Below are 55,483 nucleotides of genomic sequence, written 5' to 3' on the forward strand. Positions count from 1 at the left end.
CCCAAGATTCAGCGCGACGGCTAGCGCAGCATAGCCACCGATGGAAAGGTATCCGAGAAGCTTCAGGAATAGGGACCGGTGGACGGTGAGGCTGACGCAAAACAGGGCGAAAACCAAAGCGATCCCGATATTGAGGAACGAGAAGCTCATGGCCTCGGTAACGCCCCCGACAATTCCCATATCGCTTCCCTTCGCGAGGAAGACGCCGTTCATGATCGCCTCGACGAGAAACAGGAAGAACAGGAACGACACCTTGAAGAACCATACGTGGCCCTCCGACAGCCGCGGGGCGCGCGTGATCCCGTGCCGCCTGCGGAAATCGGCATAGTCTTCTTCGGCAGCGTTCAGTGCCCGTCGCAAACCATGGAGTTCGTTGCGTCCCCTGACGACCTCCGCCTTGAAGTTGGAAACGCCTTCGGCGTTTGCCTTGTGGATGTCGGAAAACTGCCCTTCGAAGTCCAGGCCGCCCAGCCTGCTGGCGAACGAATGGAGCTGGTCTTCCAGGTTATTGTACGCGGTGTTCCTGGTGTCCTGGACCTTGCTGACGATCGCCAGTTCGACGTCATCAAGTGATTTCGAGGTCTTCGAGGGCTGGTCAGCTGCACCGCGGGCTTGCCCTTCTTCCGCGAGCTTCATGTCTCGTGCGACTCTGTCTACGTCCAAGTTTGGAAATATTTCAGTCGTGACCACAAAGTCATGGCTCGTCTCGCGGACCTTTTCCAGGATCCGGTTGAGCCCATCAAACGCCTTCGTCAACTCTTTACCCCTTGCCCACTTTCCCATGGTCAGCCCGTGCGAGACCTCTTAAGCAAAGAAACGCACGCGGACAACAATAATGACGATCTATACGAGTTGCGGCAGAGGAGAACCACAGAATCTGTCACCTGTTTGCAGATCGAAACGGGCTATGCGGATGACCAGGGATTGTTCTAGGAAATGTCGCCCTGAGGCGATTGTCGCTACCTCCCTCGCGCTTGATAGCCGGAAACAATTTTGAGAAAGAATTGGCCTGTAACACCGAACCATACGCATCATGCCCTCCCGACCCTACCAATCGAAAAGAATCGATGAACTCGAACGCATTTTCAAAGAAATGCGATCCGATGGACCTACGCTCGAGCTGTTGCGGCGAGAACTAGAGCACCGGTCGACGCATCGAGCCGGGCAACTCCAGAGAAATGTTGCAGCAGCCCGTAAAGTGACCGAACGAGCAAAGTCCGGTCGGACGCCTGATTGGCGCGACGCCATGCAAACGCAATTGCAGCTCACCGGAACTGATCTAGCATCTTCGCAGTGTGAAAACAGGAATCCGGGGTCACTTCCCAATCGCATGTGTGATACCAACGTTTCCGGGGTGGACGTCGTCCGTCAGGCGGAAATGAACGACAGGTTTGGGATGCTTGATCGCGGCGAATTGGACAGGCTTGGCAATATCTACGAGCAGCTCCGACTAAAGCTTCTGGATTTGACCAAGAAAAATCGGATGCTGAATTACACGATCAGCGCCCGTTCAAAACGCCAGCTGCAAATCGTCGATGAGGTTCTTGAGGAAGCATACTCGAAACTCGTCGACGACGATGGTTCGTTCAGGATTGCCCATCTCGATGAGCCGGAGGGCCTTCCGCCAGAAGAAAAGACCGAAGAGTTTGTTGACGCGTTGGAACACGCAAAGGTTTCCGACATCGATTACCTGACCGCGCTGGATAATTTGGTCGCCAGCGCAACCGACGACGAAATGACTGTCGAGCGACTTGATAGAACCCTTCGCGATCGCGTGCGTGCCCAACTTGGACTCCCCCCTCGGCCAAAGCGCGCGGACGTCAATCGCAACGAACACGCGCGTTCGCTCGGCATAGACCCCAATCCCGAGCTTCAACCGGCGGGCACGAAGAAAACGCACTCCGACCGCTTTCTCCAGACGTTGAAATATCCTGACGAGCTCGAGGCCTTAATGGAGAAAATCTCCGCCGAGGCCCGGCTCGCCGAACAGGAAGCGGGCCTGTCCACGCTCTTTTTGGCTTTCGGTTTCCTGGAATGGTACGACAGCGACGCCTCCGACAAGCCGATCTACGCGCCCCTCCTCCTTCTCCCTGTCAAGATCGAACGGCAGAAGGTGCGAGGAAAGCACGTCTACGAGGTGGCTGCCCGCGAAGGCGCGGCGGAAACCAACATCAGCCTTCAGAAATTCCTGGAGACAAAATTTGGCAGAGACCTTCCGGATTTCGGCGACGCCGATGACGGGGGATCCGTCGAGAGCTATCTGGCCAAGGTCGAGGCAAGCATCGAAGGATTGAAAAGATGGCGGGTTCGGCGTTGGCTAGTGCTTGGCCATTTCGCCTTCAGCCGCATAGCAATCTACGAGGACACCAAGCCGGAGAAGTGGCAGAACCACCCTGCCGCACATCCCCTTGTTGGCTCGCTCCTAAGCGGCTTCGAGCAGGGCTCCGATGGTGACGGGCCCTCGTTCCATTCTCCCGAAGATTACCTTATCGACGATCCGGAGATCGAGAAGGCCGCCCCGATCCTGATCCAAGACGCCGACGCCTCGCAACACAGCGCTCTCGTGGACGTGATGCGGCAAAAGAATTTGGTGATCCAAGGGCCCCCGGGAACTGGGAAGTCCCAGACTATCACGAACATCATCGCAAATGCCCTGGCTGCTGGGAAGACAGTGCTTTTCCTGGCTGAGAAACAGGCAGCCCTCGACGTTGTCAAACGGCGACTCGACAAGTCCGGAGTTGGCGAGTTCTGCCTGGAGCTGCACTCCGACAGATCGTCTCCCAAAGCTGTGGTCCAAAGCCTCGCCCGCCGATACGAAATCGGCGTCGGGCGGTCCGCCAGGGCAGCTACGGCACAGGAGGACACGACGTGGGCCTTCGCACGGGCCCAAATCTCTGAATATCTGAACGATCTGCACTCCGAAGCCGAAGATGGAGCGACTCCGTTCGAACTGATTTGGAAATCGATCCGAGGACGTTCGGTAAACGCCGATCTTGGAGACTTTTTCAACGACGTCCATATGCCGGACGATCTGCTAGGCGACCCACGCAACCTGCGGGACGTCAGAGGTAAATTAGAGATCTTCGCGGCTAGCGCGCACGCGTTTCATGATTCCTATGGACACCCGTCGGCGTCACCATGGAGTGCGACCCCTCCGGGGCACCTGCCGGCGTACGAGCGCGATCAGTTTCTTGCGGCGATCCAAAGCCTTCGAGATGCGGCGGCGGAATTGGCGAAATTCATGGATCGCCACGAGAGTCTCGGCATTCTTTCCGACGAAGATGGGGATGCGGTGTCGGCCGCCGACAAGATCATACCGGAGCCGTCGAGCCCTTCGAAGATAGCCACCATCGCCGCCATCGATCTCGATGGCCTGCAGCATGGGTTGTCCCTTCAATCGTCGTACCTTTCGGCAGTTCAAGCAGTCGACGACTTGCCGTCAGCAGGAGATCTCGACGCGCCGACTCTTGATCGGGCCCGGGCGATCGTGTCAGCGCTGCCGGCTCAAGGCCTTGCCGAGCTTAGCCCCGTCGGCCTGCGGGCGCATGCCTACCGCACGATACACCGGAACAAGGGGTTCCTCGACGCGCTTGAGTCGATGGGCCAAGCAATGGAATTGCTAGGCTTGGGAGGGTCCGCCCCCGTTCACGCTCTCGACGCTGTTGCCGCTGCTCTCGAGGTCACCGAGAGCGCTCACCCTGAGCACCTGCAATGGATCGGCGCTGTCCAGATTGATACCTCTCTTTTCGGCCAGCTATTTGATCAATGGAACGCACTTTCTCGCGAACAGCTGGAACTTCGCCAAGCGGTGAGAGGGTTCACCGAACCCAAATGGCCGGACGCACGGGAACTTGACGAAGCTGGTGCTGCATTGCGAAAAACCGGGATCGGGAGGCTCTTCAGTGCGATGCGCGGAGACGTCAAAGCCGCGAGCGCAATGTTGGCGCGGCTCCGGCTTCCGGCAGAACCGAACTCCGTCGACATGCTTGTCCGAATCTCGAAACATGTCCGGTCGGTCGAGGCGTTCGCGTCCCATCGCGACGCAGGAGCCGCGATTGGCAAAGCCTGGGCCGGGATGGCAACGCCGTTCGTGGCTATCGATCAAGGGATCAAGCTGCGCGAAGCCGTGGAGCATAAGCTCACGGGGCTTTCCGACGGAAACAGCGTTGCCAAAGCCATAGTCGGATTGACCGTAAGTTCTATCTCCGCATTCGCAAAACTTTCGCGGACGGCAGATTCGTACAGAGCCGGACGCGCACGGTTCGATGAGTTGATTGACGGGCACCGGATCGGGCACGCTGCGGAACAGTGCACCAAGGATCTGGAGGCTTTCGAACGCATTCTCGGACTGGACCCGGATGACCGGCTCTCATCTTCCACGCTTTCGCTCTCGACCCTTGCCGAGATCGATGCCGCCAGGGCACGCTTGTCGCAAGCGCTGATCGCGGTCGACAGATCCCCATTCGCCGTCGCGGTGCGCTCGCTGGCGCCTGACAACGACGGGGTCGCGCAAACTAAAGACGCCATTGGATATGTCCGGTCGGTCAAGTCCGCGCGACTGCCCGGGCTGATCCTTCAAGGACTTCTCTCCGCGGATGCCCGGGCGTGGCGCGACCGACTTCGCGAGATGGCGGAGTCATATGACCGCGTTACAGGGCAGCTCAACCAGTCGGCGAAGCGTCTTGACGAATTCGGGGTTCGTGGCATGGACGCCTTCGATGTGCGGTCCATGATCCCGCATCTTGAAAGCCTCCTGGAACATAGAGAGGAGCTTTCGGAATTCATCTCCCTCCGCAGCTCCCGAGCCGACCTCGAGGGAGCAGGCCTCGTCGAATTCCTTTTCAAGACAGATGGGCTGCTGGTCCCTCCTTCGCGGCTTCCGGCGGTATTTGACGCGGTCGTTTCCCGACTTCGTGCCAAGGCTGCCCGGCGTCTCTCTTCGTCATTGGCTAACCGGACTGGCAACGAACTCGATGCGAAACGAAAGACGTTTGCCGAGCGTGACAGGCAGAAGATCCTTGGTGACCGCGAGACTGTCCGGGCGCGTTTGCTGACAAGACAGCCGCCGAACGGCCTCCGCAACGGATCGGTGAAGACATGGACGCAAATGAGCCTTCTGGCGAACGAGTTTCCGAAGCAGAAGCGCTTCACACCAGTTCGCGGTCTAATGGGAAGGGCTGGCGAAGCTGTCAGGGCTCTGAAGCCCTGTTTCATGATGTCGCCCCTCTCGCTTTCAAAGTTTCTCCCGCAAGGCAGATTTGAATTTGACCTGCTCGTCATTGACGAGGCGTCCCAAATGAAGCCGGAGGACGCGTTGGGCGCCATGTTGCGTGCGCGGCAGATCGTAGTGGTCGGCGACCCGAAACAGCTTCCGCCGACGAGCTTTTTTGAACGATCGAGCGACAATCCGGCCACTGATGACGAAGATGCGGACGAGATCGATGACGAGTCGATCCTTGAACGATGCCAGAAGGTATTCGGTGAGGTCAGGCGCCTGAAATGGCATTATCGCAGCCGTTGTGAGAGCCTAATCCGGTTCTCAAACGACAACTTTTACGAGGGCAGCCTCGTCACGTTCCCTGCCGCAAAACCTGGCTCTTTCTCTATCGACCTGCTTCGCGTCAATGGGGAATACAAGGCTAGGCGGAATGTCGCCGAAGCCGAGCGTGTCGCTGAAGAGGCGATTGAGTTCATGCGGCACTTCTCGAATAGCGATGAGGATTCGCTTCCCACCTTGGGTATTGTCGCGCTCAACACGGACCAGAGAGACCTCATTGAGGAAACCCTGCGACGGATGTCGGGCGACGACGAACTTGTCGAGACGTATAGGGAGAAAGCCGGGAAGAAGGGCGAACCTTTGTTCGTGAAGAACTTGGAGAACGTTCAGGGCGACGAACGCGACTTCATCTTCATATCGATGACCTACGGCAAGGAAGCCGGCGCGACTGTCATGCGGCAGCGCTTCGGCCCGATTAACAGCAAGCAGGGTCATCGTCGTCTCAACGTACTATTTTCCCGGGCTCGAATCCGCATTGGTCTTTTCGCTTCGTTTGGCTCCGAAGACGTCAGACCGACGGAAACCAGCAAAGACGGCGTCCATGTTTTGAAACGATATCTCGAATATACCGAAACCGAGGGACGTGCTGCGGTCCAGTTGATTGGCGGCGAGGCCGACAGTGAATTTGAGACTGAGGTGGCCAACCGTCTTCGCGCTCGTGGCCATACCGTGGACATGCAGGTAGGAGTTTCCGGATTCAAGATTGACTTGGGAATACGGCATCCGGATCACCCAGAAATGTTCCTCGCAGGCATTGAATGCGACGGAGCTCAGTATCACTCGAGCAAGAGTGCGCGTGACCGCGACAGGTTGCGCGAAGAGGTTCTGAGGGGCCTGGGCTGGAACATCCTTCGGGTCTGGTCGACCGATTGGTTTGACAGCCCGGACGCTCAGACGGAAAAGCTCCTCAAGCGGCTTGAGGAGTTGCGGACTAAGCCAATGTCGGCGTTTCAGGACTATCGACTTGGCCCCACATATTTGCCAGCGATCGAGGTCACAGTCGCGGAGCTGCCAGAAACAGAAACCGACGATGACACTGATGGCCAAGCCCTGTTTGACTCCATAGCGGAGCACGCGATTTCGGACGTGCAGGCCGAAACGGACGATCGCGCCGACCCGTTTGAGGGGAGCGGTAGTTTGACTGCTGACCAGGCGTACGAAGCCTTGGCGTCATTTAGGGAAAAGATCATCCGGCCGTCGGCCTCCAACTGGGAGCCGCATCGTTCCATCCTTCGCGAAGCCATGATCGAAACGTTCGTCAGCCAGAGGATCACCGATCCCGACGACTGGTTCACTCGTGTCCCGCACTACCAGAGGTCCGGCACCGACCCGGTGGAAAAGAGGCTGTACCTGGATCGCATCTGCAGCGTCATAGAGCGCATCGGCGCGGACGTCGGGCAGATGCCGTCGGGACAGCCTTCGCCCTTCTCGCCGACGATATCGCGTGATGCGAAGGCTGCGACCTCTAAATCATCTGTCAATCGGGTGCCTGGGTCCTATGTCGTCACCGATTTCGGTGCCGCTGGGCTGACGCCGGACCCGGATCGCTTTTACGAGGCAAGCTATCGTCCAACGCTTCGACAGCTGATCGCGTATGTCATTCAGACGGAGGGTCCGCTCTACGGCGATATTCTCGCTATCCGGATCGCGAGAGCACATGGCATGGAGCGGACGGGTTCAATCATACAGAAGATGGTGACCGACGCCGTAGACTTGCGCTTTCCCCGATCTCGTGAGGAGGAACGGGACGTGTTCTGGCCAGAAGGATCCGTGACGGATCGCCCGGTGCCCTTCCGGGTTTCGGTTGATGGAAGCCGATCCCATGGTGACACGCCGCTTGCCGAACTTGCTAGCTTGGCGTCGCCGTATCTGCGCGTCAGGCTCTCCGACGGCCAGGTCATTGAAAAGCTAGCGGAGCAGTTCGGCTTGCAACGCATTCGGGCTGCTACTCGAGAGCGATTTGAATCGGCGATCGCGATCGCCAAAATGTCCACCAAGTGATTGGGCTTTGGCCCTCGAGCGTCTCGTCGTGGTTCATCGCGAAGCCGGCGGCCCGGTTGGCCGACGGTTCCTCCCTTGCGCCTCGCGGCTGTGTCCCCTGCAAGCTGTGACACGCAGGCCAAGCAAGGAGAACCGGATCTTGAAAGCGGCGGCGACGAACGCTACCTGCTGATTGAATTTGATAACCTTTCACTTTTTGAACGGAGGAAATACCAATGGCCAAGGTGCCAACTACGGAAGAGATTCAGATCTATATCCAGGAATACATCCGCAACAATCATTCGGCTGTTCGGCCCGGCGAGATCGTCACCGACATCACGAGCCTGCAACTGCGCACTGCGAAGGAATTCGGCGCCCGCGCCGACGAATACACGGATGCGATAAAGGCGCTCGTCGAAGCAGAGGTTCTTGCGTGGGACGGTGGCAAGTTTCTGAAGCTGGGTGCAAAGGCCCATCGCGAGAAAGAGCCTTCAATGAGAGAAATCCAAGAATGGATTTTTGACTATATCCGTGAGAAAAATCCAGGCGTCCGTTCCGGCGAAATCGCAGCCAACGTCACCGATCTGCAAATCCAGCTCGGTTCGAAACACGGTGTCCGTGGGACAGAAGGCGGCGGCGCCATCAACGGCCTGATCCACGAAGGCTATCTGACTTTCGACGGCGGCAAGTTTCTCAAGCTGACTGATAACGGCTTCGAGCACCTCTGACCTTTCACGATTTCAGAATCTCCGGCCTCTGTCGTCTCTCTTCGGCTGCGGTCGTCAGTATGCCGGGACCTCGGCGCAGCCGGCGAAGACACGCAGTCTTACGGAAGACGACTAGCAAGCACAGGCGATGCTTCACGCAAAGGAACGTGGCGATCGCGCGGGGCACGCGAGACGCTGTTAACCGAGAGGCACGATCATTTTCTTGAATCGACGTGGCGACAGTTATGCTTGGATAACAAGACGTTCGTTTAGACAACAAAACGTACGCTTTGATATCCGACGCTCAATGTGCCATCGGTTCCAGACAGAAGGAACCCGTGTCATGGCACGATCGACAGTTCAAAGCGCCTTGCGCTATCCACTGACTATCATTCTCGGCACCGACGCAAACGTCAGGCTGCTCCGGGAGCTGTCGCGGCATGGAGGCTTGCTTTCTTCTCCATTGCTTGCGGACCGCAGCGGGCTTGCAAGGGCAAGCGTCTGGTCTGCTCTTGAGGGATCGGCATCGTATCGTCAGAGGGGACTGGTAGAGCTTGCCTCTATCGGTTCAACGATAAACATCCACTGGGGGCATCACTGGAAGCCCTCTTTGAGCAGGAGGGGCTTGGGTATTCCAACATTCTCCCCGTAATCGCTGACGTGGTCTCCGCAGTTCGTCCGAACGTACTCGCGGCCTGGATTTACGGCAGCGTGGCGAGGGGCGAGGACCGCCCAGACAGCGATCTCGACATCGCTGTGGTTTCATCTTCCGAAAAGCTGGAAAGCGCGCTCCAAGAAATCCGGGAGGGGCTGCGCTCCCATGGTGAAGCGCTTGGCTTCAACCCTTCGGTGGTGGGGCTCACTCCGGAGGATGTGGCAAGGCTGTCGAGCACGGGAGACCCGTGGTGGAAGGGGGTCGAAGCTGATGCCTTTGCCGTTGTCGGTTCACGCCCGGACGAACTTGCAGCCAACCCCCGGCAGAAGGCGTCGGCATGACCAGAAAAGGCACGACCAAAGCAGTCGAAAAAGGCTTCGGAGACGGGCGGTTGCGGATCGCCAGCTCATATTTGAAGGCTGCGGCGGCCGTATGAGGCTTACTCAAGAACGGGACCGCTAGATCGCGGCTCGTTCGCAGACCAAGTCGATGATGGCCTTTGCCTCGTCGAGTGTCTGCGGATAAAAGCGGTTCAACGCCAGCCCCTTAAGCTCCGGAACATTGAGGTTGGAGTTGCGACCCCTTTCGACCGGGTACGTTTCTCCCGCAATGTGCGGAAAACAGTCGTGACCGACGTCAGAAGCCAGGGTCCATATCGGCTGCTTACCGTTAGAAGTCTTGTCCAGAGCCAATGTCCGACCGTTGGTCGTATTGTAGACGGCGATCTTCTTGGTACCGCCGGGCTTGCGGTCGGGATGCTGGAGAAGCCGCGGATCACAATCCATCTTTGCCTGAATGAGGTCGCGTAACGGATTTCCGGTGTCTCCGTCGCTCGTCGGCCCCCTTGACAGTTTGCCCCCGGTTGTCTTTTCCCTCGGAGGATTGGCGGCAATGGCTGGCTTCGTTTCATTGGGCGCGGATGGTCGGGCGGCACCATCCGGTCGTGGGAGCGATAGCGCCAAAGCGAGGCCATGTTTCCCGCGGAGTGCATCTGTCGCCGCTCTCATCCGAGCGTAAGCCGGAAGGAGAAACTGAATCCGTTTCCGGACGGGGTCGCCCGCGCTCAGGTCGTCCGGCGATTTCAGTCCCAGGTACACGTCGACCTGACTTCCCGCGCTCGTTGAAGGATGGGCAAAGGCACCAAGAACCTGGTCGCCGCGGATCAGCCCTTCCTTCGCGCACCAGTCCAGAGCGGCGAGAGGCGTCGGACCCAGGCCGATGTACAGGGTCCGGTCTGACATAAGGCGCAGCGAAGAAACGAAGTCTCGCTCGAACCCCTCGCGAAACACGTCCGACCGAAGAACGTCGTCGAAGCTTCCGGCGAACATCTTGCCGTTCCTGAAGGCCGCGTGCGGAATGACCGAGGTCGCATGGAACAGGTCGGCCGCGTCTCCCCACAGCTGTTCTTCATCACGGATTCCCAGGATTCCGGCCAAGCCGAAATGCCTCATCATCTTAAGGAGATTCGGACGCATTGAGGGGCCGCCGAACGCAGCCTGCTTTTTGGCTTCCAACCGAATCTGCTCGTCCGCTTGTCCGACTTTCAGACGGCTGCCAAACATTCGGTAGGCAAGCTTCAGTTGCTCGGGGCCGGGAGTAATGCCGACCACGGCGAGACTGGCATTCGGATACACATGCTCGAACGGCGTGTAGAAGAGTTCATCGCCGCCTCTTCTCGTGAGACTGGTTTCGGGTGACTGTGCGGCAGTCTCGCCTCGGCTCCTTAGAATATCTCGGAAACAGTCCAAGAAAATCGGCGGCTCGGTCGAAGGGGGCATATGATTCCTCGGTGCAAGGTCGTGAAGTATCGCTTGGATTGGTTGCGTCGGGTAGTGTCGGTGGCACCGTCAGCCCGTGTTGGCGCGGCGACTGTACCGAGACTGTGCGTCAGCAGCAGGCTGAGCAGAAGCGAATGCGTATGGAGCAGGAGTAGCGGGTTCGCTATCTGGAAGAGGCATATGGCTCCTCCGTCTTTGTCTCGCACCATGCGTCGATAGCCGCCGGATGACTTCTACAGTCGCCACTTTGATAGCAAAATCGATATCATTTGTCCTACCTTCTCGCGGCATCCTGACCACGAAGACAAGGATTTCGATATCGCGATCGAAGAAGTTCGGATCCTATCGAATCTGAAGGATTTTCCTAACCAGATCTCAAACCTTTGCCGTCAAAACGCCGATCCCGGCACCAATCCTGCCGGAACAGAGGAACCGAATTCCATGATGAAATTCATATCGATAGTTGGGCAGGACGGCCACAAAGCCAAGGTCTAAGCCATCGGTGTGAGTTCACGCCGATGTTTGACATCGGCTTCGGTTCGTCCTTCCACAGCTAGCCTGTTTATCTAGCCAGGAAGGATCTTCGTCATGAGCAAACAGCTCGTCTCTAATCATTTTTCTCCTAAACGGACAGATGGTCTGCCGCTGGCTGAGCAGGTAGCGCCCGCTGCCGACTTGCGACGTCCGCACGCCCTCGACGCGTTGGCCGCCTCGGCGGACGCGCTGAACTGCTGCGGCCTGGCGAACGCCAGATATGCCAAATCCGCCTCCCGGATCGCCGACGCACAGAACCGCATAGCGCACTGATCTCAGCGGACCTCCGTCTGCTCGATCAACGCTTCGGGAAGCCTATCGCATCTCCCGACGACCAGCTCGGCAGCGCGCCGAGAACAGGAGAGCTGTGCCATGACCAAAGATATCAAGACTCCACGCTCCGGAATTAGTCCGACCGAAACCCGAGGCTCCTCGGTCCCCGATCAGGAGGTTGGCGGTGAGACCGAGGGCGGGGGCTTATCCATACCAAGCCATCTCAGACTGCCAGAAGATCGGGCCGGATTTTCATTCCACCGTCGGACTCGCTGACCAGCCGCAACTTCAAAATGCGTTCGAGAGGCTCTTGTAGGGGAAGCATCGTGAATCCAAGGACAAACAGGAAACTCGTCTATGAAAGCGGTCTCGAACGCGACGCCGCATACATTCTTATGGCTCACCCCGATGTCGCCGACGTGCGCGATCAGCCGCCCGCAGTCGACTACGTTGACCGCAACGGCAAGAGGCACAAGCACACCTTTGACTTCGAAGCGCGCATGACGTGCGGCGAGCGTCGAGAGGTAGCCGTCAAGCCGGAACACAGAGTCGGCCCCAGCGGAATCGAGGAAACGCTCACCCTCATTCGGGAGCAGTCGCCCCCCGGCTCAGCTGACCGGATTATCCTTCGGACTGGGCGACAGATCACGCGAATCCGCGCCGCAAATGCCCGGCTTATCCATCGGGCGGTACGCAGTCGGATTCCCGCCGACATCGCGGTCGTCAAAGCTTGCGTCCTGACCCTTCAGGGGGCCGCCACGATCGCGGAAGTCATCAACGTCACGGTACCGGGACCCGCCGGCCTTCTTGCGGTCCTCTGCCTGATTGCTGACGGCGTCATTGAAGCCGTCGGGACGGGCCACATCACTCGCGAAACCCAGATCCGCGTCAGGCGGAAGCAACAATCAGGAGAACAGCATGACCAATAGCAGCAAGAAAATCCAGACAGTCCCCTCCCCGGCGCCTCGGCTCCGATTCGGCTTGAGCGATCGCATCACGATCGGCGTGATCGATTACGCGCCGCACTCGAGCGATGACTTCTCTCAGATGTTGATCCGGATGGCGACAGGATTGCCGGAACAGTTCAGCCATGAGGAAATCCAGCGGCTCCGCGATTGCGGAGAGCTCAAGCTTTTCCGCAATCACAATTCGCCTACTCGGCTCGTCTCCAGCAGAGGCCAGCCGGAGGTCAAGCTCAATGACCTTGGGGAAGAACAGCGCGGCAAGGTGCTTTGGCGCAAGGATATCTGTGATCGTTTCCTGCGTATGGAGGCAGCTCGGGAGACGAGCCGCTCCGACGTTGCCATGCTGCCGGCCATCGCCACGATCAACGCGGAGATCGCCAAGACCGAAACAGAACGCCAATCCAGCAGCGGACGGTGCGGAAGCAGTCTGGTGCTGCGCAGCCCGCCGAGCCCGACGATGCTGCGGAAGTGGCTACGCAAATACGAGGCCTGCAATTTCGATGCGCTGGTGTTGCGCGACAACTATGGCCGAAGCGGCAACCGCCAGCCTCGCCTGGTCGACGAGGTGCAGCAGCTCGTAAAGGATTTTGCCGCAACGTTCGCGGATGCTCGCAAGCCCAGCAAAGCCTCAGTTTACTCCAATCTCGTCAGGGAGATCAAAAAACAGAACGATGAACGCCTGAAGAATGGCGTTGCACCGCTGACATTGCCAAGCCGCAGGGCGCTCGACCGGGAAATTGCCAAGCTTGACGCGTACTTTGTCTATGCCGGAAGGGAGTCTGAGGAGAAGGCCAAGAAGAAGTTCTACATCGTTCGAGGCGGTCTCGACGTCAGGTTGCCACTTGAACGTGTCGAGATGGACGAGTGGCGCGTATCGCTTCAGACGTTGCTGATGGACGCGGGCATTTGGAGCAAGCTTCCCAGGGACGTAAGGCGAGGCGCTGCGAAGGTCCGGGTGTGGGTATCCGTCGCGATCGATGCCGCAACGCGCTGCATTCTGGCAATCCGCGTTATTCCCGACTCTCCCTCGGCCAATTCCGCGGTGGCTACCCTCCAGATGACTGTCTCGGACAAGCGCGCCCTTGCCAAGGCCGCAGGATGCAAGACGCCTTGGGACATGGGCGGCACGCCCGACACCATTTCCACCGACACGGGCTCGTCGTGGTTCAGCTACGAATTCCGGGGCGCCGGGACTGACCTTGGCTCCGAGGTCATGTTTGCCCCAGTCGGCATGCCCCAAATGCGTGCCAGGATCGAGCGCGTGTTCTCGACCATGCACACTCAACTGATCGCGCGGTTCGACGGCCGCACTTTCGAGAACAGCGTCGTCAAGGGCGAATACGATTCCGAGGCACGTGTCACGATCGACGTCGAAGAACTGACCAAGGTGCTCATCCGTTATGTCGTCGACGTCTATCACAACGAACCCCATGGCGGTCTCGGCGGGGAGACGCCTCGCAACGCATGGCTGCGGCTAGTTAGGGACTGGGGTGTGACGCCTGCCCCCGACCCTGACCAAATGCGCGACATCTTTGGGACCACGCTCGAAAGGCGGATCACCAGCGAAGGGATCGAAGTCCTTGGCAATCAGTATCAGGATGATGAGCTGGCAAGGCGCCGCCGCCAGATCGGCCAAAAGCCTGTCCTGATCCGTGTCGACCAACTGGACCTCGGTCACATTTCCGTCCGTCTCCCCGAAGGCTGGCTGACTGTGGAGTGCCAACGGCAGGGAATGAACGGCGTGTCCGTCAAGGACTGGCAGGAGACCAACGAGCGGCTGCGCAGGACTTATGCCGACCAGGCCGCGATTACCGAGGATGTCGTTCAGCAAGCACTCGGCGAAATCCAGGACTTCGCCGACAAGGCCATCGCAAGAGCCGAAATCGATCCGCCTACCTACACTCGCGAACAACTCGCGAAGCTGGAGCGCCGTCTGGAACTCGGCTCAAGGATCGAGCGCGGGCCCGAGGAGGACGGGGATTTCCTCGAGATGGCCGAAGACACGCCTGAGGACTCACCAACTGCCATGCAGATCTCGCCGTTAGACCGCAAGGACTCGGCCGATCACGAAAGCAATGCGCCGGACGAACAATCCGACGACGACATCTGGTCTATGGAGGATTGAAAATGGACATCAACAATATCGAGAATACTGAAGTGTCTGCCGCTGACGGCCGAGACGTGGTCATGGATCGAGTCCTTTCGGCGTACTTTAAGACGCCGCGTGACCAACTGCTGGAGGCGGAAGTCGATTGGCTTCTCGACAGCTACCAGCGGGTGCACAGCCGTCGGGCGGAAGGAAAATCAAGGGTCGGTCGTCTGGCGGAGGGGCGCATCCTCTCCGTGCTGGGAGAAAGCGGAGCCGGGAAGACCAGATCGCTGCAGCGTTTGTTCGCAAGCCGCCGCGAATTGGCAGACCTGGAAAAGGGCGGCAGCTCGATCACTGTGATCGCGCCGTCTCCCTGCACGTTGAAACAGCTTGGCAATAGTTTCCTGGCAGCCCTCGGATATGAGCTCGAGCGCGATCTACGCGAGAATGTCGTGTGGGCGTTGGTGCGGCAGCGACTGCGAGACTGCCGAGTGCGCATCGTCCACATCGACGAGCTGCAACACGCGCTTAAAGACGGCAACGCATATGAGCTGCAAAAGGTTCGGGACACGTTGAAGAACATCGTCCAGCAAAAGGATTGGCCTGTATGGCTGATCCTGTCCGGCCTTCCGGTGGTTGCCAAGTTCTTCCAAGGCGACACCCAAATCAAGCGCCGGAGCCGTTTTGTCCGCTTTGAGCCGATCGAGTTTCCGCGCGATGCAAGAATGATCGACAAAATGATCCGGCAATTTGTCGTAGATCGAGCCGGTCTTGTCGTCGATCGGGAAAATGACGAACCGATCGCGCGGCTAATCCACGCTTCGCTTAACCAGCTCGGAACCGCGATCGAATTCACGCAGGATGCAATTGAGGAGGCTCTCCGGTCTGGAGATGGCGCCGTAAGGATCGGGCACTTCGCAAAAGTATATGCAGCGAGAACCGGCTGCGGGCCTGATGCCAATGTTTTCATTGCACGGGATTGGGACCGGATCGATCCCCGCAAGATTTTGGATGCTGACGATCAGGCGAATGTCGGCCTTGATCCGGAACAGCCTTCCAAGAAGCCACGCGACGTGAGGAACAAGTAATGGGTCAGTTACCTGAAAACATGACGGTCCCGCTCGGGGACGACGAGCTGCCTTCAAGCCTATGCTCGAGGATCGCCTACTTGAACCGCCGCTCTGGCCGAGACTTTTGCCTAGACATGGGTTTCACGTTCCAAGGTGTCGTTGACGGCGATCAGGCAACACTGAACAAGCTCGCCGAGCGCTCTCGCGTCGATCCCGATGCTTTGGCTCGGTCCGCCATTGTCCGTCAGGGTGACCGGACGTACACGTTCAAAGGACATGCAATGCGGCGCTCGTCCCTTCTCCGCGGGCGAATCCGCGCGTGCGCCAGCTGCCTGCGGGATGACCTTGAATCCCTCTCCTGTGCGGAGGTAGCCAGGCCCTACCAGAGAGCGACCTGGATTCTGGCCTCAGTTCGAACCTGCCCCGTACACGAAGCTGCTTTGATCGAACTGAGCTATGACCTGAGCCCTCACACGATTCACGACTTCACAAGGTCCGTCGAACCGAGAATCCGCGAGATCGAAGCTTTGGCCCACTCGGCTTCCGCGAGGTCGCTCTCGGAACTCGAAGGCTATCTTCTCGACCGTCTGGACGGCGGTGGGAACGGTGCTCCCTGGCTCCAAGGCTTGCGGTACGATGCGGCCGCGAAAGCGTGTGAAATCCTTGGCGGGGTCGCGGTTCATGGTCCCCAGGTCAGGATCTCGGCATTGAGCGAAGACGAGTTGTATGACGCCGGGGCACGCGGATTCGAGATCGCGCGGCACGGCGAGCCTGCCATTTGCGAGTTATTGAATTTGCTCCAGTCGAAGTGCAATCACAGGAGACTGCTGACCGGTCCCAAAACGGCATTCGGCCGCCTGTACGACTGGCTCGCCCACGAGTCCGACGACGATGCCTATGAGCCGCTTCGCGACATCATCATGCGCCACGCAATCGAGACCATGCCGCTCGGTCCCGGGGACGAGATTTTCGGCAGGCCCGTATCGAGCCGAAAAATCCATTCCGTACGAACCGCATCCATCGAGTTCGAGACTCACCCCAAGCGCCTGCGAAAGCTGCTCCTGCTTGGAGGCCTGATCGAAGATACGACACCTAGGCTCCACGATGACAAGGTGCTCTTCGGTGCCGAAGAAGGCCGCGCATTCATCCACCGGGTGCTTGACGCTTTGCCCATGACGGAGGCCGCGAAGTATCTCAACGTGCCTCGCCCCCACGACCGCGGCTTGCTGGAGCACGGGTTCATCCGCCCCGTGATCGAACTCGACCAAGGAGTTCTTACGCACTACAATTTTGCAAAGGCGGACCTAGACGATCTCCTTGAACGCCTTCTCGCCAACTCGGACGAACTCGGCGAGGCGGACTCCGGGTTCTGCAATCTCCTCAATGCCGGAAAGCAAGCGTGCTGCGCAGTCATGGAGATCGTCACGCTCAAGCTGGAAGGGAAACTGACGCGCACGAGGAAATCGCCGACCGACGATGGCTTCCTTTCGCTCCTCGTCGATCCGGATGAGGTCCGTCTACTGGTTCGGCGAGAGGAGCATGGCGGATTGTCCCTCCGCGAAACCGAAAAGAGCCTCGGCGTAGCAACTCAGGTTCTTACCGCCCTCCTTGCGCAAGGCCATCTGCCATCCAGGGTTGGCATCAATCCCGTCAACCGTTGCCCGCAGAAACTGGTGATGCGAGCCGACCTCGATGAATTCATGAAAACCTATGTGTCGCTCATTCGGCTCGCAAAGGAACGCGGAGTTCATTTCAGCGGATTGAAGTCGGCTCTTGAAGAGGCCGGCGTGCCGCTGGCATTCGACCGCGATACGATCGGCACGAGGTTTTATCGTCGAGACTCGCTGCCGTCCGGTTGATCCAAGACGTCCATCAATACAAAGCCCGGCGCCTGCCGGGTTTTTTTGTGCCCCACCACAAGTGAGGCGCGCTGTCGTGTCCAAAGCGAGGCGTTCTGTTGTGTCTAAAGCCTGAATTCGTGAGGCATTGCCGTATAAAATATTGATATATTTCAAATGGTTACACGGAGATGCGAGGCAAACTTTGAGGGTCCCGACACTTACGGTCCGCGAAGTTATTCGCTTGCTGGAGACCGACGGCTGGTATCTGGTTGCAACCAAGGGCAGCCATCGCCAATATAAGCATGAAATCAAAGCCGGCCGCGTCACCGTGGCCGGCAAGCCGTCTGAAGAGGTTGCGCCAGGAACACTGAACAGCATCCTCAAGCAGTCCGGCTTAAAGGAGCGATGACATGCGGTACGCGGTGGTGATTGAAAAAGCCGGCAACAACTTTTCTGCTTATGTGCCGGACTTGCCCGGCTGCATCGCGACCGCTGCCACCGTGCCGGAAGTGGAAGCCGAAATTCGCGACGCAATCCGCTTTCATATCGAAGGCCTGCGCGCCGACGGCCTGGAAGTGCCCAAAGGCGTCAGCCTGGCGGAGTATGTAGAGGCATAGAGCCCCGGCAGTGCTGCAACACTGCAACGGCGTTGCGCACCGAGCGCCAGAGCCCTGCGATGGTGCAGTATGATCGATCACATAACCGTCGCAGTCGGCGACCTGCAGAAGAGCAAGCTCTTCTACGAAAGAGCCCTTGCCCCCATGGGGTATCGCCTTTCCTTCGGCAAAGAGGGCGTGTTCTGGGCGTTCGATGTCGGCAATGGCTGCCTGTTCGAGATCCAGCGACCGGACAGCGAACCACCGCTGACACGTGTGCATGTCGCCTTCCGGTGAACAGCAAGACAGAGGTCGACGCCTTTTATCGGGCTGCTCTCGATGCCGGCGGCGCGGACAATGGCGCACCCGGCCCGCGTCCGGACTATGGCGCGAACTGCTATGCGTGCTTTGTGCTTGATCCCGATGGCTACAACATCGAGGCGATGATCAATGAGGCGTGCGCCGCCTCATGACGGCCTCACAGCCAGGAACGTGTTCCATTCTTCGCGATCGCGGCCGACGTTGAAATCGTCCCTGATAAGGACCAGCCCGGCGCTTTCTATGCGGGCCGCGAAGTCGTCCCTGCGCCAGTAGACCGTATGATATTTGCCGCCCGTCTCGCCATCGCCATTGCGCATCGATACGAGGAAGGCGCCGCCTGGCCGCAGCGACCCGGCTATCTTGGCAAGGACCTGGTCGGTCTGGTCGCGCGGCACATGGATCAGGACACACAGGGCCAGGACGGCGTCGTAGGGACCGCCGAGGTCATCGGTGATGAGATCGAGAAGCTCACCGTGCTTGCCGCGCGCGGCCTGCAGCTCAAGAAACCGCTTTGTCGCGTCGGTCCGCCGAACCTTGGCGCCCAAACTCTCCAGAAAGTCGGCATCGTATCCCGGTCCGGACCCGACCTCCAGAATCTGGCCGCCCGTGCCGGCGATCGCCACAAGGCGCCTTAGCGAGGCCTGCTCTCTCGGGTTGGGAACATGCCTCACAATTGCATCGTAGCGTTCCGCATAGTCCTCATAGGCACTGATCGTTTGACGGCTCTTCGCCAGAGCCTCCGATGACACATCCATCTTTCCCTCCCTTGCATCCATGTCGGTCAAAGAGCTTCCTCAGCGAATGGTTCCGGGAGGAACGCGTCCGTCGAGCATGCCGATATCGCGCAGGAAATGGTCCGACAGCGAACGGTGGTCGAGCAGGCCGCGCTTGCGGGGCCGGAACGGCGCGGTGAAGAGGTCGAGCATCGGACGACGAAACGTGTTGTAGAGGGTGGTCATTGCCGTGTCCTTTCGGGGTTCGATCTGATGGACAAAGCATGCCGTTTTCCGGCCTTGGATTCCAATCGAACGTCAAGTACCATGCATCAGGAGGATTGATGCGTCATGAGTTGGGAGCTACCGCCGTTAGGGGCCATTCGCGTCTTTGAAGCCGCGGCGCGGCTGGGCAGCTTCACCAAGGCAGCCGAAGAACTCGGCATGACCCAGTCGGCGGCCAGCTATCAGATCAAGGTGCTGGAAGAACGCGCCGGAACGCCGCTTTTCATAAGAAAAACAAGGCAGATCGCCCTGACCGAGGCCGGACAGCAGTTGGCACCGCACGCAACAGGCGCATTCTCGACCCTGGCGGATGCGTGGGTCGCCACGAAGGGTGGAGCGACCGGCGTGCTGTCCGTGACGACCATGGAAACATTTGCCTCGAACTGGCTGGCCGTATGGCTTGGAACATTCCAGCTGATGCATCCCGACCTTGCCGTGAAGGTGAACACATCGTCCCGGCTGGTCGATTTCACACGCGAAGATATGGATATCGGGATTCGCACCGGCACCGGAAAATGGCCCGGCCTGACGGCTCACTATCTATTCAAGGCAGACTATACGCCAATGCTCAGTCCGAAACTGGCCGAGAGCGTGGGCGGCATCCACCGCCCCGAGGATCTTTACAAGGTGGCGCTATGCTGTGCCGACGATCCCTGGTGGAAAATCTGGTTCGAGGCAGCCGGTGTACCCTTCGAGCCCGATCGCGTCATCGCGGGCCCGACGCTGGGTTCGCAGGCTTACGATGCAATGGCGGCACTGACCGATCAGGGCGCAGCGATCCTCACCCGCAACATCTACAGCGCCCTGTTGGCAAAGGGCCAGTTGATACAGCCATTTGAAGTCCTTGGATCTGATGGCGACGGCTATTGGCTGGTGCACCTGGAAAGCCGCCGCAATACACCCAAGATCAAGGTGTTCCGGGACTGGGTGCTGGCGCAGACGGCGGAGATACGCGAGCGCGAAAGGCGCGAGGCCCGATAGGCTTTCAGGCAGCGGTCACGGGCCCTCAATCCTTGAACGTGATCCCGTACTTTGCGGCCTGTTCCTTGGGCATGTCGGCGAACGCCTGGCGCGTGGTGTAGCCGCCGTAGACTTCGCCGCCATTCCTGATCATCCAGTCCTCGACGTCGGCTTCGGCCACCTTCATCCTGTCACCGATCTTGTATTTGTTGCCGTTCACCGGTTCGTCGGCAAGCAGGCCGATGAAGGTGCCGTCGCTGTAGCCGAGCAGTTGCAGCCAGATATGCTCGGTGGCGCCGTTCTGCGTCAGCGGGAATTTCACCGTATAAGTGCCGGGCGTGCCGGCGGCGATCAGTTTGTGGAACCGCGGCAGCGTCGAGCGGCCTTTGGTCTTGGCGGCCTGCATCGCCTCGTCGACCGTGTTGTAGGCGACGACGTTTTCCTTGATTGGGCGCGGCGCCGTCGGCGAGGCGCCCGGTGCTGCCTCCGGGATGGCGACCGGCTTGTTGCTCGGCATATGGCCGAGCGTGTTGAAAAATCCGTAGCCAAGCGCGGCCACAAAAGCGACTGCCAGAACCGGATTGCGCATCGACCCCTCACGCCATTGTTTTGAAGCATGTCGCCGTTCAAAGCGCACCCTTCAGGTCAGGCCTAAGGGGCATGCCCTTTGGGCGACATGCACGATCACGCGGATGTTACCGACCGGGCGTTGCGGGACCGCTAAGGAACAGGGTGAGCGGATCGTTAGAAAAACGCTGAAATTTGCCGCCAAAAACCTCAAGACGCGGGCTGCGCCTCTAGTCAGCGTCGGCCATCATCTGGCGGCTGCCGCCGGCCCAGGCACGCCACTGTCTCTCGTCACCATGGAAGACATTGAGGTCGATGCGGCCCCTCACCCCGTGCGACAGGCCGGAGCCGGAGTATTGCCAGAACAGCCATTTGCGGCCGGGATAGACTTTTGATGGATGCCGCGCCACCGCGCGCAGCCAGAACGGATAGTCGAGGAAGGCGCCGCGCAGATTGTCGCGATAGAAATCGGGGCTGGTGTAGATGATGGGTCGCTGGCCGTAATGTCGCTCCAGCTTGTCCATGAACACCTGCATCTTCTCCAGCACCGTCGCGCGCGACGGCCGCCGCTTGCAGGAGGACTCGCCGTTCCACTCGACATCGATCACCGGCGGCAGCGCGCCCTCGACCCGCGGCACGTTGCGGATGAACCAGTCGGCCTGTTCTCCGGCGGTGCGGCACCAGTAGAAGAAATGATAGGCGCCGCGCTTCAGACCGGCGGAATCGGCATTGCGCCAGTTGGTCCTGAACATCGGGTCGAGATGGTCGCCGCCGTCGGTCGCCTTGATGTAGGCGAAGTTGGCGCCCTGGGCGCGCAGCTTGCCCCAGTTCATATTGCCCTGCCAGCGCGAGACGTCGACGCCGTGCACGGCAAGGTGTCGGGGCGAGGCCCCCCGGCCGAAATTGATCGGCTTGGCGTCGCGAAAGCCATAGCGCGTCACCGGACCGGCCAGCATCGGGGGTGCTGCGCGCGTCAGCCGCTTCGGCTGCGATACCAGGGCAACCGGCTCGACCGGTGGCTCGATGGCCTCCTCCGGCAACGGCGTGTCCATGGCAACCGTCTCTTCCTCCTCTGCCAGGGAAAAGGGCGGCGCATTGTCGGCCACGGGCTCGTCCGACATGGGCGCAAGAACGGGTGTGTCCGGGGCCGCCGCGACGGGCACGCTTGGCCGCACGACGGAGCTGGTCGTCTCGTTCGACGGCATTTGCAAGGCATCGACGCCCGCCGTCGATGAACAGCCGGCAAGCCACAGGGACGCGAGCGAGAAAATGACGACGCCTGGTAACCGCATCTGGACCTGTACGCAAAACACAACAGACCGAAGGCAACCAACCGCCGCCGGACAACTGGCAATTCCCTAACGAGAAATTACCAACAAAGTTTGAATCAATTGTTAGCGAAATGGGTGAGCGAGCGCCGTTCTGCCCTGCCCTTGTCTGCGGGAGAAACCGAAGTCGGGTTGGCGGCAGGACTATTTGACCGAGCTGACCAAAGTCTCGTCGCCGCTGAGGATGGAGACCCAGTGCCCGGAGTTGTCGCTCGCCTGCCGCTTCAGGTAGCGATAGCCGGTTTCACTCCACAGGCGAACCTTGTCGCTGAGGTTATCGAGGATGAAGTCGCCCTTGTCCGTGCGCACGGTGAGCACGGCATGGCCTTCACCATCCGGCTTGCGAACCACGGTCAGGAGAAGGTTGGATACGGCAACGCCGTCTCTCATGAGTTCGCGCTGCTTTTCCAGCGCATAGTCCTCGCAATCACCGAAGCCATTGTCCGGATAGGCCCACCATTCCTCCTTGCCGTAATTGTCCATGTCGCTCATCGGCTTGACGTGCGTGTTGACCGAGGCATCGACGGCGGTGATCTCGCGCAACAGCCTGCCGGTCATATGCTCCGGCGTGTTGTTGGGTGAACGGATGGAACATTCGGCGGGGTGGATCTTGCAGAAATCATAGTGGCCGACTGGCTGGGACGTCGGACCGCCTACCATCATGGACAGGCCGGCGGCGCTGGCCAAGCCCGGCACAGAGGAAAAAGCCGTCAGAGCTATTGCAAGCCGCGCCGCGCAACGCCAACCCGTAGAGGATGCCATTGCGGCCCCATCGTCTGTTGTTTGTTAACAAAAGGCTAAGGGGGAATTCCGGGGCGAGTCAATGCATGCGCGTGACGATCGATGGCACTTGGCGGTTTGCGACGCAGACGTGATGCCCGCGCAACACAGCTTGAGCCACCCCATCGCCACCAGCAACACAGCGCCGAGCACGCCGCGATAGACGACGAAGCGCCGCTTCCCGCTTATCCCGGCTGCGGCATAGCTTCGCGATCCGGGGAATCCAATTTACCGATTTGTAAGGTGCGCCCGAGCCGGCTTGACAAGTTTCGTGTTAATATTACTCTTCGCTAACCTTACAATGTAAGGCGTAAGTTGAGAGGAAAACCATGTCGTCCGCCGCACTGTCCGAATTGGAACCCGTTGTCCTGCCCGAAGCGCATCAGCCCGCCATTGCAATGGAGGATGTCTCGCTCGACTTCAGCCGCGCCATCGAACGCGCCGAGGTCAATGCCTGGCGCGACCTCTACGCCGCGGCGCCTGCCGATTTCGCCGCACGCCAGGCCCTGTCGCTCGCCGCGGAAGGCGATCTCGTCTGGACCACCTGCACGACGATCCCGTTCATCCATTTCAACTGCGTGAAGAATCTTGGCGTCGAGCGTCCGGCCACCGAAAGCCAGCTTGACGCGCTGCTGGCGCATTACCGCGCCGCCGGCATTGCCAGGCCTTGGTTCTATGCCAATCCGCATGCCGAGCCTTCGGCACTCAGATGCTGGCTCGAGGCGCGCGGCCTGCAGCGCCAGAGCGGCTGGGAGCGGATTTTTCGCGACGCGACACCGCTGGCGTCCGAGCCGCGGTTCCCGACCGACGGGCATTCAGTCGAACGGGTGACGCCGGCAACCGCGGGAGAATGGGCTGGTTTCATCGACAGCCGGTACCGGCTGCAAACCTCACCCTGGCTGCTGGCGCTGGTCGGTCGGCCCGGCTGGCATCATTACATGCTGAAGCGGGACGGCGCGGTGGTGGCTGTGCGCTCGCTGTTCATCGGCGCCGACGGCATGGCCTGGAGCGGCATCGACGCGCCGGTGCCGGGCATCATGGCGCCGAGCTTCGATCTCGACGCGCTGCTTGGCGAAGCGATGGTTCGCGATGGCATTGCCGCCGGCGCGAAACTGTTTGTGGCCGACATCGAGGCGCCGCACCCCGACCGCGACGGACCCGCCTATCGCAACTATGCGCGTCTTGGCTTCAAGCTCGCCTATTTCCGCAGCCATTACAGCTATTTGCCGGCCAATTCCGGCTGACCTATCCGAGCAACCATTGCTGCAGGCAGGTCCGGGCCACGACATGCGCCGGCGGCACGAGCGGCTGATCGATGGCCGCGTCTTCGGCGGCGCGCCCACGGGCCCTTTCGAGCAGCGTGCGAAGCTCCGCCGGCTGCACGCGGTCACGTTCCATCACGAGCCGGACCATCGGGTCATTCAAAAGCTCGTCCAGGGTGTTGATGCTGTCGCTCATCCGTCGCCTCCTCGAATACCGACCCGCAGCCGATAGATAAGCAGGCAATGATGGCTCGCCAATGACGCTTTGCCGGCTATCTCGTGGTTTCGGATTAAATTCTGTTAACGCCAGCGCCCACCCTTGTCCCACAGCGGGAGAAGGGCAAAGCCTAGTTCGGAGGCGGCGCGCCTTCATAGTGCGGCAGGCCGTCGTCGAGTTGCACCCAGGGCTGCTTGGAGGCCGTCCAGATGTGCATCTGCGGCTTGAACACGGACGGGTCGTCGAGCGAGCCGGTCGTGATGCCGATGATGCCGGCGGACTCGCGCCGCGAAAACATCGTCGTGCCGCAGGCCGCACAGAAACCGCGCTTGAGGTCCGGCGAGGTGTTGACCGTCGCCACCGGTCCCTCGACGGTCACGTCGTCGATGCGAAACAGCACGCGCGCGTTGAAGGCGGCGCCGATCACCTTTTGGCAGAGCCGGCAGTGGCAGACGCGCTCGTTGATCGGCGCCGCCTCCGCGCGGTAGCGGACCGCACCGCACAGGCACCCGCCATCATATCTTGCCATCGCCGCGCTCCATGCCATCAAGGGATTTGGCGGCACGGTAGCGGCGAGGATTGCAGCGTCAATTCAAAAGCTTTGATGGGACATCATCTGTTGCGGTGATGTTGTGTAGCGTGGCGTTGCGTCCCGCGATCGTGACGCCCTCGCTTGGACCGGTACTCTTCCCCGAGCCCCGGAAGTTGATGCCGACAACGCGACAGCCAGCCTTGGCGAGGGCATCTGCAAAGCCATCCAGGTAGCCTACAGTCAGGGTTCCGCCCGATAGCAAGACTATCGGTTCACCCTTTCCTCGGCTGAAATACTCGATGCTGGAATCGGTCAGCTTGACCAGACCCGTTTCTACCGTTTGCACAAAAGCAGTCGTTGCGGATATCGACACTGCGAAGCAGGCAGTGAACAGGGCAAGGATAGCTAGGTGCTTTGTCGGGTTCATATGCGTACATCTTCAAAACGCGTGAACGGTGGTTCATCCGCAAGAGCCTTTAACTCGTCCGCCGCCGGCAGCGTTAGAGTGCTCACCCTTGCTCTCTCCCCGCGAAGGACGGGGAGAGAGGCGTCGGGCTGCTATGGGGCTCAAGGCGTCTTTGTCATCGGCGGGTGCTTCCACGAGCCGTCGAGGGCTGCCTCCTCCGGCCAGTAGAGGCGCATCGCGACGAAGAACGGGCCTTTGGGGGCTGGCAGCCAGTTCGCCTCCTTGTCTTTGCCCGGCGTCTCGTTCTGCACATAGAACGTGTAGCCGCCGTCGGCATCCTTTACGAATTGCGGGAGCATCGGTTTGTTGAGCAGGTAGCGGTTGATCGGATTGGCAACCAGCAGGCTCGCCGGCAGGTCATACATCGTCAGTGACCAGAAGGCGTTGACCGGCGGCATCTTGTCGGCGTCGAAGTGGACGGTGTAGCGGTTGGCGCCTTCGAGCTTCTGCCCTTCGGCGTCAATAGCGTAGACGGGGTACATCGCCTCCTGCTTCGAATTGCCGTAGATGCCGAGAACGGCCGCAGCCATACGGTACAGGTAGTTGTTCTTGAGGTATTCCCGCGTGCCGAAGAGGTCGCCCGAGGTCACTTTCCCGGCGTCGATCTCCTTCTTCAAGCCCTCAAGATCGGCCCAGGCGTCGGCCATGCCCTGCTCCATGGCCGTCTTCATCTCTGGCGAGAGTGTCGCAACGTCTATGGTCTTTCCTGCGCCGACACCGATCTTGGCAAAGCGCGCCATCAACTCGGTCTCGGACGGATTGGTCGGGCAGTACTGCAAGACGAAATTCAGGATGTTGAAGAACTCGGGCGACTTCCGTTCGTCCTCGGCTGAAAGCGGCTTCATGAAGTCGATTACCGGCGCAGGAGCAGGCGCGGGCTGGCCGAGGAATGCCGACAGCGGCTCTGCCTTGTAGCCCGCCTGGATCTTCTTCACATTGTCTAGGTCGTCGGGGTTGAAGAGCTGCGTGCGATAGGCCCCGATGATGAGATCGGTCTCCGCGCGAAACACCTTCGTCACGCCGGCCGGTGTATCGCCTTTCCAGCCCGGGCCGGCGACGAGGAAGCTGCCGCCATCGTTGCCGGTCGTGCGGCTGCCGGCATAGTCGAAGTTGAACGTGTAGGCGTCGATGAGCTGGATGCTGAAGTAGCGATCCTTCTCGATCACCGGCACCGTGAGGACCATCGGTTCGGCGCGCAGGTCCGTGCCGATCATCGAGTAGGGCGTGTCCGAGTTGGGCGTCTGGATCGCCGTGTCGGCGGGCGTGTAGACGCGCGGGATGTTGGTGAGCTGATTCCAGGTCGCCTTAAACTCGGGGTTCTTGCTGTCGACGAAATAGGCGTACTGGATGCGGTAGCTGTCCACCATCGGGAAACCGTAGATATAGGCCTCCTTGGCAATGGAGCGGGCCTCCTCCGCGGTGACGTCTGCGGACTGTGCCTCCATCGTGGCTGAGCCCGCGACGGACAATGCCGCGATACAGGCCCATGCGAATGTGCGTCGCGAGAGTCTCATGGAATTCCTCCTCGGGGATACAGCCTTACGTTGCGGCAACGTTGCGCTGCGGGCAACGTAAATTACGGTAGGCTACGGGTGTGAGAAGGCTCCCGGAGCGGGCGTTCACCGAATCCAGTTGCGATGGCCCACACCGTTGGGCAGCCCGCGAGTGAAGCAGATCGTCTTGGAAATCCAGTAGCGACACAACGCCCCATCTAGCGGCGACGTCGAACGCCGACTTGGGTCGATGTCGCAGAAAAAGGCGGCGTTGCTGGCGGTCTGAAGTCCTGATTCAGTCTCTCTGGATAGGGGGATTGAGTCGATGATGGGCGAGCGGACGCTGATGCAGGAGGCGCTGTTCTACCAGTTCAGCATCGAGCGCCACGTGCCTGCCGACCATCTGCTGCGCTCGATCGACCGTTTCGTCGATCTGACCAGCCTGCGGTCGCATCTGCGTCCGGGCGACGCGGCACCGGGTGATCGCGCCGAAGACGGCGCGCTACTCGATCCCGTTCTTCTACGAGCCGCGCGTCGACGCCGAGATCGCGCCGCTGCCGCTTGCCGGCGCAGCCCCCTTCGAGCCGTTTCTCTATGGCGACTATCTCTGGGAAACGGCGACGAATTTCGTCGAGATGAGCGGCATCAAGCATCTGAGAGAGCCGCGCCGGGCTAGGGCTTCATAAGGACGGTGCGGCCGCCCCGGGAGAGACGGCCGCAGTCAAGGCAATTATCGAACAAGCAATTACTTCGTTGCGCTGACGACCTCGTCCCAGCTCTTCACCTTGGTCTCGCCATTGAGGAAGGGCAGCGCGGTGGCTGTCAGTTCCGGGGCGAAGAAGACGTCGTAGTGGGTGCGGTTGGGCAGGATGGCCAGACGGTTCTGCGACAGGTTCTCGCGCATCCAGCCGGCATCCTTCAACCCGCCGCCGAGCATCTGGTAGAACTTGATCTCGTGCTCGGGTCGATACATGTCGCTGTCGCCATAGACCAGCATCACCGGCATCTTCAGCTTGGCCACATCGGCGGAGTAGTCGTAGTCCCTGCGCATATAGTTGCCGAGCGTGTCGAGCAGTTTTGGGAAATCCTGCGGACGCGGCGCCACCGCGACGTAGGATTTGTACATCGGCGTGTCCTTCATGAATTCGGCCGCCGCGGCACTGACCTGCGCCTGCTGGCCGCGCATCTCGGCATAGAAGCCATCGGCGGCGTAGCCTGCCGAAACGAGGACGAGCCGGCGCACCGCTTCGGGGTGCTGGACGGCCATGCGGAAGGCGACGCCGCCGCCCAGCGAATAACCCAGGACGTCGACCTTGTCGTAACCGAGCGCCTTGACGATCGCCGCCATGTCGTCGCCCATCGCCTCGAGGCCAAAGGGCCGGTCGCCGAGCGCCGTGCGGCCATGGCCCTGCAGGTCGACAGCGATGACGGTACGGTTCTCGGCAAATTTGGGCAGGATCGGCGCGAACATGTCAGTGGTGCCGAGGCCGCCATGCAGCAGAAGCAGCGGCTCGCCCTTGCCATAGATGGCGTAGTAATAGTTCAGGCTGTCGATCGGCAGCAGGCCGGACTTTTCCGGCTTCGGCAGTGCTTTGGTCTGGGTGGTCATGGCAGGCTTGGTCTCCTCTGCGTTGGCTTGGCACGGGGCGGCGAACAGGGCCGCGATTGAGGCAAGAATGGCGAAAAATATCGATCTGGACATGCTGGTCTCCTCCGGTCTTGCCGCTGTCAAATTGTCTTGGCGAGTTCTTCGAGCTGCTCGGTGCACTGGCCCCAGCCCTCATGAAAACCCATCTGCTCGTGCTGCTCGCGGTCGGCGACGCTCCAGTGACTGACCCGCGCGATGTAGCGGGTCTTGCCGTTGCCTTCGTCCTCGAAGGTCAGCACGCCGGTCATGAACGGTTTTTCGGACGGCTCCCAAGCGCTGGTATAGGCGTCGGTGAAGACAATCTTCTCGCCCGGAACGACTTCGAGAAAGACACCGGGATTGGGAAATTCATTGCCGTCAGGGCCGGCCATGACGACCAGGCTGGAGCCGCCGGTGCGCACGTCCATCTCGGCGCGCGGCGTCGTCCACGGCTTTGGCGCGAACCACTGGGTGACCAGCCTGGTGTCGGTCCAACAGCGATAGACGTTCTCGCGCGGCGCATCGATGATGCGGGCGAGCACCAGTTCGCGGTCATTGGCGGGGGCGATGTCGAGCTTGGTGGTCATGGGGTCTCCTCGGTGTGTCTGAATTGCGGTTCCGCTTCAAAGACGGGTGAGCGCAGCGCGGGCCGACATGGTTCGCGAAAAAATTCACAGGAGGGTGACAGGAACGGCCTGCGTCGGCCGGCGGATCAAACGGGAGCTAGTGGCGCTTGGCCTGGACCAGATAGGCGTCGATCTCGGTTTCGCCCAGCCATTTGGCCGCTTCCAGCCGGTGCAGGCCCTCGACGAGAATGTGGCGCTTGCCGTCGTGGCGCACCTGGATCGGCATCTTCATGCCGTTTTCCAGAATGTCTTCCGCCAGATGGCGGACGGTCTCGGGATGCAGCGTCTTCTTGCGCGCGGTCGGCACGTAGATGTCGTCGACCTTGACCTTCTGGACTCTCAGCATGCGCGCCTCCCCGGTGCGGAAAACACCGCCTTGTTTGAGATAGTCGGTTTGGCGAGAGCGGCCAAGGGTGGCCCTGGCGATTGCTGGCCCGATCGTTTCCATTTGACGCTTGGCCGGGAGATCGCCGAAATGGCGGCGTTCGAGCCCTTTGCAGTGTTCATGACCCATCTGCCGACCGAATTTCCCGATTTCGGACTGACGCCGGAGCAGCGCCGGCAGGCGGTGCGCACGCATTACTACGAACGGCCGGGGATGGATGGCGAGCGCGGCGAGATCTGGTGTTACAGCGACCGGTTTTCCTATCGCCCGGGCGAGACGGTGGCGCTGCATGTCAGCGCGACGGCCGCCACATTCGGCATCACGATCGTCCGCGATGGCGGCCCCGAGACAAAGGTGTTCGGGAAAGCCGGCATAGCGGCGCGCTGGCAGGATACGCCGGACCAGTGCTCGGTCGAGGGCTGCGGCTGGGAGGTCTCGTTCGAATTCCGCATCGAGGACGACTGGCCGTCCGGCGCCTATCGCGTCACGCTTGAAGCGGACGGCCGCGACGGCAAGCCGATACGCTGCCATCATCTGTTCATCGTCGCTCCGAAGCTTGGCAAGAAGCCCGGCCGCTTGCTGCAGGTGGCGGCCACCGGCACCTGGCTCGCCTACAACACCTGGGGCGGCTCCAATCACTATGAAGGCATCACCGGAGCGAACCGCGACCAGTATGCGCGTATGGTCTCGACGCAGCGGCCCTGGTGCCGCGGCTTCGTCGTGTTGCCGAAGGATGCGCCGCGCGTGCCGCTGGAAGTCGCCGTGCCGCCCAAAACCGTGCCGCGCTATCCGCATATGGAATGGGCCTTTGCCACGGGACATTCGAAGAAATACGCCTCTTCCGGCTGGGCGAGCTACGACAGCCATTTCTTCCGCTTTGCCGAGCGCGCCGGCTATGCCGTCGATCTCGCCAGCCAGCACGATTTGCATTTCTCACCCGAGATCCTCGACGGCTACGATTGCGTCGTCTTCGTCGGCCATGACGAATACTGGACCTGGGAGATGCGCGACGCCGTCGACGCCTATGTCGAGCGCGGCGGCCACGCGGCGCGCTTCGCCGGCAATTTCATGTGGCAGACACGGCTGGAGGACGAAGGCCGCCGGCAGGTCTGTTACAAGTACAAGGCCCGAGCCGAAGACCCCGCCTATCGCGACGGCGACGTCACGCGCGCCACCAATTCCTGGGAGGCGCCGGAGATCGGCCGGCCGGGTAGCGCGACCTTCGGCCTCAACGCGACCAGGGGCGTCTATGCCGGCTGGGGCGGCTGCGCGCCGCGCGGCGTGCGTGGATTTCCGGTCTACCGTCCCGAACATTGGGCCTTCGCCGGTACCAGCATCTATTATGGCGATCTGCTTGGCGCCGACAGCCATGTCTATGGGTATGAGGTCGACGGGCTCGATTTCGAGATCCGCGGCGGCCTGCCATACCCGACGGCCACCAGCGGCGCGCCCGATGGCCTGCAGGTGCTGGCGGTCGGCATGGCAAGCCAGGTCGAGGAAAGCGCCGACATCCCGCTCAAGGACCAGTTCCTCGGCGACGAGGACGGCCGTTTCACCGCCGAAACGCTGTTCGGCGAGGCGAGCGATGCCAATCTGGAAAAAGTCAAACGCGGCAATGGCATGATCGTCAATTTCCCGCGTGGCAAGGGCGAGGTCTTCCATGCCGGAAGCTGCGAATGGGTCGCCGGCCTGCTAAGGCAGGACGCGATGGTCGAACGCGTGACCAGGAATGTCCTCGACCGTTATCTTAGCCGAGAATAAGAGAATAAGAGGCCTTGAATGACCCCTGCGCAGTCCGCTGAAGCCGACCGGCGACCGAATCTGTTCCACTTCACCCGGCTGTCACGACCAATGGTGGACCACGCAGATGGGATCTACCTGTGGGACAAGACCGGCCGCCGCTACATCGATGGATCGAGTGGTGCAGTCAACGTCAACGTAGGTCATGGCAACCGCAATGTCATCGACGCGATGAAGCGGCAATTGGACCGCGTCAGCTTCGCCTACATCTTTCAATTCGAGAACGAACAGGCCGTCGAGCTCGCGCGTGCGCTGTCCGAGCGGCTGCCGAATGCACTCGACCGCATCTATTTCGTGTCGGGCGGCTCAGAGGCGATCGAGGCCTGCCTCAAGCTCGCGCGGCAATGGGCGGTGGCGACAGGGCAGGACAAGCGCTGGAAAATCATCGGACGCATGCCCTCCTATCATGGCGTCACCATCGGCACGCTTGCGGTCACTGGCGATGACATCCTCACCAAGACTTTCGACGCGATCGGCCGCCCAATGCCATTGGTGCCGGCGCCGCTTGTCCACCGCGATCAAGACAATCTGTCGATCGAACAGCGGGGCATCCGCTATGCGGATATGCTGGAGGAAAAGATCCTGGAGGAAGGGCCGGAAAGCGTGCTCGCCTTCATCATGGAGCCGATCGGCGGCGCCGCCACCGCAGCGCTGGTCCCGCCCGACAGCTATTTTGGCCGCATCCGCGAAATCTGCGACAGACACGGCATCCTGCTCATCCACGACGAAGTGATGACCGGCATCGGCCGCACGGGAAAATTTCTCGGCGGCGACCATTGGTCCTGCCGGCCGGATATAGTCGCGCTGTCCAAGGGTCTCTCATCCGGCTATGCGCCGCTTGGCGCACTTGCCGCGACACAGAGGATTGTCGGACCGATTCTTGAGATGGGTGGCTTCCTGCATGGCCACACATATGGCGGCAACCCCGTCGCTTGTGCGGCGGGCGTCGCGGTGCTTGGCGAGGTCGACCGCCTTGGCCTGGTCGAGAATTCGGCCGCCATGGGCGAGTTGCTGAGGGGTGAACTCGAGACCCTGACTCGACGCTTTCCGTTCATTGCCGACGTGCGAGGCAAGGGGCTATTCATGGGAGCCGAAATGTACGCGGACCCGCTGACCAAGGAGCCGCTGCCGCAGGCTCTCAACGCCAATTTGCGGCTCATCGATCTGGCCTTCGAGCGCGGTTTGATCATCTATTCGCGGCGCGTGCGTGGCGGGCCAGTGAGCGACAATTTCATGGTCTGCCCGCCGCTGATTGTGACCAGCGATCAGATCAGCGAGATTATCGCTATCCTTGGCGATTCTCTGCAGGCGCTGGCCACCGAACTCGACCTGCCGGTCAAAGGCTGAGGAGAAAAAATGGCCCCGAGAAAGGTCATCATCACTTGCGCCGTCACCGGCTCGGTGCACACGCCGTCCATGTCGCCCTACCTGCCGGTGACGCCGGACCAGATCGCGACGGACGCCATCGCCGCCGCCGAAGCCGGCGCCTCGATCCTGCATCTGCATGCCCGCGATCCCCGAGACGGGCGGCCGACCTCCGATCCGGACGTGTTCATGCAGTTCCTGCCGCGTATCAAGCAGGCGACCGATGCGGTGATCAACATCACCACCGGCGGTTCGTCGCTGATGACGCTCGACCAGCGGCTGGCAGCCCCGCTCAGGGCCGAGCCCGAAATGTGCTCGCTCAATATGGGCTCGATGAATTTCGCGCTGTTCCCGATGCTCGACAAGCCGAGGGAGTGGCAGCACGAGTGGGAGCCGAAGCTGTTGGAAGCGACCCGCGACACGATCTTCAAGAACACTTTCGCCGACATGGAGGGCGTGCTCGAAAAGCTCGGCAAGGGATGCGGCACGCGCTTCGAGTTCGAATGCTACGATGTCGGCCACCTCTATTCGCTGGCGCATTTTCGCGATCGCGGCCTGGTGTCGGGACCGCTGTTTATCCAGTTCGTGCTCGGCATATTGGGCGGCATCGGCGCCGATCCCGAAAATCTCGTGCATATGAAGCGCATCGCCGACAAATTGTTCGGCGACAGCTACCAGTTCTCGGTGCTCGCTGCCGGCCGCCACCAGATGCCGCTGATCTCGATCGCCGCGGCAATGGGCGGCAATGTCCGGGTCGGGCTGGAAGACAGCCTCTACGATGGGAGGCAACTGGCGAAGTCGAATGCCGACCAGGTGCGGCGGATTCGCTCGGTGCTCGATGGGCTGTCGCTGGAGGTCGCAACACCGGCGGAAGCGCGCGCGATGCTGGCGCTGAAGGGTGGGGACAGGGTGGCGTTTTGATGGCCGCAGATGTGCTCATCCGCCCCGGCACCATCGACGACGTCGACACTATCCTCGTCGCGCTTCTGCGCCTCGGCACCCATATCGGCGCGCATCAGGAGATCACCTCCACGCCTGACGACCTGCGCCGTTACGGCTTCGGCGAAAAACCCGCCTTCTCGACCCTGATCGCCGAAGTCGGTGGCGAATTCGCCGGCCTCTGCCTGCATTTCCCGATCTTCTCGACCTGGATGGGTCGTCCCGGCGTCTATGTGCAGGATCTTTATGTCGAGGACCGCTTTCGCGGGCGGCGCATCGGCGAGCGCCTTTTGCGCCGTGTCGCACGAGAATGTCGAAAGGACGGCGGCGCCTATCTCAGGCTGTCCGTCGACACCGACAACGAGACCGCCAAGGCCTTTTACGAAAGGCTAGGCATTGCCTGGTCGAGCTACGAGCAGGTGCAGAAGATCGTCGGCGAGGCGTTCTTCGCCTTTGCCGATGCGTCGGAGGACGAACGATGAAGGCTTTTTACGCCGAAGAGCAAAAGCGCCACGACCCCAAGGCGTTCCTCTCCAGCGGTGCGTCGCTGCCCAATCCGGAAAAGCCGGAGCGCGTCGGGCGCTTGCTAGCCGGCGCAAAAGCTGCCGGCTTGACGATCGAGCGACCACGGAATCACGGACTTGGACCGATTGCCGCGGTGCATACACCCGAATATCTCGACTTTCTTGAGCATATCTTCGCCCGCTGGCAGCGTATCGAGGGCGCCTCGGCGGAAGTGATCCCCAACATCCATCCGATCACACGGACCGGCTCTTATCCGGCCTCGGCGGTCGGCCAGGCCGGCTACCATATGGCAGATACCGCTTGCCCAATCTCCGGCGAAACCTGGAACAGCGCGCTGTGGAGCGCGTGGAGCGCTGTCGAGGCCGCAGAAGCCGTGATGACGGGCGCGCCGGTAGCCTATGCGCTTTGCCGCCCGCCCGGCCATCATGCCTTTGTCGATGTCGCCGGCGGCTTCTGCTTCATCAACAATTCGGCGATTGCTGCCCAGACGCTGCGCAAGCAGGCTGCGCGGGTGGCGATCCTCGATGTCGACCTGCATCACGGCAACGGCACGCAAGGCATCTTCTATGCGCGGCCAGACGTGCTGACTGTGTCGTTGCACGCCGACCCGGTGCGCTTCTATCCGTTCTTCTGGGGCCATGCCGACGAACGCGGCGAAGGGGCCGGCCTCGGCTTTAATCTGAACCTGCCGTTGCCCAGGAAATCCGGCGACGCGCCATTCCTCGAAGCTTTAGCCACCGCCTTCCAACGCATCCGCGCCTTTTCGCCCGACGCGCTGGTGGTGGCACTCGGGCTCGACGCCTTCGAAGGCGATCCGTTCGGTGGGCTGTCGGTGACGACGCCTGGTTTCTCGCTCGTCGGCGAGGCCATTGCCGGGCTCGGCCTGCCGACAGTCATCGTCCAGGAAGGCGGCTATCTCTGCGAGGAACTCGGTGACAATCTCACCGCGTTCCTGACCGGATTTGGCGGCGGCAAGAAGCGATAGCGCCGGCTTACGACCGCTCTTGTCGCAACATGGCGATGACCCGATGCACGCTCTCCAGTGTCTCGTCGATTTCGGCCGCGGTGTTGTAGTGGGCGATACCGATCCGCACCACGCCCTCCTCCGCCGGAATGCCGAGTTGATGGACGATCTCCCAGGCATAGTTGTGCCCGGACCAGAGGAAGATGTTCTCGGCATTCATCTGCCGCACGATCGTCTCCGGCACCATGCCCGCGACGGTGAACGAGACCGTCGGCACGCGTTCGCCAACGCGCGCGGGATCGATGATGCCGTGGATGGTCAGACCCTCGATATCCGACAGCCCGTCGATCAGCCTCTGCGCCAGAACGTTCTCATAGGCGATCGAGACTTCAAACGCCTTCGCAACCTTGGCGCGGCGTGAGCCGCTTCCCCCAGCCGTAGCGCCGAGATCGGCAAAATAGTCGACGGCGGCCGTGAGGCCGGCCATCAACTCGATCTGCGGCGTGCCGAGTTCGAAGCGCTCGGGCAGGCCGTTGGACGAGCAGCGGCATTTGTAGGGTTTCAGCGCATCGATGACGTCGCGCCGCCCCCAAAGTATGCCCATATGCGGGCCGAAGAATTTATAGGCCGAGCAGGCCAGGAAATCGCAGCCGAGATTTTGCACGTCGACAAGTCCGTGCGGCGCGAACTGCACGGCGTCGACATAGACCAGCGCACCGACCTGCTTGGCAATCGCTGTCAGCGCCTTCACCCGGTTGATCGAACCGGTGAGGTTCGAGGCGTAGTTCAGCGCGACGAGCCGCGTCCTTTCCGAGAGCAGCGACTTGAGCGCCGCCTCCTCGACCTGCCAGCTTCGCTCATCGAAAGCCAGCCAGCGGACGACGAGGCCGAGATCCTCGGCCAGTTGCAGCCAGGGCGAGACGTTGCCCTCGTGATCCATGCGGGTCAGGATGATCTCGTCGCCCGGCTTCATCGCGCGGCCGAGCGTACGTGACATGTGGTAGGTCAGCGTCGTCATGTTGGCGCCGATGATGATTTCTTCCGCGCTTGCGGCACCCAGGAAATCGGCCATCGCCGCATGCGCATCGTCGACCACCTTTTGCGCCGCGACAGTCGTTTCGAAGAAGCCGCCGAGATTGGCATTGGTGGTCAATAGGCAGCGCGACACTGCGTCGGCCACCGCCTGCGGCACCTGCGTGCCGGCCGGGTTGTCGAGATAGACGCGCCGGCGGCCTCCGTCGGTCAGGGACAGTGCTGGAAATCTTTTCCGCACGGCCTCGATCGGAAAATTCATCGCCGTCCCCTTCCCTTTGTTATTGTTTGATAATTTCTGAAAGCGCCCTGCCTACGGGCACGGGTTGCCGACGCGCTGGTGGATGGCGTCGACTGCATTCTGCATCTCCTCGGTCCAGGTCACGTCGACCGAAGACAGCGCCATTTCCAGTTGCCAGAGGGCGGTGGCGCCGATGATGTTGGAGGTGACGAAAGGCCGGCTCGAAACATAGGCATTGGCAAACAGCGCCGGCTCCAGACCGAACGAACGCGCCAGCTCGTTGTATTCGAGCTGAGCCTCCGCAGCATTCGGCGTCTCGTAGCGCTGACCACGATTGAAAAGCTGCGAGCGCGAGCCCTGAGGCCGCGCGCCGTGGTCATATTTGCCGGTCAGATAGCCTTGCGCCAGCGGCGAGTACGGGAGCAGCGAAACCTGCTCGCGCTCGCAGACTTCGGCAAGGTTCACCTCGAAGGTGCGGTTGACGAGATTGTAGGCGTTCTGCACCGAGGCGACGCGCGGACCGATCCTCTTGTCGGCCTCGGCGATGAAGCGCATGACGCCCCAGGAGCTTTCGTTCGACAGGCCGAAATGGCGGATTTTTCCTGCCTTCACCAGTTCGTCGAACACGGCGAGCGTCTCGGCGATCGGCGTCTCCCCTGTCGGGGCACCGAAAGAATCGGCACGCGGTGCCACCGCGCCAATGCGGTTCGGATTGGCGCCCCACGGAACATCGCGCTCCGGCCAGTGGATCTGGTAGAGATCGATATAATCGGTGCCGAGCTTGGTCAGCGATTTTTCAACCGCGTCGAAAATATCGGCGCGCACAAGCTTCGACGGCCGGTCGCCGCGAAACCATGTGTTGGCGGTGCGGCCGACCACTTTTGAGGCAAGGATCACCTTGTCGCGATTGCCCTTGGCCTTCATCCAGCTGCCGATGATCTTCTCGGTGCGGCCTTGCGTCTCCGCCTTGGGCGGAATCGGGTAGAGCTCAGCGGTGTCGATGAAATTCACGCCTCGCGAAAAGGCGAGGTCCATCTGGGCATGACCTTCCGCCTCCGTGTTCTGCTGACCCCAGGTCATCGATCCCAGGCAGATTTGCGACACAAGAAGATCGGTCCGACCGAGACGGCGTTTGTGCATGGAATGTTTTCTCCGACGGGAGGCTTTGCGCGCGGCGGCGCGGGGGAGGATACCCCAGCATAGAGCAAAGGAGCGCCGTTCTCCAAGCTCTTGCGGTCAGGCGAGGCCGAACTTTTGCGTGAAACTGAAGCGTATCAGCGCCTTGCGCCGGCCAGGGCGCGCCGCTTGGCCTCGTCGATCAGCATGTTGGCCACCTGCATGCGGATCATCGCGCGCTGGCGCAGATGCGGCGCGACACGATCGGGATGGTTGGCGAAGGCAAAGCTGCGGCGCATGCGGCCGAAATCGGCACCCTTTGCGGGCTGATCGAGGCCAAGTTCGGCGGCAATCGCTTCAGGATCGATCGGCGACAGCTTTTCCTCAGGCTTTGCTGCCTCGCCGGCGAGCGCGAGCTTTGCCTGGTCGAGCAAGGCGGCGAATTCGGCGGCCAGGTCGGCACCTGCTTCGCGATACTCCGCGGCGAACGTGTCGCCGGAAACCTTGATGCGGCCGGAATGAAGCTCGTCCGCCACCGACAGGTAATCGAACGGGATGGACGGCCGTGCACCGGCCTCCTCGCCCGCTTCGTCCTTGTCCGAGGCGACGAAGAGGTCGTCGAGCAACGAAGCGAAATCCCGCTTGGCGCCGATGTCAGCCTCCCTCTGTGTTGAACATGCGCATGCAATTGAGACAGTCGCACCTTAGAACCGGCTCGTTAAAAATGAATGCCTTCGATCTTAACGAGTTTAGGCGTTCGCCAGGCTGACCATGCGAACATGCTTCCAATTCAGACGGCCCGAAATGAAAAGCCGGACTGCATTTTCATGCAGTCCGGAAGTTCGCCAGGAGTGGCGAGGAAAAGCCGGCCATGTACCGGCGACGAAGCGTACGGTCGTAAAGACCGAGAAGTTTCACGAAAATATCGATTATCACGAAAAAAGAATCGAAGCGACATGGCTGCCATGCAAATGCTGCACTGCACAATCTTCATAATTTCCCTATATTAGCGGTTGTGGAGGATCAACAAGGGGCCTGATTCATGGGGTTCTTCACTGAAATGTTCGCCCGTCCGCGGCCGCAGGATCACCAGCGTTACCGCACGGCACTGGCACTGCTGAATGCGATGAGCAATGCAGACCGCGCCGATATTGGCATCAAGCCGGCCGACTTCCCGCGCATCGCGCGCGAAATGTCCATGCGCTGAATACGTCCAAGCATGAGGTTTCCCGGTCGCACCGGGAAACCTCAAAAGCATGATCGCTCAACGATTTCCGAGGAACATCGCCTTGCCCAGCGGCACGCCATTGTGGCGCAGGATGTCGTAGGCGGTGGTCACGTGGAAATAGAAATTGGGCATGGCGGCGTGCAGAAGGTATTGCAGGCCGGGCATCGAGATCTCGCGCCCCCCAAGCCTCAGTTCGACCACCCTCTCATCCGAACCCTCCAAATCGGCGGCCGAGAACGTCGCCAGATGGTCTGTTGTCTTGGCGATGCGTGCCTGAAGGTCGGCGAAGTTCGCCTCATTGTCCTCGTATTTCGGCACCTCGCGGCCAGCCAGTCGAGATGGCGCGCCCTTGGCATGGTCGGTGGCGATCTGCACCTGTCTCGTCAGCGCGAACATGTCCGGCGCCAACCTCGATGCCAAAAACACCTGTGGGTCGATCTTGCGATCAACTGCATTCTGCTCCGCCGTCGACAGCACATTGGACAGCGCCTTCAGCCGGGCCGAAAACACCGCCACGGACGCTTCGTACATCGATATTGTCACTTGAATTCTCCTATCCGGCATGAACACCGACGGCGGCACGTAGCGCCTTCGCGTATGACTTTTCAAGCGTCACCGCGTCGCCGCAATCGGCATGATAGAATTGCTCATCGACTGGAGATTCCCGATGAGAAGCGCCCTTTTTGCAGCGACCGCTTTCTTCTCCCTTGCCGCCATCAGCCAGACAGCATTCGCCGAAGACGCGCCCTATGTCGACGACCGGTCGGACGCCGCTGCGGTCATCCGCTCGCTCTACAGCGCCATCAACCGGCACGAATTCGCCCGCGCCTGGGACTATTACGGCGATACAAAGCCGGCAAAGGATTTTGATAGTTTCGTCAAGGGCTATGACGGCACCGACAAAGTCGATGTCAAAACCGGCGCCGCCTCCAGTGACGGCGCTGCCGGCAGCATTTTCTACAATGTTCCGGTGGCCATCCAGGCCACGGACAAGAACGGCGAAGCAAAGGTCTTCGCCGGCTGCTACACGCTGCGCCAGGTCAACGCCCAGGTCCAAGAGCCGCCGTTCCGGCCGATCCTCATCGACAAGGGTGCGCTGAAGCCCTCCACGGCCAATTTCGAGGACGCCGTGCCGGCAAGCTGCGGCGACGGCCCGCCGCCACCGAAGCAGGACACGGTGCTGGAACAGGCCAGGAAGGCCTTCGTCGCCACCTATGGCGACCAGTGCGACAAGCAGACCCCGGACGGCAAGCCGACAACGGAGCCGGATGCATACAGCCTGCACTACAAGGATGCGAATGCCGGCGCGGACGAACCCGAACGCGAGACGCGGCTGTTCCGCTTCTTCTGCTCGATGGCTGCCTACAATGGAAGCGCGGTCTACTATGTCGCCGATGACATCATGGGCGTCAGGCAGTTGCAGTTCGCCTCGCCGGAGCTCGACATCCGCTATGAAAACAACAACAGCGAAGGCAAGGTCGAGGCGATCCACATCATCGGCTTCCAGACTGACGACCAGCTGGTCAATTCCGATTATGACGACACGACCGGGACGATCACGTCGATGAACAAATGGCGCGGTGTCGGCGACGCCTCGTCGACCGGCACCTATCTGTTCCGCAACGGCAATTTCTCGCTGGTGCAATATGATGTCGACGCATCCTATGACGGCGAGATCAACCCGCAGACCATTCTGGATTACAACACAGCACCTTGAACGAGATCCGCGATGGTGCGGATCAAGGCGCCTTGGTGAGCATCCAGTTGAGCGTGCCGCGCCAGTCGGTCATGCGGATCGGCGTACCATGGGTGCCGGTCTCGAAGCGGACGAAGCGGGTCGGATAGGGATAGGCCTTCGATCTGGCGATGATGGAGCGGAAGAAGGCTTCCTGCTTCTCCACGGGAAATACCGGATCCTTGCTGCCCTGACCGAAGAAGACCGGCACATGGCGCCTGAAAGCGGGGCTCCCAAAAAAGCTCTCGTCCCATAGCGAGCCGAGCAGCAGCAGCCCGTCGATGCGGCGGCCCGTATCGTTGCGGGTGGCAAGCTTCCAGCACAGCGAGCCGCCCATCGAGCCGCAGGCGACGAAGATTTTTGCTGTCGGCGAGGCTTCGGCATAATGGTCGATGAGCGCCGCCACCTGGGCAGCGCCCGTGTCGCCGAAATCGGGGAAATCGGGCGACAGATAAAGGCCGCCATTGCCAGCCATCAGGTTCTTGAGGCGATTGAAATTGCCGCCGAAGGTAAAGTCGTCGGCGCCCTGCTTGCGGCTGCCGCCCTGCCCGTGCAGGTAAAGCACGATGATGCCGGCGCCTTCGGTCTTGCCGACGGCGATATGCCTGACATCGCCGGCGTCGGTCTTCAGCATCAGATCCCGCTGCACCTTGCGCACGCCGGTATCGGTGTACTGCGCATGCACCCGCCGCTCCGGCACTTCGTCGCGAGCATTGATATCGCGCATTTCGCGGTAGTCGATGACGGTGTAGGCGCCGTTGTCGGCGGACGACAGCGTCGCCGGATAGGCGAAGAGATCGTCCTTGAAGGGTTTTAGTTCGAGAGCGTCGGCGTAAGCGCCAGACGCGGCAAAAAACATCGCGGCCAGAAAGAGTCGGAGAAACTGCAAACGAATAGCCATACCTGAGCCATGCGTTTTTCAGCTTCGGTTTGTCAATCCTGCAGCACGCCGCCGGCGCCTTCCAGCGCCTCGCGGGTGTCGACATCGACCGCAGCCCCTTCGCCGATCTCGACATCGACGACATCAAGCCCTTCGGCCTCGACCAGATGGCGGGCGCCGGTGTCGCCTTCGAGATGCGCGATCGCCGCGAACAATGAACGCGGCAGCAGCACGGGATTGCCGCGCCTGCCATCATGTGCGGCGCGCACCACCGAGCGGCCGCCGGATTTTCGGAAGGCATCGATCAGCCTGTCGAGGTCGGCCGACGAGACGCCGGGCATGTCGCCGAGAACGATCATGGCGCCGGCGGTATCGGCCGCAACCCGCGCGATACCGGCCTTCAACGAAGAAGACAGGCCATCGGCGAAATCCGGATTGTCGGCCAGCGTGACATCGAGGCCAGACAAGGTCGCGCGCACCCGCTCATGCTGGTGGCCGGTGACGACGATTGTGTTCGCGGCCCTCGAGCCCAGTGCACGCTCAGCGGCGCGGCGCACCAGCGGCTTGCCGTCGAACAGCGCCAGGAGCTTGTTGGGCCCACCCATACGGCTGGAGCGGCCGGCGGCCAGAAGCACGATATCGACCTTCAACTCGGATCTTGCCGGCAGCGGCTCGCGCGGCTGCGGCCTGGTCGGGATTTCCATCAGCAGCCCGCCGACTCCCATGCCGGCGATGTCGCCGGCCGTGACGTCGAGCCCGGCGATCAGCCGGTCGAGAACCCAGTCGAAGCCGTTTTCCTTGGGGCTGCGGGCACAGCCGGGCGCGCCAATGACGCGCTTGCCATCAAGCGTGCCGAGCACCAGCAGATTGCCGGGATCGACCGGCATGCCCGCGCGGATGACGGCCCCCCCTGCGCGTTCGATCGCCGCCGGAACGACATCGGCGAAATCGCTCATCGCCGAAGCGCCGAAGATCACCACCATATCGTTGTCGCGCGCCAGCGAGGCCGCGGCCTCCGCCACCGGCGCAATCTCATGCGGCGTGCGGCGTTCCGCCGTCAGACGACTGCCGGAGCGCGCCAGCCGCGCCTCGATGACGCGGAGCGTCTTGTCCAGCACGCTCGGCTTGATGCCGGGCAGCACCGTCTGGATGACGCCGACGCGCACCGGCTGGTAGGCGTTGACGGCGAAGATCTCGCCGCCAGCACAGATTTTTGCCACCCTATCGACAAGGGCGGCGGCAACGGCGAAGGGAATGATCTTCACCGTCGCCACCATCTGGCCCTTCTCGGCCGGCGCGTGCTGCGCCAGCGTGGCGATGGTGATGGTCGGGTCGACTGCGTTGATGGCATTGATCATCGCGGCATCGACCGTGAAGACACCAGCCGTCTCGGCGTGGAGGTTGACCCGGCCGGTCGCGGCGGGCTTCGCTTCGATGTTGCGATGGCTCATGCCGGCAGCGATCTTCTCGGCCGCAGCATCTTCGCCGAGATCATCGGCGGCCAGTACGGCCGCAACGACCTCGTTTATCCCGGCGGCCTTGAGCGCTGACACATCGTCGGCGCTCAGCCGGTGCGCCTTGCGAAAACGCCGCTCGCCGGCCGTGGTCGCGTGCGCCAACACCGCACCTTCGGCCTGATCGATCGGAACCGGACCGAATTTCACGCCACTGCGCCTTTGCTTTCGAGACCGCGCGAGCGAAAGGCGTAGATTGCTTGCGCCAGCACGGCGACGGCGATCTCGGCCGGGCTCGCAGCACCGATGTCGAGACCGATCGGCGCGTGAATGCGGGCGATCTGGTCGGCACTCGCACCCAGTGCCAGCAAGCGCTCGACGCGCTTGGCGTGCGTCTTGCGGCTACCAAGCGCGCCGACATAGAAGCAATTGGCGTCAAGGGCTGCCCTTAGCGCGAAATCGTCGATCTTCGGGTCATGGGTGACGGCGGCGAGCGCCGTGTAGCTGTCGAGCGGCTGGCGCGTCAGCACATCCTCAGGCCACTCGGCGTAGAGCGCGACGTCGGGAAAGCGGTCCGGCGTGGCAAAGGCCGTTCGCGGATCGACGATCTCGGCCGGATAGCCGGCGATCTTCGCCATCGGCGCCAGGGCCTGGCTGATATGCACGGCGCCGATCACCACCAGGCGCGGCCGCGGCAGATGCGCGTTGAGAAAGAAGGTCCGCCCTTCCGCCTCGACCGAGCCGGAATTGCCGGTGCGAAACGCCCTGGCGATCGCCACTCCGAGGTCACCGGCGACTTGGTCGCCTTCGCGTACGATGCGGTCGCGGCCGTCACCAAGGTCGGTGACAAGGATCGCCGCGCGGCGGGCGCGGCGTTCGGCATTTAATGTCTTGAGCGCGTACGGATCCATAAGAGTTCAGCCCAGGCGTTCCACATAGACCTTGATGCGGCCGCCACAGGACAGGCCAACCTGCCAGGCGGTTTCGTCGGCGACGCCGAACTCGAGCATCTTGGCCTTGCCAGAGCCGATGACGTCGATCGCCTCGGTCACCACCGCGCCCTCCACACAGCCGCCTGAGACCGAGCCGTGGAAATTGCCATCTGCGTCGATGACCAGATGGCTGCCGACCGGGCGCGGCGCCGAACCCCAGGTCTCGACCACGGTAGCAATGGCAACATCCTTGCCGTCCTTCATCCAGCCTTCCGCGATGATCAGCGGGTCGCGGGCCTCATCGAGATAGATGCTGTTTTCCATGATCGCTTCTCTTGAAATCTGTTTTTCTCTGGGAGTCTGTTTTTCCGGGAGTCTGTTTTCACAAACATATGGTCATGCGGCCCGCCGCGCGCCATCGACGATCCAGCGGCGCGGATCGACCGAGCCGGCCGACTTCTTGTCCAGCGAGGCGCAGAGATCGGCCAGCGCGTCGAGATTGTGCACCGAACGGAACTCGTCGACATGCGGCAACATCGCCTTGACGCCACGGGCCCGCGCCTCGAAGCCGTCGAAGCGCAGCAGCGGGTTCAGCCAGATCAGCCGCCGGCAGGATTTATGCAGGCGCTCCATCTCCTCCGACAGGCCGGCGACATCGTCGCGTTCGAGCCCGTCTGTGATCAAAAGCACCACCGCGCCCTGCCCCAGCACCCGCCGCGACCACAGCCGATTGAATTCGGCCAGCGTGTCGCCGATGCGGGTGCCGCCCGACCAGTCCTTCACCGCCGCCGAACAGTCGGCCAGGGCGGCATCCGGATCTCGATGGCGCATCTGCCGCGTCAGGTTGGTCAGGCGCGTACCGAAGACGAAGGCATGCACGCGCCGGCGCTTTTCCGTCAGCGCATGCAGAAAGTGCAGGAAGATGCGCGTGTATTGGCTCATCGAGCCGGAAATATCGGCCAGAACCACCAGCGGCGGATGGACCTCACGGGCGGAGCGGAATTTCGGCAGGATCAGTTCGCCGCCGGTGCGCGCGGCCGAACGCATCATGGCGCGCGGATCGACACGGCGGCCATGCGCATCGGCCTTGAAGCGCCGTGTCCGCACCATATCGAAAGGCAGCTGCAACTGAGCGATCGCCTTCTTGGCGTCGGCCATCTCGGCGGCATCCATCTGGGCGAAGTCCTTGCCGCGCAGCACCTCGTTGCCGGAGAAGGTGAAACGGGCGTCGACCTCGATCTCCGGTATTTCCTGCACCGGCTGGTTCTTCTGATGGCCCTCGAACATCGCCTGGCTGACGCGGTTTTCCGCCGCGCGGGGCTTTTGCTTCTCTTTGTTGTCGGGCGCTACGGGCGAAAACATCGCCAGCATCTTTTCGATCAGGTCGCGCGATTTCCAGAACAGCCGGAAGGCTTCATCGAAGGTCGGATGATCCTCATGCCTGGAGACCAACACGGCATGCAGCGTCCAGTAGAAATCGTCGCGCGAACCGATGCCGGCGGCGAGCACCGCCTCGATCGCATCCTTGACCGAGGCCGGTCCGACCCGCATGCCGGCCTTACGCAAGGTGCGGGCGAAATAGACGATGTTGTCGGCGATGCGCCCGTCCACCTCTGCCTCTCCGGGGTCGGGACGCGGCGCCTTCATTGCCTTACTCCGCCGCCGCGAGCTCGGCCCTGACCTCGTCGAGGATGCGCCGGCCCTCGCCCGCGCCGATGCGGGCAATGTCGTCCTGGTATTTCAACAGCACGCCGATCGTGTCGGACACCGTTTCCGGATCGAGCGCCACCTTGTCGAGCTCGGTCAGCGCGCCGGCCCAGTCGATGGTCTCGGCAACGCCCGGCGCCTTGAACAGCTCGACCTGGCGCAGCTTCTGGATGAAGGACACCACCTCGGCCGAGAGCCGGCTGTTGGCCTGCGGCACCTTCCTGTGCACGATCTCGAGCTCGCGCTCGGCGTTGGGGTAGTCGACCCAGTGGTAGAGGCAGCGCCGCTTCAGCGCGTCGTGGATTTCGCGGGTGCGGTTGGTGGTGATGATGACGATCGGCGGCTCTTCCGCCTTGATCGTGCCGAGTTCGGGCACCGTCACCTGGAAATCGGAGAGGATCTCGAGCAGGAACGCCTCGAAGGCCTCGTCGGTGCGGTCGAGTTCGTCGATCAGGAATACAGGGGCCGCACCCGCCTTGCCGGTCAGCGCGTCGAGCACCGGGCGGCGGATCAGGTATTTTTCGGAGAATACATTGCGCTCCATGTCGGAGCGCACGACCTTGCCGGCCGCCTCCTCCATGCGGATCTCGATCATCTGAGCGGCATAGTTCCACTCGTAGACGGCGGAGGAGACATCGAGCCCTTCATAGCATTGCAGGCGGATCAGCCGGCGGCCGAGCGCCTGCGCCAGCACCTTGGCGATTTCGGTCTTGCCGACACCGGCCTCGCCTTCGAGGAACAGCGGCCGCTTCATGCGCAGCGATAAAAACAGCACCGTCGCCAGCGAGCGATCCGCGACATAGTCCGCACCGGTCAGGAGATCGAGCGTCTCGTCGATCGTCCGCGGCGCCGGGCGCGGTTTCAGCTCGGTCATCCTGTCTCCGTGGGTGCGGCCCATCCAGAGCCCCTAGAGCGCGTGGTAGCCGCGGTCGTGATAGATCAGCGGCCGCAAATTATCGCCGATGCGCAAGCCTGTCACCTTGCCAAAAAGCACACGGTGGGTGGCCAGATCCTTGGTGTCGAACAGCTCGCAGTCGAACACGGCGAGCGCACCCTTCAAGGTCGGCGCGCCGGTCGAGATGACATCCCACTCGCCGAGCGCGAACCGCTCCTCGACCGGCAGGCCGGTGATGCCCGAGAAACCGATCGACAGCGGCTCCTGGTGCGAAGCCAGCGTGTTCAGGGCGAATTTGCCGTTGATCACGAATGGCTCATTCTTGGGATTTTCGCTGTTGAGGCACACCAGGACCGTTGGCGGCGTGTCCGACACCGAACAGGCCGCGATGACCGTCGCGCCGCGCCTGCCAGCAGGGCCGTCGGTGGTCACCACATGGACGTGGCCGGCAAAATGGGCCATCGCGTCGCGATAGGCCTGCGGCCCGATGTCGTTCTTCTTCAGCACTGATGATTTTCCACAAGTCGAAACCCGATCGTTATATATGGCGGCATACGGCATGCCACAAGCGAAGTGCTTGACCCACATCCCGAAATTCGCGTGTTGCACCCGGGACGAGCAGCCTTTAGGTCTTGGCGGGAAGAGGCGCCGGGAGCATGCATCCGGCACGGAGGAATTCTTCGTCAGAATGCGACCCTGGACAGCGACAATAGCGGCACTGCTCTGGCTGCTCCCTGCAGGCGTCAGCGCCCAGACACTGCTAATCGGCATTGCTGCGCCGCTGTCCGGGCCGTCGGCGATCCTCGGCAAGCAGATCGAGGCCGGAGCCAGCCTGGCGACCGAGGCAAACGGCGTCGAAGTCAAGACGGTCGACGATGCCTGCACGGCCGATGGCGGCGCTGCCGCCGCACGCGACTTCGCCGCCGCGAAAGTCAGCGTGGTCGTCGGTTTTCTCTGCACCGAAGCGATCGAGGCGGCGCTGCCGATCCTGAAGGACGCCGGCATACCGGTCATCACCGTCGGCGTGCGCACCGAAAGCCTGACCGACCGGCGCGCCAAGACCGGCTGGCCGGTCTATCGGCTCGGGCCGCGCGGCGACGACGAGCGCAATGCCGTCGCCACGATCCTCACCCGTCTGTGGCAGAAAGAGCTTTTCGCCATCGTCGACGACGGGACCATCTACGGCCGCGAGATCGCCGAGACGCTAAGGGCAGCAGCCGAGCAGGCGAGGCTGAAACCGGTGTTCGTCGACACCTTCCGGCCGCAGCTCGACAACCAGATCGGGCTGATCGGCCGGCTGAAGAAATCCGGCGCGACGCATGTCTTCGCCGGCGGCGACGGCGACGACATCGCCATCATGGGCCGAGATGCCGGCGAACTCGATGCCGGCATGACCTTTGCCGGGGGCGAGAATATGCGCACGCCGCCGGGCGACGTGCCCTATACAGCGGGTACGCTGATGATCGCACCGCCCGAATGGGCTGATGTCGCCGACCCCAAGGTGCTCGCGGCATTTGCCGCCAAGAGCATCATTCCGGAGGGCTACACGCTGCCCGCCTATGCGGCGGTCGAGATCGCCAAGGCGGCCGCGGCGGCGGCCGAGACCTCCGGCGGGCCGTTGCCGGAGCTGCTCACCGCGCATGACTTCACCACTGCGATCGGGCCGGTCCGTTTCGACGAAAAGGGCGACCTCAGCCAGAACCCTTACCGCGCCTTCCGTTTCGACGGAACGCGTTTCGTGCCTTTCGAGACGCAGTGATGTTTCGCACCGGACCGGGCAATCTGATCACCGATGTCGCCGGCCTCAGCGTCGGCAACGCCGCCGACGCCAAGCTGAAGTCGGGCGTGACGGCGATCCTCTGCGACGAACCGGCGGTGGCCGGCGTGCAGGTGCTGGGCGGCGCACCCGGCACGCGCGAGACCGACTTGCTCGAGCCGCAGAACTCCATCGAGGCGATCCATGCCGTCGTGCTCTCGGGCGGTTCGGCCTTCGGCCTCGATGCCGCCTCAGGCGTACAGGCGGCCTTACGAGAAAGGAACATTGGCGTCGAGGTCGGCGGCTTTCGCGTGCCGATCGTGCCGGCGGCGATCCTGTTCGACCTGCGCAATGGCGGCGACAAGGACTGGGGCCGCTATCCGCCCTATCGCGACCTTGGCTACGAAGCCGCCCAGGCCGCAGCGGCCGACTTTGCCCTCGGCACTGCGGGCGCCGGCACCGGCGCGCTGACGTCGGGCCTCAAGGGCGGACTCGGTTCGGCTTCACTGGTGCTGGAAAGCGGCGTCACCATCGGCGCGCTTGCCGCCGTCAACCCGACCGGCTCGGTGACGGTCGGGCAAAGCCGCCACTTCTGGGCCGCACCTTTCGAGATCGGCGACGAGTTCGGCGGGCTTGGCTATCCCTCGCCGATGCCGGAGGACGCAAGAAAGATCCTGCTGAAGTTCCGCGACCGGAAGTTCACCGGCAAGGGTACGGACAGGCAAGAGGACATCGGCGGCAACACCACCATCGCAGTGATCGCCACCGACGCCGTCCTCACAAAGGCCGCCGCCAAGCGTCTGGCGATATCGGCGCATGACGGGTTCGTCCGCGCCATCTGGCCGACGCACACCCCGGCCGATGGCGATCTGGTGTTCGCGCTGGCGACTGGCAGGAGCGGCATAACCCTTTCAGCCAACGACGCCATCGACCTCTACGCGGCGGCCGGCGCCACCATGGCGCGCGCCATCAGCCGCGGTGTGCATGCAGCGACGCCGGCCGAAGGCGATCTGTTTCCGGTCTGGTCGTCGCGTTAGAGTGCCTCAACCTTTGATAGAAACGCCGCGAATTTTGCTGGCGTCGGTCATGATGGTTCTCCCTTGAAACTGCCGACAATGACAATCGACGTCGAGATTGGATGCATGGCTTTCAGGTAGCACGACGTTTTGATTGTCTCGTGATAGGGAAGAAAACGTGCCCGGCTGTGCGAATGGAGAGCCAATGCGAGCCCTTGTCCTGTTTGCCGTTTGCCTGCTGGCCCAGCTTGCGACCCTGGTCGCCGTGCGGGCCGGTGACGTCGCCGAGCTTGAAATCCTCGGCTTCACCAAGGATGGCGGCGCCTTCGCCTTCGAGGAATATGGCGTCCAGGACGGATCGGGTTTCCCCTATGCCAATCGCTACTACATCGACATCAATGACGACACGTTCCTGAAGGGCACGCCGATCAAGGTTCGGCTCGACGACGAGAACGCCACGCTCGAGGCGGCGCGCCTGCAGGCCCGCCAGAAAGGCGAAGCGATCGTCAGCCAAGCGGAGCTCACCGCCAATCGCGGCATCACCGCCGGCATCAACCCGGTGACCGAACTCTCGGCCGATCCGTTCCGCATGGTGGTCAACCCACGGCCGATCTTTTCGCCGGTCGACCCTCCGCTCGAATTCCGGCTCGACGAGATCGGCATGAACGACACAGAGCGCTGCCAGAGCCTGGGCGAGATCAACGGCTTTCGCCTGCTGCGCATCGAGGCGAAAGATGGTGGCCAGACACATCTGTTGCATGAGGACAAATCGATTCCCCAAAGCCGCGGCTGCCCGAACGGCTACCAGATCGGTGCGGTACAGACATTCTCGCTCGACAGTATCAGCGCCTATGCCGTGCTGATCGCCGTGCGGCAATACGGCTTCGAAGGGCCGGACTTCCGCTGGATCGCGGTAACCGGCCGCCTGTGACACCGCTTCCTCAACCCGCCATGCGCAATCACACCCGGAGTCGTCTGCGGCGCGCCTTGCCATCGGCGCGCGCCGCCCTTTTCGGCGCCTTGTTGTGGGGCGCGACGATGGGCGCCAGCGCATTGATCAATCTCCTCATGGACGATTGGGAGACGCCGGAGAAGATCCGTGTCGTGTCACTGCTTTTCGCCGCCGGCGGTGCGCTGGCGTTTCCCGTTGGCCTGTTCCTGGCGCGGCTCGTCTCACGAGGCCGGCACTGGGAGGTCACCTTTGCCGCGGCCTTCGTCTGCCTGCTCGCCGCGACGATCGCTTTCACCGGTGGGCTGTTTGCCCTGCAGTACCGCTCCTACTATGCCGAGTGGCATGCGCCGGCATTCACCATCACCTGGGCATTCGAGCTCGTGTTCACGGGGTTGACCGCGCTCTACCAGTTCGTCGTCCTTGGCATCCGGCTCTATTTTCCGCTCGGTTTCGCGGCACTCGCCGTCGCCAGCGTCTGGTTTGCGCGCCAGCGGCGTTGAGCATTTGGCCAGCCTCTGTTAGGACGCGGGCGAATCCCTCGCATGTCAGGACTGACCGATGATCCCTCGCTATTCCCGGCCGGAAATGGTCGCCATCTGGTCGCCCGAAACCCGCTTCCGCATCTGGTTCGAGATCGAGGCCTATGCCTGCGACGCGCTGGCCGAGCTCGGCGTCATTCCGAAGGAAGCCGCGAAAACCATCTGGGAGAAAGGCAGTGCGGCGAAATTCGACGTCGAGGCGATCGACGAGATCGAACGCGTCACCAAGCATGACGTCATCGCCTTCCTCACCCATCTCGGCGAATTCGTCGGACCGGACGCCCGCTTCATCCACCAGGGCATGACCTCGTCGGACGTGCTCGACACCTGCTTTGCCGTGCAGCTGACCCGCGCCAGCGACATCCTGCTCGCCGACATCGACGGGCTGCTCGCCGCGCTCAAGCGCCGCGCCTTCGAACATAAGGACACGGTCACCATCGGCCGCAGCCACGGCATCCATGCCGAACCGACGACCTTCGGCGTCAAGCTGGCGCAGGCCTATGCCGAATTCTCACGCTGCCGCGAACGGCTGGTGCACGCGCGCGAAGACATCGCCACCTGTGCCATCTCGGGCGCGGTCGGCACCTTCGCCAACATCGACCCCTATGTCGAAGAGCATGTGGCGAAGAAGCTCGGGCTGAAGCCGGAGCCGGTGTCGACGCAGGTCATCCCGCGCGACCGCCACGCCATGTTCTTCGCCACGCTCGGCGTCATCGCCTCGTCGATCGAGCGGCTGGCGATCGAGATCCGACATCTGCAGCGCACCGAGGTGCTGGAAGCGGAGGAGTATTTCTCGCCGGGACAAAAGGGCTCGTCGGCGATGCCGCACAAGCGCAACCCGGTGCTGACCGAGAACCTCACCGGCCTGGCCCGCATGGTGCGCTCCATGGCGCTGCCGGCGATGGAGAACGTGGCGCTCTGGCACGAGCGCGACATCTCGCATTCGTCGGTCGAGCGCATGATCGGGCCGGACGCGACAGTGACGCTCGATTTCGCGCTGTCGCGGCTGACCAGCGTCGTCGACAAGCTGCTTGTCTACCCCGACAACATGCTGAAGAACATGAACAAGTTCCGCGGCCTGGTGCATTCGCAGCGCGTGCTGCTGGCGCTGACCCAAGCCGGCGTCAGCCGCGAGGACGCCTACCGGCTGGTGCAGCGCAACGCCATGAAGGTGTGGGAGCAAGGCGCTGATTTCCTTGAGGAACTTTTGGCCGACAGGGAGGTGACCGCGGCACTCCCCGAAGCCGAGATCCGCGAAAAGTTCGACCTTGGCTACCACACCAAGCATGTCGACACGATCTTCAAGCGCGTGTTCGGCACGGCCTAAGCATTCGAGCGGATATCCAACAAAAAGGCCCGCCTGACTCTGTCGGGCGGGCCTTTTTTGTTCGATCGAGGCGATGGTCAGGCTTTGCCGGGAACGGTCCGGATCACCGTGCCCCACGGATCTTCGCGGGTCGTTTCGCCGGGCACATTGTCCGAGCGCATCTCGACCCAGGCCAAGCCCGAGCGGGCGGGATCGCGACGGCCGGCGCCGGAACTCTGCCAGGCATTGGCGCCGATATGGTGGTGATAGCCACCTGACGACAGGAACACTGCCTGGCCGCCATATTTGGCGACGGTATCGAAGCCGAACTCCTGGTTCCACCAGGCCTCGGCCTCCTCCGGCCTGCCGACGCGCAGATGCACGTGGCCGACAATGCTGTTTTCCGGCGCGCCCTGCCAGCCGGCGTCGCCGGCCGGAACGTCGGCGACAACCGACGGAATGTTCAGCCGCTCGGTCGCCATCGCGATCTTGTCGCCATTCCACTTCCAATCCTGCGGACGGCGGTCGGCATAGATTTCGATGCCGTTGCCCTCAGGGTCGGTCAGGTACAGCGCCTCGCTGACCAGATGGTCGGATGCGCCCTCGATGGCGATCTTGTTGGCGATGGCATGGTTGATCCAGCGGCCAAGGTCCGCGCGGCTGGGCAGTAGGAAGGCAGTGTGGAAAAGACCGGCGCTGCGCGGATCGTCGGGCTTTGCCGCCGCATCCGGCTCGATGACAAGCAATGGGCGATTGGCGGCACCGAGCGTGATCGCACCATCGGCGCGGCTCAACTCCTGCAGGCCGACGACCTGGCGATAGTAGGCAGCCAGGCTTTCGGCATCGCGCGCCCTCAACCCGACACGGGAAACGCTCACCGGAGTGGTGGCGGCAAAAGGCAGTTCGCTCATCATTGTCTCCGTTCGGGCGGCGCTCGACGAAGCTCCCAAAACCAGGAGCCCAGCGCCACCGATGATTGTACGTCGTGTCAGTGCCAAAATCCCGGTCCTTCACGGCTGTTTGTTGTCCCGTGTCAGATCGTCGATCGCAATCGTTCACACAAGATGGCAAGAAGCGAACAAGGTGTTCACCATTGTGATCAAAGAGCCCGCCCGACACGGTTGCACGAAGCAACCGCGCTCGCTACATGCGCGCCATGAAAGTCAAGGACGCAGATATTCTCATCGTGCCGGGTTACACCAATTCCGGTCCCGACCATTGGCAGAGCCGCTGGCAGTCGAAACTATCGACGGCGCGCCGGGTCGAGCAGGCGGAATGGTCGAAGCCGGTGCGCGAGGACTGGACGAAGAATGTCGCCAAGGCGGTCAACGAGGCCGAGCGGCCTGTCGTCATCGTCGCGCATTCGCTGGGCGTCGCGGCGGCAGTCCAGGCGATGCCACAATTCCAGCGCCCGGTCGCCGGGGCCTTTTTCGTGGCGCCGCCCGACGTCGCCAACCCCGATATCAGGCCGAGGCACCTGATGACCTTCGGCCCCTACCCGCGCGAGCCGCTGACCTTTCCTTCGGTGCTGATCGCCAGCCGCAACGACCCGTTCTGCGCCTTCGACGTCGCCGAGGACATTGCCGGAGCCTGGGGCTCATTGTTCATCGACGCCGGCGATGCCGGCCATCTCAACGCGGATTCCGGCTTCGGCCCTTGGCCGGAGGGCTCGATGACGTTCGCCAAATTCCTGACGGACCTCAAAGAGCCTTGAGCCAAACAGCGGGATCGCGCCGCGCTGTCAGTTGCCGATCGAATCCCGCATGCTCTTCAGCAGGGTCTTGGCGCCGAGCGCGATCAGCGCGTGGTCCGAGCCTATGGCCAGCAGCCGGTAGCCCATCGCTACGACACGGCCGGCGACAGCCGGCTCGATGACGTAGATCGCCGCATGCTTGCCGGCCTTGCGCGTGCGCTCGGCGATCGAGGCTACCGTCTCCATCATGCTTTCCAGCGTCGAATTGACGGTGGCGCCGTTCGACCAGGCGATCGAGAAATCCGACGGGCCGACAAAGATGCCGTCGATGCCTGGTGTGTCGAGGATGCCATCGAGCGCCTCGAAGGCGGCGCGGGTTTCGACCATCGCAAAGGCCATCGTGCGCTGGTTGGTGTCGCGCAGCCATTCGGCATGATCGCCCTTGCCGTGGCGCGGAAAGGCGTAGGTCGGCCCCCAGGAGCGCTCGCCCATTGGCGGATATTTCATCGCGGCAGCAAAAAGCCTGGCGTCGGCCACAGAATTCACCATCGGCGCGATCACTGCCTCGGCGCCGAAATCAAGCGCGCGGCTCGCCATGTCGAAACGGCCGACCGGAATGCGCACCAGCGCCGGCTTGTTGGCGGCGAGCACCGGCACCAGGCCGCGCAGCACGCTGTCCTCATGATGGCCGCCATGCTGCATGTCGAGCGTGACGGCGTCAAAGCCCTGTTTGGCGACGATTTCCACCGTGAGCGCGTCCGGCACTCCGGACCATGCGGTGAACAGCGTTTCATCGGCCGCCAGGCGTGACTTCAGGGACATCTAATCTTTCCTTGTTAACAATCGCAGTTTCAGCCCGAAACGGCGGCAAAGGCAAAGAAAAACCGCCCGGCTGGGCCGGGCGGTCGATTGGTCCAGGCTGGATCAGGTGTTCTTGATCTGCTCGATCGCCTGCGCCATCAGCTCATCCATTGTGCGGCGGATCTGATGATCGGACTGGGCTACGCCGGCCGCATCGAAATCCGCACGGATCTTGCGGAAAACGTCGTGATCGCCGGCTTCCTCGATGTCGGCCACGACCACTTCCTTGGCATAGGTTTCGGCATCGGCGCCCGACTTGCCGAGCTTCTCAGCCGCCCACAGGCCAAGTGCTTTGTTGCGGCGGGCCGAAGCCTTGAAGCGGAGTTCCTCATCGAAGGCGAATTTGCGCTCGAAGCCCTCTTCGCGGTCTTTCATGCTGCTCATGGCGTCCCTCCGGGTCAAATCCGATTCGTTGGCGGTGAATATGTGTGTTGCCGAAGCACAAACCAAAAGGCCGCGGGCCGGTCAATATACTACATCATTTGCTGCGCTGCGGCATTTCGATCCCGAAACTGGTTGATTGAAAGGATTTGCCGATTGAGCAAACAGTGCGATTGGGATAGACACCGGCATTGAACACCGCCGTCTGTACACTAATTTAGGCAGACGGAGAGGAACTGGTCGCTTGCCGCCTGCCCGGAAATCCAGAGAAAAAATCAGATGAAAAATCGCCGCCGCATTTATGAAGGCAAGGCCAAGATCCTCTATGAGGGCCCTGAGCCGGGGACGCTGATCCAGTTCTTCAAGGACGATGCCACCGCCTTCAACAAGAAGAAACACGAGGTCGTCGACGGCAAGGGCGTGCTCAACAACCGCATTTCCGAGCACATCTTCAACCACCTCAACCGGATGGGCATCCCGACCCACTTCATCCGCCGGCTCAATATGCGCGAGCAACTGATCAAGGAAGTCGAGATCATTCCGCTCGAAGTGGTCGTGC

At 61.7% G+C, this 55,483-nt stretch carries 55 protein-coding genes and 2 pseudogenes (2 of these 57 cut by a window edge); 29 read left to right on the forward strand and 28 right to left on the reverse strand.

From position 1 onward, the window contains the following. Positions 1-756, reverse strand: the 5' portion of a protein-coding gene (locus tag AC1RUK_RS12725) for a hypothetical protein (protein ID WP_481835343.1). The gene continues 687 nt to the left of window position 1, outside the view; 756 of the gene's 1,443 nt are visible here — the first part of the coding sequence; it begins with the start codon at positions 754-756; the stop codon falls past the left edge of the window. A gap of 442 nt (positions 757-1,198) precedes the next feature. Between AC1RUK_RS12725 and AC1RUK_RS12730 the strand changes: the two genes are divergently transcribed. From AC1RUK_RS12730 to AC1RUK_RS12740, 3 genes are all read left to right on the forward strand, one after another. Then, entirely contained in the window at positions 1,199-7,558 is a 6,360-nt protein-coding gene (locus AC1RUK_RS12730) for a DUF3320 domain-containing protein (protein WP_481835342.1), read from the forward strand. Positions 7,559-7,773: 215 nt separating this feature from the next. Continuing rightward, on the forward strand, positions 7,774-8,265 hold the full coding sequence (locus tag AC1RUK_RS12735) for a hypothetical protein (protein WP_481835341.1): 492 nt from the start codon (positions 7,774-7,776) through the stop codon (positions 8,263-8,265). A 639-nt stretch (positions 8,266-8,904) separates the two neighbouring features. Beyond that, positions 8,905-9,240: a nucleotidyltransferase domain-containing protein gene (locus AC1RUK_RS12740; RefSeq protein ID WP_481835340.1), complete on the forward strand. Its 336-nt coding sequence runs from the start codon at positions 8,905-8,907 to the stop codon at positions 9,238-9,240. Between the two features lie 117 nt (positions 9,241-9,357). Here the strand turns inward: AC1RUK_RS12740 and AC1RUK_RS12745 are convergent, their stop codons facing one another. Then, positions 9,358-10,677, reverse strand: a complete 1,320-nt coding sequence (locus AC1RUK_RS12745; RefSeq protein ID WP_481835339.1) for a hypothetical protein — start codon at positions 10,675-10,677, stop codon at positions 9,358-9,360. A 588-nt stretch (positions 10,678-11,265) separates the two neighbouring features. Here AC1RUK_RS12745 and AC1RUK_RS12750 point away from each other — a divergent pair. The 9 genes and pseudogenes from AC1RUK_RS12750 (at position 11,266) to AC1RUK_RS12790 (ending at position 18,518) form a co-directional block, all read left to right on the forward strand. Next, the gene (locus AC1RUK_RS12750) at positions 11,266-11,484 is read left to right on the forward strand and encodes a hypothetical protein (protein WP_481835338.1); all 219 of its coding nucleotides are present in this window, start codon (positions 11,266-11,268) and stop codon (positions 11,482-11,484) included. A gap of 326 nt (positions 11,485-11,810) precedes the next feature. Then, the gene (locus tag AC1RUK_RS12755; RefSeq protein ID WP_481835337.1) at positions 11,811-12,413 is read left to right on the forward strand and encodes a hypothetical protein; all 603 of its coding nucleotides are present in this window, start codon (positions 11,811-11,813) and stop codon (positions 12,411-12,413) included. Then, a complete protein-coding gene (locus AC1RUK_RS12760; protein WP_481835336.1) occupies positions 12,403-14,574 on the forward strand; it encodes a TnsB C-terminal domain-containing protein in 2,172 nt (723 codons plus the stop codon). The genes AC1RUK_RS12755 and AC1RUK_RS12760 overlap by 11 nt, the downstream gene beginning before the upstream one ends. A gap of 2 nt (positions 14,575-14,576) precedes the next feature. Then, positions 14,577-15,626, forward strand: a complete 1,050-nt coding sequence (locus tag AC1RUK_RS12765; protein ID WP_481835335.1) for an ATP-binding protein — start codon at positions 14,577-14,579, stop codon at positions 15,624-15,626. 20 nt (positions 15,627-15,646) lie between these two features. After that, a pseudogene (locus AC1RUK_RS12770) lies at positions 15,647-15,991 on the forward strand (TniQ family protein); the annotation flags it as partial. Between the two features lie 57 nt (positions 15,992-16,048). After that, a complete protein-coding gene (locus AC1RUK_RS12775; RefSeq protein ID WP_481839620.1) occupies positions 16,049-17,467 on the forward strand; it encodes a hypothetical protein in 1,419 nt (472 codons plus the stop codon). 223 nt (positions 17,468-17,690) lie between these two features. Next, positions 17,691-17,858 (forward strand): type II toxin-antitoxin system HicA family toxin, encoded by a 168-nt coding sequence (locus AC1RUK_RS12780; RefSeq protein ID WP_481835334.1) that lies wholly within the window; start codon positions 17,691-17,693, stop codon positions 17,856-17,858. Between the two features lies 1 nt (position 17,859). Continuing rightward, positions 17,860-18,066, forward strand: coding sequence for a type II toxin-antitoxin system HicB family antitoxin (locus AC1RUK_RS12785; RefSeq protein ID WP_436174774.1), 207 nt, complete (start codon positions 17,860-17,862; stop codon positions 18,064-18,066). A 69-nt stretch (positions 18,067-18,135) separates the two neighbouring features. Continuing rightward, positions 18,136-18,518 (forward strand): annotated as a pseudogene (locus AC1RUK_RS12790) (VOC family protein). Here the strand turns inward: AC1RUK_RS12790 and AC1RUK_RS12795 are convergent. Next, entirely contained in the window at positions 18,513-19,121 is a 609-nt protein-coding gene (locus AC1RUK_RS12795; protein ID WP_481835333.1) for a class I SAM-dependent DNA methyltransferase, read from the reverse strand. The pseudogene AC1RUK_RS12790 and the gene AC1RUK_RS12795 overlap by 6 nt on opposite strands. A 39-nt stretch (positions 19,122-19,160) precedes the next feature. Continuing rightward, complete coding sequence (locus AC1RUK_RS12800; protein WP_481835332.1) at positions 19,161-19,325, reverse strand: hypothetical protein; 165 nt, start codon at positions 19,323-19,325, stop codon at positions 19,161-19,163. Between the two features lie 105 nt (positions 19,326-19,430). Here AC1RUK_RS12800 and AC1RUK_RS12805 point away from each other — a divergent pair, with 105 nt between their 5' ends. Then, entirely contained in the window at positions 19,431-20,345 is a 915-nt protein-coding gene (locus tag AC1RUK_RS12805) for a LysR family transcriptional regulator (RefSeq protein ID WP_481835331.1), read from the forward strand. A 25-nt stretch (positions 20,346-20,370) separates the two neighbouring features. On the opposite strand, the gene AC1RUK_RS12810 is transcribed toward AC1RUK_RS12805, so the two are convergent. The 3 genes from AC1RUK_RS12810 to AC1RUK_RS12820 all read right to left on the reverse strand — a co-directional run bounded on the left by AC1RUK_RS12810 (position 20,371) and on the right by AC1RUK_RS12820 (position 22,981). Beyond that, on the reverse strand, positions 20,371-20,913 hold the full coding sequence (locus AC1RUK_RS12810) for a DUF2314 domain-containing protein (protein ID WP_481835330.1): 543 nt from the start codon (positions 20,911-20,913) through the stop codon (positions 20,371-20,373). Between the two features lie 208 nt (positions 20,914-21,121). Then, complete coding sequence (locus AC1RUK_RS12815) at positions 21,122-22,183, reverse strand: glycoside hydrolase family 25 protein (RefSeq protein WP_481835329.1); 1,062 nt, start codon at positions 22,181-22,183, stop codon at positions 21,122-21,124. 180 nt (positions 22,184-22,363) lie between these two features. Then, on the reverse strand, positions 22,364-22,981 hold the full coding sequence (locus AC1RUK_RS12820) for a transglutaminase-like cysteine peptidase (RefSeq protein ID WP_481835328.1): 618 nt from the start codon (positions 22,979-22,981) through the stop codon (positions 22,364-22,366). 347 nt (positions 22,982-23,328) lie between these two features. On the opposite strand from AC1RUK_RS12820, the gene AC1RUK_RS12825 reads away from it, so the two are divergent. Then, on the forward strand, positions 23,329-24,243 hold the full coding sequence (locus AC1RUK_RS12825; RefSeq protein ID WP_481835327.1) for a hypothetical protein: 915 nt from the start codon (positions 23,329-23,331) through the stop codon (positions 24,241-24,243). Position 24,244: 1 nt separating this feature from the next. Here AC1RUK_RS12825 and AC1RUK_RS12830 read toward each other — a convergent pair whose 3' ends face one another. The 4 genes from AC1RUK_RS12830 to AC1RUK_RS12845 form a co-directional block, all read right to left on the reverse strand. Next, positions 24,245-24,457, reverse strand: coding sequence for a hypothetical protein (locus AC1RUK_RS12830; protein WP_481835326.1), 213 nt, complete (start codon positions 24,455-24,457; stop codon positions 24,245-24,247). 151 nt (positions 24,458-24,608) lie between these two features. Next, positions 24,609-25,007 (reverse strand): GFA family protein, encoded by a 399-nt coding sequence (locus AC1RUK_RS12835; RefSeq protein WP_481835325.1) that lies wholly within the window; start codon positions 25,005-25,007, stop codon positions 24,609-24,611. 58 nt (positions 25,008-25,065) lie between these two features. After that, a complete protein-coding gene (locus AC1RUK_RS12840; RefSeq protein ID WP_481835324.1) occupies positions 25,066-25,437 on the reverse strand; it encodes an alpha/beta fold hydrolase in 372 nt (123 codons plus the stop codon). A 140-nt stretch (positions 25,438-25,577) separates the two neighbouring features. Then, on the reverse strand, positions 25,578-26,990 hold the full coding sequence (locus AC1RUK_RS12845) for a DUF1254 domain-containing protein (protein WP_481835323.1): 1,413 nt from the start codon (positions 26,988-26,990) through the stop codon (positions 25,578-25,580). Positions 26,991-27,448: 458 nt separating this feature from the next. Here AC1RUK_RS12845 and AC1RUK_RS12850 point away from each other — a divergent pair, with 458 nt between their 5' ends. Continuing rightward, positions 27,449-27,655 carry a hypothetical protein gene (locus tag AC1RUK_RS12850; protein WP_481835322.1) on the forward strand — a complete coding sequence of 69 codons (207 nt, stop codon included), beginning with the start codon at positions 27,449-27,451 and terminating at the stop codon, positions 27,653-27,655. A 59-nt stretch (positions 27,656-27,714) separates the two neighbouring features. Here the strand turns inward: AC1RUK_RS12850 and AC1RUK_RS12855 are convergent, their stop codons facing one another. The 3 genes from AC1RUK_RS12855 to AC1RUK_RS12865 all read right to left on the reverse strand — a co-directional run bounded on the left by AC1RUK_RS12855 (position 27,715) and on the right by AC1RUK_RS12865 (position 29,568). Further along, positions 27,715-28,671 carry an alpha/beta fold hydrolase gene (locus tag AC1RUK_RS12855; protein WP_481835321.1) on the reverse strand — a complete coding sequence of 319 codons (957 nt, stop codon included), beginning with the start codon at positions 28,669-28,671 and terminating at the stop codon, positions 27,715-27,717. 26 nt (positions 28,672-28,697) lie between these two features. Continuing rightward, positions 28,698-29,183: an SRPBCC family protein gene (locus tag AC1RUK_RS12860; RefSeq protein ID WP_481835320.1), complete on the reverse strand. Its 486-nt coding sequence runs from the start codon at positions 29,181-29,183 to the stop codon at positions 28,698-28,700. 136 nt (positions 29,184-29,319) lie between these two features. Further along, positions 29,320-29,568: a ParB N-terminal domain-containing protein gene (locus tag AC1RUK_RS12865; protein ID WP_006206067.1), complete on the reverse strand. Its 249-nt coding sequence runs from the start codon at positions 29,566-29,568 to the stop codon at positions 29,320-29,322. A gap of 159 nt (positions 29,569-29,727) precedes the next feature. Here AC1RUK_RS12865 and AC1RUK_RS12870 point away from each other — a divergent pair, with 159 nt between their 5' ends. The 5 genes from AC1RUK_RS12870 to AC1RUK_RS12890 are packed head-to-tail and all read left to right on the forward strand — an operon-like array spanning position 29,728 to position 35,221. Beyond that, complete coding sequence (locus AC1RUK_RS12870; protein WP_481839519.1) at positions 29,728-31,368, forward strand: N,N-dimethylformamidase beta subunit family domain-containing protein; 1,641 nt, start codon at positions 29,728-29,730, stop codon at positions 31,366-31,368. Between the two features lie 18 nt (positions 31,369-31,386). Beyond that, positions 31,387-32,754: an aminotransferase family protein gene (locus tag AC1RUK_RS12875; RefSeq protein WP_436174762.1), complete on the forward strand. Its 1,368-nt coding sequence runs from the start codon at positions 31,387-31,389 to the stop codon at positions 32,752-32,754. A gap of 9 nt (positions 32,755-32,763) precedes the next feature. Beyond that, positions 32,764-33,693, forward strand: a complete 930-nt coding sequence (gene kce, locus AC1RUK_RS12880) for a 3,5-dioxohexanoate:acetyl-CoA acetone transferase (RefSeq protein WP_481835319.1) — start codon at positions 32,764-32,766, stop codon at positions 33,691-33,693. Continuing rightward, positions 33,693-34,193 (forward strand): GNAT family N-acetyltransferase, encoded by a 501-nt coding sequence (locus tag AC1RUK_RS12885; protein ID WP_481835318.1) that lies wholly within the window; start codon positions 33,693-33,695, stop codon positions 34,191-34,193. Before kce ends, AC1RUK_RS12885 begins: the two co-directional genes overlap by 1 nt. After that, positions 34,190-35,221 (forward strand): histone deacetylase family protein, encoded by a 1,032-nt coding sequence (locus AC1RUK_RS12890; protein WP_481835317.1) that lies wholly within the window; start codon positions 34,190-34,192, stop codon positions 35,219-35,221. The genes AC1RUK_RS12885 and AC1RUK_RS12890 overlap by 4 nt, the downstream gene beginning before the upstream one ends. A 7-nt stretch (positions 35,222-35,228) precedes the next feature. On the opposite strand, the gene AC1RUK_RS12895 is transcribed toward AC1RUK_RS12890, so the two are convergent. The 3 genes from AC1RUK_RS12895 to AC1RUK_RS12905 all read right to left on the reverse strand — a co-directional run bounded on the left by AC1RUK_RS12895 (position 35,229) and on the right by AC1RUK_RS12905 (position 38,215). Then, the gene (locus tag AC1RUK_RS12895; protein ID WP_481835316.1) at positions 35,229-36,494 is read right to left on the reverse strand and encodes a cysteine desulfurase-like protein; all 1,266 of its coding nucleotides are present in this window, start codon (positions 36,492-36,494) and stop codon (positions 35,229-35,231) included. 51 nt (positions 36,495-36,545) lie between these two features. Then, entirely contained in the window at positions 36,546-37,613 is a 1,068-nt protein-coding gene (locus AC1RUK_RS12900; protein ID WP_481835315.1) for an aldo/keto reductase, read from the reverse strand. A gap of 134 nt (positions 37,614-37,747) precedes the next feature. Continuing rightward, positions 37,748-38,215, reverse strand: coding sequence for a hypothetical protein (locus AC1RUK_RS12905; protein ID WP_481835314.1), 468 nt, complete (start codon positions 38,213-38,215; stop codon positions 37,748-37,750). Positions 38,216-38,631: 416 nt separating this feature from the next. Here AC1RUK_RS12905 and AC1RUK_RS12910 point away from each other — a divergent pair, with 416 nt between their 5' ends. Continuing rightward, a complete protein-coding gene (locus AC1RUK_RS12910; RefSeq protein WP_436174756.1) occupies positions 38,632-38,796 on the forward strand; it encodes a YjiS-like domain-containing protein in 165 nt (54 codons plus the stop codon). 57 nt (positions 38,797-38,853) lie between these two features. On the opposite strand, the gene AC1RUK_RS12915 is transcribed toward AC1RUK_RS12910, so the two are convergent. Continuing rightward, complete coding sequence (locus AC1RUK_RS12915) at positions 38,854-39,360, reverse strand: DUF1993 domain-containing protein (protein ID WP_481835313.1); 507 nt, start codon at positions 39,358-39,360, stop codon at positions 38,854-38,856. Positions 39,361-39,484: 124 nt separating this feature from the next. Here AC1RUK_RS12915 and AC1RUK_RS12920 point away from each other — a divergent pair, with 124 nt between their 5' ends. Beyond that, on the forward strand, positions 39,485-40,534 hold the full coding sequence (locus AC1RUK_RS12920) for a DUF1176 domain-containing protein (protein WP_481835312.1): 1,050 nt from the start codon (positions 39,485-39,487) through the stop codon (positions 40,532-40,534). Between the two features lie 22 nt (positions 40,535-40,556). On the opposite strand, the gene AC1RUK_RS12925 is transcribed toward AC1RUK_RS12920, so the two are convergent. The 7 genes from AC1RUK_RS12925 to AC1RUK_RS12955 all read right to left on the reverse strand — a co-directional run bounded on the left by AC1RUK_RS12925 (position 40,557) and on the right by AC1RUK_RS12955 (position 46,927). Continuing rightward, positions 40,557-41,453, reverse strand: coding sequence for an alpha/beta hydrolase (locus AC1RUK_RS12925; protein WP_481835311.1), 897 nt, complete (start codon positions 41,451-41,453; stop codon positions 40,557-40,559). Positions 41,454-41,485: 32 nt separating this feature from the next. Beyond that, positions 41,486-43,096: an NTP transferase domain-containing protein gene (locus AC1RUK_RS12930; RefSeq protein WP_481835310.1), complete on the reverse strand. Its 1,611-nt coding sequence runs from the start codon at positions 43,094-43,096 to the stop codon at positions 41,486-41,488. Then, positions 43,093-43,797, reverse strand: a complete 705-nt coding sequence (locus AC1RUK_RS12935) for an XdhC family protein (protein ID WP_481835309.1) — start codon at positions 43,795-43,797, stop codon at positions 43,093-43,095. Before AC1RUK_RS12935 ends, AC1RUK_RS12930 begins: the two co-directional genes overlap by 4 nt. A gap of 6 nt (positions 43,798-43,803) precedes the next feature. Further along, positions 43,804-44,142, reverse strand: coding sequence for an XdhC family protein (locus AC1RUK_RS12940; RefSeq protein WP_006206050.1), 339 nt, complete (start codon positions 44,140-44,142; stop codon positions 43,804-43,806). A 72-nt stretch (positions 44,143-44,214) separates the two neighbouring features. Further along, positions 44,215-45,465 (reverse strand): vWA domain-containing protein, encoded by a 1,251-nt coding sequence (locus tag AC1RUK_RS12945; protein ID WP_481835308.1) that lies wholly within the window; start codon positions 45,463-45,465, stop codon positions 44,215-44,217. Positions 45,466-45,469: 4 nt separating this feature from the next. Next, on the reverse strand, positions 45,470-46,399 hold the full coding sequence (locus tag AC1RUK_RS12950; RefSeq protein ID WP_436174749.1) for an AAA family ATPase: 930 nt from the start codon (positions 46,397-46,399) through the stop codon (positions 45,470-45,472). A 33-nt stretch (positions 46,400-46,432) separates the two neighbouring features. Further along, on the reverse strand, positions 46,433-46,927 hold the full coding sequence (locus AC1RUK_RS12955; protein WP_436174748.1) for a flavin reductase: 495 nt from the start codon (positions 46,925-46,927) through the stop codon (positions 46,433-46,435). Positions 46,928-47,108: 181 nt separating this feature from the next. Here AC1RUK_RS12955 and AC1RUK_RS12960 point away from each other — a divergent pair, with 181 nt between their 5' ends. The 5 genes from AC1RUK_RS12960 to purB all read left to right on the forward strand — a co-directional run bounded on the left by AC1RUK_RS12960 (position 47,109) and on the right by purB (position 52,010). Next, positions 47,109-48,179: a branched-chain amino acid ABC transporter substrate-binding protein gene (locus AC1RUK_RS12960; protein ID WP_481835307.1), complete on the forward strand. Its 1,071-nt coding sequence runs from the start codon at positions 47,109-47,111 to the stop codon at positions 48,177-48,179. Further along, positions 48,179-49,213, forward strand: coding sequence for a P1 family peptidase (locus AC1RUK_RS12965; protein WP_481835306.1), 1,035 nt, complete (start codon positions 48,179-48,181; stop codon positions 49,211-49,213). Before AC1RUK_RS12960 ends, AC1RUK_RS12965 begins: the two co-directional genes overlap by 1 nt. Before the next feature lie 184 nt (positions 49,214-49,397). Next, a complete protein-coding gene (locus tag AC1RUK_RS12970) occupies positions 49,398-50,123 on the forward strand; it encodes a DUF2259 domain-containing protein (protein ID WP_481835305.1) in 726 nt (241 codons plus the stop codon). A 20-nt stretch (positions 50,124-50,143) separates the two neighbouring features. After that, the gene (locus AC1RUK_RS12975) at positions 50,144-50,644 is read left to right on the forward strand and encodes a hypothetical protein (protein WP_481835304.1); all 501 of its coding nucleotides are present in this window, start codon (positions 50,144-50,146) and stop codon (positions 50,642-50,644) included. Positions 50,645-50,702: 58 nt separating this feature from the next. Beyond that, on the forward strand, positions 50,703-52,010 hold the full coding sequence (purB, locus tag AC1RUK_RS12980; RefSeq protein WP_481835303.1) for an adenylosuccinate lyase: 1,308 nt from the start codon (positions 50,703-50,705) through the stop codon (positions 52,008-52,010). Positions 52,011-52,087: 77 nt separating this feature from the next. On the opposite strand, the gene AC1RUK_RS12985 is transcribed toward purB, so the two are convergent. Then, positions 52,088-52,900, reverse strand: a complete 813-nt coding sequence (locus tag AC1RUK_RS12985; RefSeq protein WP_481835302.1) for a VOC family protein — start codon at positions 52,898-52,900, stop codon at positions 52,088-52,090. Positions 52,901-53,145: 245 nt separating this feature from the next. Here AC1RUK_RS12985 and AC1RUK_RS12990 point away from each other — a divergent pair, with 245 nt between their 5' ends. After that, the gene (locus AC1RUK_RS12990) at positions 53,146-53,703 is read left to right on the forward strand and encodes an RBBP9/YdeN family alpha/beta hydrolase (RefSeq protein WP_481839518.1); all 558 of its coding nucleotides are present in this window, start codon (positions 53,146-53,148) and stop codon (positions 53,701-53,703) included. A gap of 27 nt (positions 53,704-53,730) precedes the next feature. Here AC1RUK_RS12990 and AC1RUK_RS12995 read toward each other — a convergent pair whose 3' ends face one another. Then, positions 53,731-54,504 carry an HpcH/HpaI aldolase family protein gene (locus tag AC1RUK_RS12995; protein WP_481835301.1) on the reverse strand — a complete coding sequence of 258 codons (774 nt, stop codon included), beginning with the start codon at positions 54,502-54,504 and terminating at the stop codon, positions 53,731-53,733. Positions 54,505-54,606: 102 nt separating this feature from the next. Beyond that, positions 54,607-54,927 carry a DUF1476 domain-containing protein gene (locus AC1RUK_RS13000; protein WP_006206037.1) on the reverse strand — a complete coding sequence of 107 codons (321 nt, stop codon included), beginning with the start codon at positions 54,925-54,927 and terminating at the stop codon, positions 54,607-54,609. Positions 54,928-55,203: 276 nt separating this feature from the next. On the opposite strand from AC1RUK_RS13000, the gene purC reads away from it, so the two are divergent. Continuing rightward, positions 55,204-55,483: the beginning of a phosphoribosylaminoimidazolesuccinocarboxamide synthase gene (gene purC / locus AC1RUK_RS13005; protein WP_008875498.1), read on the forward strand. 515 nt of this gene lie beyond the right edge of the window; 280 of the gene's 795 nt are visible here — the first part of the coding sequence; its start codon is at positions 55,204-55,206; its stop codon lies beyond the right edge, outside the window.

This window comes from Mesorhizobium monacense (assembly GCF_056781675.1).

What these genes read in the sequence shown, in the direction of transcription:
- AC1RUK_RS12735 (WP_481835341.1), top strand. Translation starts at nt 7,774, where the DNA reads ATGGCCAAGGTGCCAACTACGGAAGAGATTCAGATCTATATCCAGGAA.
- AC1RUK_RS12745 (WP_481835339.1), bottom strand. Translation starts at nt 10,677, where the DNA reads ATGCCCCCTTCGACCGAGCCGCCGATTTTCTTGGACTGTTTCCGAGAT.
- AC1RUK_RS12750 (WP_481835338.1), top strand. Translation starts at nt 11,266, where the DNA reads ATGAGCAAACAGCTCGTCTCTAATCATTTTTCTCCTAAACGGACAGAT.
- AC1RUK_RS12760 (WP_481835336.1), top strand. Translation starts at nt 12,403, where the DNA reads ATGACCAATAGCAGCAAGAAAATCCAGACAGTCCCCTCCCCGGCGCCT.
- AC1RUK_RS12765 (WP_481835335.1), top strand. Translation starts at nt 14,577, where the DNA reads ATGGACATCAACAATATCGAGAATACTGAAGTGTCTGCCGCTGACGGC.
- AC1RUK_RS12785 (WP_436174774.1), top strand. Translation starts at nt 17,860, where the DNA reads ATGCGGTACGCGGTGGTGATTGAAAAAGCCGGCAACAACTTTTCTGCT.
- AC1RUK_RS12795 (WP_481835333.1), bottom strand. Translation starts at nt 19,121, where the DNA reads ATGGATGTGTCATCGGAGGCTCTGGCGAAGAGCCGTCAAACGATCAGT.
- AC1RUK_RS12800 (WP_481835332.1), bottom strand. Translation starts at nt 19,325, where the DNA reads ATGACCACCCTCTACAACACGTTTCGTCGTCCGATGCTCGACCTCTTC.
- AC1RUK_RS12805 (WP_481835331.1), top strand. Translation starts at nt 19,431, where the DNA reads ATGAGTTGGGAGCTACCGCCGTTAGGGGCCATTCGCGTCTTTGAAGCC.
- AC1RUK_RS12810 (WP_481835330.1), bottom strand. Translation starts at nt 20,913, where the DNA reads ATGCGCAATCCGGTTCTGGCAGTCGCTTTTGTGGCCGCGCTTGGCTAC.
- AC1RUK_RS12815 (WP_481835329.1), bottom strand. Translation starts at nt 22,183, where the DNA reads ATGCGGTTACCAGGCGTCGTCATTTTCTCGCTCGCGTCCCTGTGGCTT.
- AC1RUK_RS12820 (WP_481835328.1), bottom strand. Translation starts at nt 22,981, where the DNA reads ATGGCATCCTCTACGGGTTGGCGTTGCGCGGCGCGGCTTGCAATAGCT.
- AC1RUK_RS12825 (WP_481835327.1), top strand. Translation starts at nt 23,329, where the DNA reads ATGTCGTCCGCCGCACTGTCCGAATTGGAACCCGTTGTCCTGCCCGAA.
- AC1RUK_RS12830 (WP_481835326.1), bottom strand. Translation starts at nt 24,457, where the DNA reads ATGAGCGACAGCATCAACACCCTGGACGAGCTTTTGAATGACCCGATG.
- AC1RUK_RS12835 (WP_481835325.1), bottom strand. Translation starts at nt 25,007, where the DNA reads ATGGCAAGATATGATGGCGGGTGCCTGTGCGGTGCGGTCCGCTACCGC.
- AC1RUK_RS12840 (WP_481835324.1), bottom strand. Translation starts at nt 25,437, where the DNA reads ATGAACCCGACAAAGCACCTAGCTATCCTTGCCCTGTTCACTGCCTGC.
- AC1RUK_RS12845 (WP_481835323.1), bottom strand. Translation starts at nt 26,990, where the DNA reads ATGAGACTCTCGCGACGCACATTCGCATGGGCCTGTATCGCGGCATTG.
- AC1RUK_RS12855 (WP_481835321.1), bottom strand. Translation starts at nt 28,671, where the DNA reads ATGTCCAGATCGATATTTTTCGCCATTCTTGCCTCAATCGCGGCCCTG.
- AC1RUK_RS12860 (WP_481835320.1), bottom strand. Translation starts at nt 29,183, where the DNA reads ATGACCACCAAGCTCGACATCGCCCCCGCCAATGACCGCGAACTGGTG.
- AC1RUK_RS12865 (WP_006206067.1), bottom strand. Translation starts at nt 29,568, where the DNA reads ATGCTGAGAGTCCAGAAGGTCAAGGTCGACGACATCTACGTGCCGACC.
- AC1RUK_RS12870 (WP_481839519.1), top strand. Translation starts at nt 29,728, where the DNA reads ATGACCCATCTGCCGACCGAATTTCCCGATTTCGGACTGACGCCGGAG.
- AC1RUK_RS12875 (WP_436174762.1), top strand. Translation starts at nt 31,387, where the DNA reads ATGACCCCTGCGCAGTCCGCTGAAGCCGACCGGCGACCGAATCTGTTC.
- kce (WP_481835319.1), top strand. Translation starts at nt 32,764, where the DNA reads ATGGCCCCGAGAAAGGTCATCATCACTTGCGCCGTCACCGGCTCGGTG.
- AC1RUK_RS12885 (WP_481835318.1), top strand. Translation starts at nt 33,693, where the DNA reads ATGGCCGCAGATGTGCTCATCCGCCCCGGCACCATCGACGACGTCGAC.
- AC1RUK_RS12890 (WP_481835317.1), top strand. Translation starts at nt 34,190, where the DNA reads ATGAAGGCTTTTTACGCCGAAGAGCAAAAGCGCCACGACCCCAAGGCG.
- AC1RUK_RS12895 (WP_481835316.1), bottom strand. Translation starts at nt 36,494, where the DNA reads ATGAATTTTCCGATCGAGGCCGTGCGGAAAAGATTTCCAGCACTGTCC.
- AC1RUK_RS12900 (WP_481835315.1), bottom strand. Translation starts at nt 37,613, where the DNA reads ATGCACAAACGCCGTCTCGGTCGGACCGATCTTCTTGTGTCGCAAATC.
- AC1RUK_RS12910 (WP_436174756.1), top strand. Translation starts at nt 38,632, where the DNA reads ATGGGGTTCTTCACTGAAATGTTCGCCCGTCCGCGGCCGCAGGATCAC.
- AC1RUK_RS12920 (WP_481835312.1), top strand. Translation starts at nt 39,485, where the DNA reads ATGAGAAGCGCCCTTTTTGCAGCGACCGCTTTCTTCTCCCTTGCCGCC.
- AC1RUK_RS12925 (WP_481835311.1), bottom strand. Translation starts at nt 41,453, where the DNA reads ATGGCTATTCGTTTGCAGTTTCTCCGACTCTTTCTGGCCGCGATGTTT.
- AC1RUK_RS12935 (WP_481835309.1), bottom strand. Translation starts at nt 43,797, where the DNA reads ATGGATCCGTACGCGCTCAAGACATTAAATGCCGAACGCCGCGCCCGC.
- AC1RUK_RS12940 (WP_006206050.1), bottom strand. Translation starts at nt 44,142, where the DNA reads ATGGAAAACAGCATCTATCTCGATGAGGCCCGCGACCCGCTGATCATC.
- AC1RUK_RS12945 (WP_481835308.1), bottom strand. Translation starts at nt 45,465, where the DNA reads ATGAAGGCGCCGCGTCCCGACCCCGGAGAGGCAGAGGTGGACGGGCGC.
- AC1RUK_RS12950 (WP_436174749.1), bottom strand. Translation starts at nt 46,399, where the DNA reads ATGACCGAGCTGAAACCGCGCCCGGCGCCGCGGACGATCGACGAGACG.
- AC1RUK_RS12960 (WP_481835307.1), top strand. Translation starts at nt 47,109, where the DNA reads ATGCGACCCTGGACAGCGACAATAGCGGCACTGCTCTGGCTGCTCCCT.
- AC1RUK_RS12965 (WP_481835306.1), top strand. Translation starts at nt 48,179, where the DNA reads ATGTTTCGCACCGGACCGGGCAATCTGATCACCGATGTCGCCGGCCTC.
- AC1RUK_RS12970 (WP_481835305.1), top strand. Translation starts at nt 49,398, where the DNA reads ATGCGAGCCCTTGTCCTGTTTGCCGTTTGCCTGCTGGCCCAGCTTGCG.
- AC1RUK_RS12975 (WP_481835304.1), top strand. Translation starts at nt 50,144, where the DNA reads ATGCGCAATCACACCCGGAGTCGTCTGCGGCGCGCCTTGCCATCGGCG.
- purB (WP_481835303.1), top strand. Translation starts at nt 50,703, where the DNA reads ATGATCCCTCGCTATTCCCGGCCGGAAATGGTCGCCATCTGGTCGCCC.
- AC1RUK_RS12985 (WP_481835302.1), bottom strand. Translation starts at nt 52,900, where the DNA reads ATGAGCGAACTGCCTTTTGCCGCCACCACTCCGGTGAGCGTTTCCCGT.
- AC1RUK_RS12990 (WP_481839518.1), top strand. Translation starts at nt 53,146, where the DNA reads ATGAAAGTCAAGGACGCAGATATTCTCATCGTGCCGGGTTACACCAAT.
- AC1RUK_RS12995 (WP_481835301.1), bottom strand. Translation starts at nt 54,504, where the DNA reads ATGTCCCTGAAGTCACGCCTGGCGGCCGATGAAACGCTGTTCACCGCA.
- AC1RUK_RS13000 (WP_006206037.1), bottom strand. Translation starts at nt 54,927, where the DNA reads ATGAGCAGCATGAAAGACCGCGAAGAGGGCTTCGAGCGCAAATTCGCC.